Genomic DNA, 57,671 nt, shown 5'->3' on the forward strand with positions numbered 1-57,671 from the left:
TCCGTCGACCGCCCGGTGTACGACACCTTGATGTCCGACCAACTGGACGCCGCGATCGAACGGAACGGCAAGGGCGACCTCGGCGCACTGCTCGCCGGTAGAGATTCCTGGAATGTGGAGAGTTGAGAATCATGGCCTATGTGATCGCCCAACCCTGTGTGGACCTCAAGGACAAGGCCTGCATCGAGGAGTGCCCGGTCGACTGCATCTACGAAGGACAGCGCAAGCTGTACATACAGCCGGACGAATGCGTCGACTGCGGCGCCTGCGAGCCGGTGTGCCCCGTCGAGGCGATCTTCTACGAGGACGCGGTGCCGTCCGAATGGTCGGCCTTCACTACGGCCGACCGGGAGATCTTCGACGCCGTCGGCACACCCGGCGGCGCCAGCGGACAAGCCCCGTTCGCTGAGGATCACCCGGTCGTCGAGGCCCTACCACGGGCCGCCCCGGCCTTGTCATCCCCTGCTCTCGCCGGAGATCGAACCGGCATCCCCGCCACGAAGTGAGTGTCGATGAAGTCGATGAACAAGCCTGTCGTACTGATCGCTGAAGAACTCTCCCCCGCGACTGTGGAGACACTGGGCCCGGACGTCGAGATTCGGCGGTGCAACGGTGCTGATCGGGTCGAGCTGCTCACCGCGCTTGCCGAAGCCGATGCGCTCCTGATCCGTTCCGCGACGCAAGTGGACGCGGAGGCCATCGCCGCCGCGCGCCGGCTCAAGGTCGTCGCGCGTGCAGGTGTCGGCCTGGACAATGTCGACCTCCCGGCCGCGACCCGGGCGGGCGTCATGGTGGTCAACGCCCCTATGTCGAACATCGTCACCGCCGCCGAGCTCGCCTGCGGCCTGCTGCTGGCCATTGCCCGCCACATCCCGCAGGCCAACGCTTCGCTCAAGGCCGGCGAGTGGAAGCGCAGCAAGTACGTCGGTGTGGAGCTGGCCGGCAAGACCCTCGGAGTCGTCGGACTGGGGCGCATCGGCCAGCTCGTGGCGCACCGCATGAAGGCCTTCGGAATGAACGTCGTGGCCTACGACCCCCATGTCCCCGCGGCCGTGGCGGCGCAGGCAGGGGTCCGGCTCCTGCCGTTCGACGCCCTGCTGGAGAGTGCTGACTTCATCACGGTGCATTTACCGAAGACCCCAGAGACCATGGGGCTGATCGGCCATGAGGCGCTGAGTCGCGTCAAGCCGACCGTACGCATCGTCAATGCCGCGCGCGGTGGCATCGTCGACGAGGAGGCGCTTGCCGCGGCGCTGCGGGAGGGCCGGGTTGCGGCTGCGGGGCTCGACGTCTTCGCCAGCGAACCTTGCACGGCCTCTCCGCTGTTCGACTGCGAGAACGTGGTTGTCACACCCCACATCGGCGCCGCGACCGGCGAGGCCCAGGAGAAGGCGGGCGTCGCGGTGGCTCACTCCGTGCGCCAGGTGCTCGCCGGTGAGCTAGTGGTGGACGCGGTCAACGTGCACGGGGGCCCGCCCGCCGAGCAGGTCCGGCCGGCCGTGCCTCTGGCGTACAAGCTCGGCCGGGTATTCGCCGCGCTGGCCGAAGGTGAGGAGGTGGCGCGGCTCGACATCGAAGTGCACGGCGAACTCGTCCGGCACGACGTGAAGGTACTTGAACTTTCGACCCTCCGGGGGGTTTTCGAGACCTCGGATGCCGAAGCGGTCACATTGGTGAATGCTCCCTTGTACGCGCAGGTCCGTGGGGTGAGTGTGCACTTCACCACGAGCTCGGAAAATGACCGGCACCGCATCCTGATCAGGGTGCGGGGGACGTTCACGGACGGCCGTACGACCTCGATCTCCGGCACGCTTGCCGGTATCCGGCAGCTGCCCAAGATCGCAGGGATCGGTGATTACGACATCGACCTGGACATCACCGACCACATGCTGTTCCTCCAGTACAAGGACATGCCCGGGATGGTCGGCTCCATCGGACGGATCCTTGGAGAGGCGGGCATCAACATCGCGAACATGCAGGTTGCTCGCGTCACCGAAGGGGGAGAGGCCGCTATGGCGCTGACTGTCGACGATGTCGTTCCGTCCCTCTTCCTCAGTGAGATCACCGACGCCATCGGCACCAGCTCGGCACGTTTCGTCAACCTTGCGGTCTGATCGGCGCCGGATTGATGCGGTGGAGAGCATCGCCGGCGAGAAGTCCGACGGGAATCGAAAGGGGCGACGTGGGCACGGGGGTCGCGACGATGTCGCTGGTGGGCATGTCGTTGATCGGGTGATCGCCCATGGCCCATAGGTGCTGCACAGCGTAGGCGCGCCAAGGCTGCCAAGCCCGTGCGCGACGGTCCAAGGCGCCCAGGGTGTCGGGCAGTCCCAGTTCGGTGGCGGCATGCTTGAGGCCGAGGTCGGTCGCGGGGAAGGCATCCGGGTCGCCGAGTGCGCGCATGGCGATGCTCTCCACTGTCCATGGACCGACTCCCGGCAGGGCACTCAACTGGCGCCGCGCTTCCTGCCAGTCACTGCCCGCTCCTAGGTCGATCAGACCGGCGGCGAGTTCCTTGACGAGCGTGACGATCGCCTCCTTGCGCTTGTTCGGCAAGGCGAGTGAGGCCGGGTCGAGGTCGGCAAGGTCGGCCGGAGTGGGGAACAGATGGGTGAGCCCGCCGCCAGGATCCGCGATGGGCTGCCCGTGGGCGGCCACCAGGCGAGCCGCATGTGTGCGGGCCGCTGTCGTGGAGATCTGCTGTCCGAGCATGGCCCGGATCGCGAACTCCGCGCCGTCCACGGTCTGAGGCACCCGTCGGCCTGGCGTCTTGCCCACCAGAGGGGCCAACACGGGGTCCGCACCGAGCAGTTCATCGATCGCGACGGTGTCTGCATCCAGATCCAGCAGGCGTCGGCACCGGTTGATCGCCGTGGTCAGGTCCCGTGGGTCCGACAAGGTCAGCCGGCACTGGATGAAGGAACCGGCGCCGGGCCGCAGTTCGGCGATACCGGGGCCGTGCGGCAGACGCAGAGTGCGACGGTAGGCCCCGGCCCGCCACTCCTCCACTCCGGGTACGGCCGTGGCCACCAGGTGACCGAAGAGGTTGTCCGGACACAGCGGTGCGCGGAACGGAAGCTTCAGCACGAGCGTGCCCGCCACCTGCGTGGGGTGACTGCGGTGACGCAGTTCGGTGGGAGTGAGCGCAAAGACGGTCCGTATCGTGTCGTTGAAGGCGCGGATGGACGAGAAGCCGGCAGCGAAGGCCACCTCGGTCATGGGCAGCGTGCTGTTCTCTATCAGCGTCCGGGCGGCTTGGGCGCGTTGCGCGCGCGCCAGTGCGGAGGGGCCGGCGCCGACCTCCGCACGCAGCTGCCGCTCGATCTGGCGTGTGCTGTATCCCAGCCGGGCCGCCAGTCCGGGAACACCTTCGCGATCGACCACGCCGTCGTTGATCAGCCGGATCGCCCGGGCCGCGAGGTCCGCTCGTTCATTCCACTCCGGTGAGCCCGGGGTCGCATCGGGGCGGCACCGTTTGCAGGCCCGGAAGCCGGCCTGTTGGGCCGCCGCCGCGCTCGGGTGGAAGCTCATGTTCTTCGGTTTCGGCGGCACCACCGGGCAACTGGGCCGACAGTAGATCTTGGTGGTGAGTACCGCGGTGAAGAACCAGCCGTCGAACCGGGCGTCCTTGGACTGCACTGCCCGAATGCATCGCTCCGTGTCTTCATGCATCTGGCCAGCATGACCAATGGACTCCCTTTCAGGCTGGCGGCTTTTCGACACAACCCTTGTGGGGAATTCACCGGAGGGATCCATCTCTCTCCTCGCTCTGTGGTAGGGCTGCCATCGAAGATCGGCAGAAAGTGGCAAATGCGGCGGCTCGACGGGTGAGTTGCGCGCCTGTCGGGTGTGCCAGGACGACCGGAAGCGGCTCGATCTCATCGGTAATGCCGCGCAGCTGCAGCTGACGTCCCTCGTAGCTGAGATCCAGCACCGGGCGCTGGATGAGCAGGGAGTACCCGACGCCGCGTGCGACAAGACTGCGCACCATCTCGAAACTCTGCGTGCGATGACGAATGACGGGGTGGATTCCGGCGTTAGTGAGTACCTTGCTGAAGTACTGCTGACTCGGCGGCACATCCAGCATGATCATGTGGTGTTCGGCAAGGTCGGCCAGGCAGATACGATCCCTGCTCGCGAGCGGGTGTGTGGGGGACAGCAAGACATGGGGTCCGGTTGCGAAGAGGGTTTCGAATTCGATACCGGACTCGATGTCGACGCCGTAGAGAACGGCGAGTTCGCAGCGGCCCTCCCGCAGGAACTGCTGCAACTCGGTGAGCGAGCCCTCGACGAAGTCAAGGGTTACCTCGGGATGCCTGGCCTGGAAGCCCTCCAGGAGGCGGGGCAGGAGAAAGGGCGCCATCGTGGTGAAGCACCCGATCACCAGCTTTCCGGTCGATGCCTGCCCCAACTCGCGCATGCTGAGCTGTAGTTCCTCACAGCGGGCCAAGAGCGCGCGGGCCTCCGGCAGCAGGCGGCGGCCGGCTGCCGTCAGTGCCAGCCCCTTTGCCTTGGCGCGGATCAGCAGTTGCACCCTCAGCTGGTGCTCAAGTTCACTGAGGCCTGCCGATACTGCGGACTGCGAGACGTACAGGCGCTGAGCAGCACCTGTTATGGTCCCGGCGTCGGCTGCGGTCACGAAATAGTCCAGCTGGCGCAGACTTATTCGCTCGGGGGTATGAGGAAAACCCTGGATAGCGTCCATATTATTCACGTTTTCAAGAGAGTTGGGATGACGGAGACTGGGGGCATCGAGTCCAGGAGGTTGAGTAATGACGCCACCCGAAACGGCATCATGCCCGGTTCACCAGAATTTCGACCCGTTGGGTGATTCCTACGTGGCCGATCCGTATCCGATCCATTCGGCTGTCCGGGATGAGACACCTGCCTTCTATGCCCCGTCGATCGACATGTGGGTGGTGACTCGATACGACGACATCCAGAAGATCCTTATGAACCCCGGCGCGTTTTCCGCGCAAGTGGGACAGCGGCCGGTGTTCCCGCTGAGCGGTGATGCGCAGGCCATCATCAAGGACGGCTTCCGCGCCTACCCGGTGATGTCGGACTGTGACCCGCCGCGGCACACGCGTATACGACGGCACAATCAGAAGGGCTTCTCCGCCCGGCGGATATCCGTGCTGGAGCCGAAGGTCTGGGCCAAGGCCACCGAGCTCGTCGACGCGATCGAGCCGGGCGAAGTCGACCTCGTGTCTGCGCTGACCTACCCACTGCCCGCCTACATGATCTTCACTTTCATCGGCTTTCCCGACGAAGACATGGACATGCTCAAGTCGTGGTGCGGTAACCGCATCGCGTTCAGCTGGGGCCGTCCCAGCCCGGACGAGCAGCGCGACATCGCCAACAACATGGTCAACTACTGGGCGTACTGCGAGGAGTTCGTTGCCAAGCGCGCGGCCAACCCGGTCGACGACTTCACCAGCGACCTGATCCGGATCCACCAGCAGGACCCGGACGCGCTGTCGATCGCGGACATCACCAACGTTGCCTATGGGCTCAGCTTCGCCGGCCACGAGACCACGACGAGCTTCACCGGCAACGCGATCCGTCAGCTCCTCGCCAACCCGGAGCAGTGGAAGGCGCTCTGTGCCGACCGGTCGCTCGTCCCGCAGGCCGTCGAGGAGATGCTGCGCTTCGACAGCAGTATTCCTGCGTGGCGTCGCATCACGACCCAGGCCGTGAACGTGGATGGCGTCGACATCCCGGCCGAGGCCAAGGTGTTGCTGCTCCTTGGTGCCGCCAACCGGGACCCGGGGCACTTCGCGGAGCCGGAGACCTTCGACATCCAGCGCGAGGACGCACGTGCGCACCTTGCCTTCGGCAAGGGCATCCACTACTGCATCGGCGCGCCGTTGGCCCGTATGGAGGCCCGCATCGCCCTGGATCTGCTGGCTCAACGGGCACCGCACATGAAGTTGATCGACGGCCAGGACTTCGACTTCCCGGCCAATATCTCCTTCCGCGGTCCGCGGAGCCTGCGCGTGCGCTGGCCCAACTGACGGTTCTGATCGGTACGTCCCTGCGATGCGTCGCATGCGACTCCCCATTGCGCTGAAGAGACGGCCGCCTTGTGGAGCCTGCTCTCCGCCCCTTCCGCCCCTTGCCGGGTGCCGGGAGGGGCGGCGGGCGTTGCCTTGCTGGTCAGGTCTCACTGATCAGCAAGGTCTGCAGGACACGACCACAGTCACCTGCCTGGTCGTCCAGGTACCCCTGGGCCAGGCCCGAACCACCGGGGCTGGCCGCGGTGGCCGAGCGCAGGCAGAACCACTCCCCGACCGGGTCGCGGTGGAGCGCCAGTGTGATGTCGGTGTTGATCACGAGCTGCTGGTGGTGATCAAGTTCGAAGGCCACTGCCCAGCTGCTGTCCACCAGGGTGAGCGCCCGGGTCAGCGGAGTGTCCGCGGTTCCGGCGATCAGTGGCACGCGCTGCCGTGCCCACGCCGTGCCCGGGCCCGCGGTGTCGAAGCCCATCCCGGGCGCGAACCGCCACTCCATGGCGGCCAGGTATCCCTCCAGATGGGCACCGCGCATGGTGTGCTGCGGCTGAACCCCGGGCAGTCGGAGCGGCGAGTCCGCCACAGGTCGCAGCGAAGGGGTGGTGGCCGGACTGGCCACCATGCGCCAGGCCCGGGCGAGTAGCACCGGCTCTCCGCCCGAGGTCAGTTCTCCCTCCAGCAGCTCGGCGCGCCGGCCGGAATGGACGGTCCGCACCTTCACATGGAGGTCGGCCACCGGTACCGGACGCGGCAGTTCGACGGTGATCCTGGTGAAACGAAATCCCGGTCGTGGCCCGTGCTGCTCCAGGGCCCGCCCCAGCAACGCCGAAGGGGGCCCGCCGTGCTGGCTCTTCGGGCTCCAGGGCCCCGCCGTGGCGGAGGTGCTCTCATACCGCCCCTGCCCGAGATCGCGATAGAAGGCTTCGGGCAGCGCGGGGCTGGCAGGGGGTGTACGGACAGCCATGATCAATCTCTCTTCGTAGAGTGTCCGGGGAGGTGTTTGTGCGGTGCGGGCCGGGCAGCAGGGGCCAGGGAGGTACGGGCCCGGAGAGCAGGGGAGAGCAGGGAGGAAGAGGGGCGGCCGCTTTTGGAGCGGAATGGCGTAGGCCGTCACACGACGGGCTGAACCTGGGTGACTCGGGGCGGAACCGAGGCTCCCGCGGCGTGGGCCTGGTAGTAGTGCCGGTAGGCGTGCGGGGGGATTCCCACGATACGGCTGAAATGGCGGCGCAGCGTGGCCGCCGTTCCCATACCGGTCTGCGCGGCGATCTGCTCGACACTGAAGTGCGACTTCTCCAGCAGGCGCTGGGCCTGCTCCACCCGTTGGGTCAGGAGCCATTGCAGCGGTGTCGTGCCGGTGACGGTGTTGAAATAGCGGGTCAGCGTCCGCCGGCTCACGTTTGCCTGCTGCGCCATGTCGGCAACGCTCAACTGGCTGTCCAAATGAGTGCTGATCCAGGCCAGCAGGTCGGTGAGAAGGTGCTCGTTCTCCTCGAGGCCGACGGAGGCGTGGAACTGGGCCTGCCCTTCTGCGGGGTAGGCCGGCATGACCAGCCGGCGCGCAAGAGCATGGGCCGCGGCAGCTCCGTGGTCGAGCCGCACGAGGTGAAGGAACATCTCAAGGCTTGCCGTCTGGCCCACCGAGGTGAGGATGCCCTTCTCATCCGCGTGCAGCGCGTCGGGATCGACCTTGACGCGTGGATACCGGGTGATCAGGGCGTCGGCGTAACTCCAGTGAGCGGCGGCTCGGCGACCGTCGAGCAGACCGGCGCTCGCCAGCACGAACACCCCGGTGTAGAGCGACACGACCCGAGCGCCGCCCGCGTGCGCGGCACGTACCGCCTCGACGAGGTCGGCAGGTGGCGGAGCGGTGATGTCCGGGAGCCCGGGGACGATGACGGTGTGCGCCCGGGACAACTCGTCCAGGCTTCGGTATCCAGTGGGGGACAGGCAGGCGCAGCCCTGCGTGTGCGCGGGTCTGAAGACAGTGAAGTCGTACCAGGGCGTCGCAGGAGCGGACCTGTGTGCTCCAAAGACCTCACGCGTAGCTGTGACTTCAAGACTGGGGGTAGCAGAGGTGATCACTAAGGCCACAGATATGGACATGTTCCATACCGTTACCGTCAAATCACAACTGGTCAACACGATCTTGCCGAAGTAGCAGGCGAACATTGCCGTCGCGGTACGGCGTCGAGCGACTGCGTACGGGTGGCTGTGCGGGCGGCACTGGCCACCTTCTCTGCCCCGCGAGGATGCGGCTGCGGGCCCCCGACGAGGGATGACTTGCCTAAGTAGGCACTGCCTGACCTTGTCCCGGAAGACGCGCGATTGGGACAGGCCGTCACGGCACTCCAAGATCCCAAAACCTTGACCAGCGAAGACGGTGGACGCTCGGTCGACGAACCCTTGGCAGGAATGCGACACCGTCGAACAGTCGGCAAGGTGACGTCGCAGATCTGCCAGCCGCGGCTCACTGACACCTGCTCAACTGCTCACGGATCAGAGGGCTCCGTACTGCAGGACGGGTGTGCAGACGCATGCCGTCAAGTGCTTCATGCCGCTCGAAAAGGTCTGGCTGCCCCAACTCGCCCAGGGCTCTGCTGTTGTGCAGCCCAACTTCACCCGTGTGTCCCGGGTCTCTGGCGCGGCCGGTACTTCAGATAGCCCATCATTACATTTAGGAGGAATTCCCCCATGTGCGGAATTGTCGGCTGGGTGGACTTTGAGCGTGACCTGACCCGGGAGCGCGCCACAATCGAGGCGATGACCCGGACCATGGCCTTGCGCGGCCCGGATGCGGACGGCGTCTGGCTCGACCGCCACGCCGCCATAGGCCATCGCCGCCTGTCGGTGATCGACCTGGAAGGCGGCCTGCAGCCGATGGTCGCCGACGAGGCGGGGCGTCCCCTGGCCGTCCTGACCTTCAGCGGTGAGATCTACAACTTCCGTGAGCTGCGCTCCGAGCTCATCTCCCGCGGCCACCACTTCCGCACCCAGAGCGACACCGAGGTGGTGCTGCGCGCCTATCTCCAGTGGGGTGAGGACCTGGTCGACAAGCTCAACGGGATGTTCGCGTTCGCCATCTGGGACGTTCGGCGCGAAGAACTCGTCCTGTTTCGCGACCGGATGGGCGTCAAGCCCCTCTACTACTTCCCGACCGCGAACGGCGTGCTGTTCGGCTCGGAACCCAAAGCGATCCTGGCCAACCCGGAGATCCCCCGCCGCGTGAACGCGGATGGCCTCCGGGAGATCCTTGACATGGTCAAGACCCCCGAGCACGCCATCTTCACCGGCATGTACGAGGTCCGCCCCGGGCACCTTGTCCGCGTACGCCGCGAGGGGTTGACCAAGCGCCAGTACTGGGCGCTGGAGGCCAAGGAGCACACCGACTCCCTGGAAAAGACCATCAGCACGGTGCGGGAACTCCTCGAAGACATCGTCTCCCGCCAGCTTATCTCCGACGTTCCCCTGTGCAGCCTCCTCTCCGGCGGCCTGGACTCCTCGGCGATCACCTCGCTCGCCGCCCGGGCCCTGAAGGCCGACGGCGCCGGCCCCGTCCGCTCCTTCTCGGTCGACTTCGTCGGCGCCGCCGACAACTTCGTACCGGACCCGCTGCGCAGTACACCCGACGCCCCGTTCGTCCGCGACCTGGCCGAACTTGTCGCGGCGGATCACAAGGAGATCCTTCTCGACAGCGACGACCTGAGTGACGCGGCCGTCCGCGCCGCCGTCCTCGGCGCCACCGACCTGCCGCCCGTCTGGTACGGCGATCTCTGGCCTTCGCTCTACCTTCTCTTCCGTGCGGTACGCGAGCGTTCGACCGTCGCCCTCTCCGGCGAATCGGCCGACGAACTCTTCGGCGGCTACAGCTGGTTCCACGACCCCGAAGTCCTCACGGCCCAGACCTTCCCATGGCTCACCTCGACGCCCGGGCCGTTCTACGACGGAACCCCGCTCTTCGACAAGAACCTGATCGGATCACTCGACATCCTCGGCCGTCGGCGGGCCAGCTACGACGCCGCCATCGCCGAGGTTCCCGTTCTCCCCGGCGAGGACGGCCTGGAGCGCAGGATGAGGGAGCTGAGCTACCTCAACCTCACCCGCTTCGTGAATACCCTGCTCGACCGAAAAGACCGCATGAGCATGGCAGTGGGCCTGGAAGTCCGCGTGCCCTTCTGTGATCACCGACTCGTCGAGTACGTCTTCAACGCCCCTTGGGCCATGAAGACCTTCGACGGCCGCGAGAAGAGCCTGCTGCGCGCGGCCACCCGCGACGTGTTGCCTCAGTCCATCGCGGAACGCGTCAAGGCTCCCTACCCCAGTACTCAAGACTCGGGCTACGAGAAGAAGCTCCGCGATCGCCTCGCCGAAGTTACTTCCAAGAGCGACGCCCCGATTCTCCCGCTGCTCGACCTCCCGGCGGTCAACGACCGGCTCACTCGACCGGTCAGTGCGGAGAGCACCCAGATAACCCGGATCGACCTGGAAGTCCCGCTGTCTCTCAATGCCTGGCTCGAGTCGTACAACGTCACCCTTGACCTGTAGGACCGCAAGCCTCTGAGACTGCCCGGCGGCCCATTTGTATCCCCCGCGAATGGGCCGTCGGGCGCAACGGAAGCAGGCGTCACCTGTGACCCAAGGGCTCGACACCACTGTCGCCCTGCCTGCTGCCTGCTGCCTGCTGCCTGCCCCAGCCATCTCTAGCCAAGAGAGGAACCCCCGTTGCCCCTCCCCATCACCTCCCCAGAGTCGGCGGCCCTTCAGGCACCGTACGGGCTGCACGCAGACCCGTCAGGGACAGGCCAACAACCCCTCCGAGCCACAGTGCTGGCCGAGCAGATCCAAGCTCGCATCGACGTACTGGGCACACTCGATCTCACGGGAGTCGCCCCCGCTCCGGTCTTCCGGGCCTTCGACAACCCGCTGGCCACGCTTTTGGAACCTGAAGAGGAAGCTGTAACGCCCACACTTCAGGAGCCAGCCGATGAAGCCGTATGAACTCAGCCTGTCTGCCGCTGCCCGGGCCATCGCTACCAAGGAACTGTCCCCTGTCGAGCTGACCGAATCGGTCCTGCGACGCAGCGAGGCGACCGAACCCTCGCTCAACGCATACGTCACCGTCCTGGCCGACACAGCACGCGAGTCGGCCCTCCATGCGGAACAGGAGATCCAAGCCGGCCGCTATCGGGGCTCGCTGCACGGCATCCCAGTAGCCCTCAAAGACGTGATCGACTCCGCAGGGACACCCACCACGGCATGCTCCCGAGTCTGGGCGGACCGCACACCGACCGAGGACAGCGCTGTTGCGGAACGGCTCGCAGCAGCAGGCACCGTACTCATGGGCAAGACCCACACTCACGAATTCGCCTACGGCCTGATCACTCCTCAGACAGTCAACCCCTGGGACACGAGCCGCATGGCCGGCGGCTCCAGTGGGGGTTCAGCGGTGGCAGTGGCCGCAGGATCGGCGACCTTCGCACTGGGCACTGACACAGGGGGCTCTGTGCGAGTCCCCTCCGCGCTCAACGGTGTCGTCGGCCTCAAACCGACTTTCGGCCTCATCTCTCGCCACGGCACAGCCCCACTGGCTTGGTCACTGGATCACATCGGCACTCTCACTCGAAGCGCCCAAGACGCCGCCCTGGTCCTGGATGCCCTCGCAGGTCACGATCCACGAGACCCCGCCAGCATCGCGTCCCCGAACAAGCACAGCGAGTGCGCACTGAGCGGAGACCTACGGGGACTCCGCATAGGGATTCCCCGCAATTACTTCTTCGAGAAGGTGGACGCTCATGTGGAGCAGGTGGTGCGCACTGCCATCGATCACCTCGGTGACCTCGGAGCCACCATCGTCGGAATAGAAGTCCCACTCGCCAACTATCTGCTGGCAACGCAATGGGGCTTGATGGGCGCGGAAGCAGCATCAGTGCACGAAGGAACACTGCGGGCCAGTCCAGACCTTTACACTCAGGACGTCCGCGCTCTTCTTGAAGCCGGCCAACTCATCACGGCAGGCGACTATCTGCGCGCCCAGCGCTCGCGCACGCTCATTCGGAACAGTTGGCTACGAATGTTCGATGACATCGACGTCATCGCCGCCCCCTCGGTCCCTTGTACCGCACTTGGGCGTGAACAGACCAAAGTGCACTGGCCGGACGGGTCAACTGAGACCGCCACGGATGCCTACGTCAGGCTCGCCGCACCAGCTAACGTCACGGGTTTTCCGGCACTCTCCCTTCCTGTCGGATACGACGACGGTCTCCCGATCGGCATGCAACTGATCGCACGCCCTCTAGCCGAACCGGAACTGCTGCGCACGGGCATCGCATATGAGAACACCCATAAAGTGAGCGGACAATTAGCCATCGACATCTGACTGAGTGTTCGCCCTGCAAAGGGGTCTGCTGGAATTTTAGGTGACAAGGTCAACCTGTCACCTGAAACTGCAGCAGACCCAAGGGTGTTACGCAGGGTCATCGGCCTTCAGTGGTGCGCTCACTTGGTGTGTCCCGGAAGTCGCCGCGGAATGCCACGATCTCCTCGCTCACTCCGAGCACCTCCAGGAGGGCATCCAGGACCTTGTCCGCATCCACGTGTGGCTGAGTAAGCCGGACGAGGGAGACTCCGGCGGGATTGCCGCCGTGCTTGCTGACGGCGAAACTGAAGCCCCGCAGCAGAAACAGCACGACGTCGAGATCATCCAGCCCGTCCCACGACCGCTCCACGTGTAGACGCAGGCGGTTTGCCACGGGCTGTACCGGGAGTTCGAGCCCACCGATCATCTGAAAGAGCGGGGAGCGGTGCTCCCAAACGCTCCACTGATGGGACTGCCGCTGCACCTTGCCCGCGTGCCTTCGCACCCTGTCGACCGAGTGCGCGGCCGTGGTGGCGTGCCAGCAGCACTGCCGCGAATAGTGCTCGCACTTGAGGGAGGTCTTCGCCGTTCGCCGCTCGCCCAGGCGGACTTCGGGCAACCGAGTGCTGCATCGAAAAGGCGTCGATCTGTACGAAGGTCGTGGAACGAGTCTGTTCTTGTCCGGGGCCCCAGCGGGAGACGCTCTCGCTAACGACCTCGTGCACTATTGGCGTCACCGCAGCTCAGGAGATCCACTCGCCGCGAGGTGCGAGCCGCTGGTCAGCACCTTTTCGAGGGCAGCCCTTATCGTGCACGAGGTTGTTAGAAGGCCGGTCATCCTCAATGCCCTTATCAGGCAGGTGAGTTGGCTGGACCTCCCCTCCCGTTCCGGTACCTCCGGTGGCATGGTCCCCTCATGAATCCCTTCAGACCCCGCCGTGAGGGCAGGCCCCAGGCGGACCATTCGTCCACTCCTCAGTACGCGAGACGCATGCCCCGCGCAGGCCACCGATTACGTGCCCTGCTGGCCGGTTGTGCGACGCTGCTGCTCGCCGCCACGGCCCTGGTCGCCTCCACCGGTACGGCGCAGGCCGCCAACCCCGACAGCCACGTCGTCGCGTCCTGGAACATGCAGGCCGGCCCCGACCGCTGGGCGGGCGCCTACAACCTCGCTGGCACGCACGACCTCGTTGCCCTCCAGGAAGTGCCGCTCGGCGCACCCGCAGGATCGCACTACCAGGGCCAGATCAACGGCGTCGAGCACTACCTGTGGGTGCAGGGCGACAACGGCCCCCTGCGCCACCTCTACATCCTGCGCACCGCCAGCCGCAGCCTCGGCATGATCACCGCCTGGCAGCCCGACAACGTCCTGAACATCGCCGGCGTCTACCGGCCCGCGCTCGGCGTCGTCAACCGCACCGACGGCATCCTCTTCGCCTCCGTCCACGCTGCCTCCAACGGCGGCCGTCCCAACGACGCCGGCGCCCTGCTGCGCCGCATCTCGGACGCCGCCGACGCGAACGGCTTCCTGGAGTGGGCCGCGCTCGGCGACTTCAACTTCAACCCGGCCAACCTGCCCGGCCTCGGTCTGCCCCCGGATGCCCGCATCTACAACAGCGGCCAGGCCACCCAGCAGAACGGCAACGAGCTCGACTACCTGGTCTCCGACGTCACCACCGACCGCTGGCAGGCCACCGTGCTGCCCAACTACGGCAGCGACCACTGGCCGATTCGCTTCGGCTCCCTCCAGGCCGCCGCTGAACCCGTCGACCTGACCATCCACGCCGACAACAGCGACCGCCTGCTCGACGTCTACCAGGGGGAGACCGCCAACGGCACGCACGTCATCCAGTACCACGCCAACGGCGCCGCCAACCAGCAGTGGTACCTGGCCGCCCTCGGCTACAACTCCCCTTCCGGTAGACCCCTCTACCGCATCGTCAGCAAGGCCAGCAACAAGTGCCTCGACGTCGCGAACGGGCAGAGCTCGCGGGCCGGGGACTACCTCAACGTCTGGGACTGCCACCCGCGCGACGGCGAACCCGGCGGCGGCGGATACCCCCGCGACACCCAGAACTTCACCCTCGAACACCCCAACGCCGCCCGCCCCAACCTCACCCTCCTGCGCAACAATGCCACCGGCCTCTACGCCAACATCAACCGCAACCAGACCGGCGACGGCGCGTGGGCCATCCAGTGGCCCGACCAGTTCGGCCCCTTCCCCGCCCCGAACGAGACCTTCTACCTCCACCCCGTCGTCGAGTAGCCCACCCCACTCGGTGAGCGACGATGGTGACGGAGAGCAGGCCGGTGCGGGCGTCAAGAAGGTGAGTGCCGCGCTCGTAGCGTCCTGAGGTAGGAACAACTGTGTCGGCCTGCCACTTTCCCTGCGGTGCCGAACTGGTCGACGCCCTTGGAGCTCCCTGCGCCCACTCTTCCGAGGGCAGGTTCCCTGCTTCGAACGAGACCTTCTCTCCTCACCCCAGCAGCGCTAACTGAGAGCCCCCGTCCCTCCCCGCAGCCCTCTGCGGGGAGGGACGGGAGGAGCTTGACCTTGACGCGGGGCCAAGGACTTCACTGAGGTCATGCGCGGCCCACCGGCCGTTGTATCCGACCTGGGGCACCCCGGGCCGTCAGAGGAAGGGTCCCCATGAACGACACCACGACGGAGAAGAGCCTGGCACTCCTGCGTACCGCGTACGACCTGCTGAACAGCGGCGACGTCGACGCGTGTGCCGGTCTGTCGGCGCCGGACTTCATTGCCAACCTTCCCGGGCTGCCGGATCCGGTGTACGGGCGGGAGGCCTGGAAGCTGGGCACGCGGGCCATGCTCGATGCCTTCCACGACCTGCGGATCGACGTCGAGGAGATGTTCGCCGTCGACGACAGGGTGGCGGTGCGGGTCTCCTTCCGCGGCACTCATGGGGGGCCGTTCCAGGGCGTGCCCGCGACACAGCGAACGGTCGGGTTTCGCAGCATCGAGATGTACCGCGTTGTAGGGAACGAGGTTGCCGAGGAGTGGGTGGCGCCGGACCTGGCGGGTCTCATGCGGCAGATCGCGCAACCGGCAGACGCCTGACCGAGCGACGTACGCCCGGCGGCCCTGAGTGAGCGCGATGCGGTGAACTCAGCTGTGGGCCTCCTGCAGCAGAGAGGCCGGCTGGTGGCGTTGTGCGTCCTGGCTCGGGGCCGTGCCGAATTGGCGCCGGTATCCGCGGTTGAACTGCGACGGGCTGGCGTAGCCGACCCCGGCGGCTGATGTCACTGGGGTCGGCGAGGATCCGCGGACGTGCCTTGTGCAGGTCGAGAGGCTCAGGTCGACGTTGACAGCGAGGTCCTCGCCGCCGAAGGTGCGCCGGTGGTTCTGCCGGATCCAGTGGATGCCGAGCCAGGCTGCTCATCCTGGAACCGCACCGACAGGGAATGTGCTTTCTGGCCAAGATCATCAAGAATGGCGCGCATGACGACAACAAGAGTGCTTACGCAGAGAACCATCGGCTCCCCCGGCGTCTTGGAAGTGGCCCACGTACCCGTGCCGTCCCCAGGTCCCGGTGATGTGCTGGTACGGGTGCTGGCCACCGGAATGAATCCGGCGGACTGGAAGGTCCGTACGGGCAAGGTCGACTTCTTCGGGCCGCCTCCCTTCGTCCTCGGCCATGAGTTCAGCGGCACGGTCGAGCGTGCGGGTGAGGGCGTGACCCGGTTCGCGTCGGGCGACGAGGTCTACGGCTGGACCACGCCGCCGCACGGCAGCCACGCGGATCACGTCGTGGTCGCCGAGGACCGAGTCGCGCCCAAGCCCCGGACGCTGGACCACGTCGGCTCCGCGGCCCTGCCCATCTCCGGGTTCACCGCCTACCAGGCCCTGGTCACCCTCTCTGACGTACAGCCGGGCCAGCGTGTGCTGGTGCACGGTGCGGCGGGCGGGGTCGGCCACCTCGGCGTGCAGATAGCCAAGGCCCTGGGCGCGTACGTCATCGGCACCGCCAGCGCGGCCAAGCACGCGTACCTGCGCGAACTCGGCGCCGACGAGCTGATCGACTACACGGTCGAGGACTTCTCCGCGCTGCGCGACATCGACGCCGTACTGGACACGATCAGCAACGACTACGGCCCGCGCTCGCTCGCCACCCTGAAGCCGGGCGGCATCCTCGTGGACGTCGTCGGCGTCGGCGTGGACCGCACCGAGGTCACCGCCCGCGCCGCGGAACTCGGCGTGCGCTTCGTGGAGTTCTTCCTCAACCCTACGCCCGCCGTGCTGACCGCGTTCGCCGCACTGGTCGACCACCACGGAGTGCGCCCCACGATCGCCGAGACCTTGCCCCTGGAACAGGCCGCGAAGGCGCATGAGTTGAGCGAGACGGGGCGCGTGCGAGGGAAGATCGTCCTCGTTCCGTAGGCCCGTCACCCATTCAGAGGGTGAGGGCGTGCCGAGACCGGAGAGCGGGCCCGGCTCCGTGGGGGCAGCTCGCATGCGGGGCCGCAGGGCGTATGGGGAGGACTGTTCACGTGCGCGACGCGCAGCTGGAAGGCCCGGGGGTGCGGGGCGCAGGACTCGGCGCCCTTGATCGAGGTGGGCCGCACGGCACCGCACGGTTCGGGGAGACGCGGCGTGGGCGACGAGGGCGTTCCGTCAGGAGGACGAAGGGCGTGACGAACAGGGGCTACAGCCTCCAGAACCCCGTCACCAGGGCGCTGGAGGTCTTCCGTCGGCAAAGAGCGAGGCCGCGCGTCTCCGCTTGGTGTGCGGAGGACACCATGCTGTTCCTCCCCTGCCCCGGGGCATCCCGCACCGGGCGGGGGACGGCTATTCCGCCGCCCGGAAAAGACTCGGACAACCCCGCTCGCAAGGGCGCGAGGTCAGCCGTTTTCCCTGCCCGGCAGAGGTGCGCCCTCCAGGAAGGCGCGATAGGCGTCGACGGCTTCCGGCTCGATTTCGGGGTCGGAGGGGCCGTAGCGGGTGTCCGTGCGGTCCCGCTTCGGCCCGGAGACCCAGAACTCCTCGTCGGTCTGCACGTCGTAGAAGTTCGCATCGAGCATTCCCCCTGCCCGGCGCAGTGTCCTCCCGCGCAAGTACGCAGTACTCCAGGTCTTCGAGAAGTCCACCCACCCGATCCACGAGGGTCCGCGGTCGGTGTTGTAACCAGTCTTCAACTGCACGAACATGAGACGTCGAGGCATATCCACAGGGTTCTGCACAGACCGCTCCCGTGACCAGCCATTTTGCGGGCGCCTATGCCACCTCGCGGCAGCGCTGTCGTGGAACGCCGCCCCCACCACCGGCACACTCTCACCTTTCGTACCCCAGGCAGGTGCCGACACTGAGCCCAAGTGCCCAGCATTAGGGCGGTACTTGGATACCGTCACCGCACGTGACCGGGCAAGTACCAGCGACCGTGCGAACACGACCTCGGCACCCGCTGCCTGGCTCACGTCCCTTCCCGCCTGGCCAACGAGGACGCCGCCTTGCCCTGGTCGCCCTCCGCCGCCGGAACATCCGTCGACCGCGCGCCCGCGCCCCCGTCCTCGGCGTACGTGATGTCCGCCGAGGACGGGGCGTCGTACGGTGTGGTGGCGCGGCTGTCAGTCCTGCCCGTTCTTCTCCTGCGGGGGCACCGCTCCTTGCCGGGTCGACACGGTGACGTGGTCGATCCGCATCGGGTGGCCCGGGTCCGTGGCCGGGCCCGGGGAGGCGCCGTCCTGGCGTGGGAGCTCACCGCCGATGGCCACGTTGAGGATCAGGAAGAGCCCGTGGTCACCGCCCGCCGCCACGTCCCGGGGTCCAACTGCCGTGCGGTCACCCGGTGGTGCACCCGGCCGTCCACGTACCACCGCACCTCCTCCGCACCCGGCGAACGGTCGATCTCCACGGCGTACGAGTGGAAGGCTGTGCGGCAGCCGGGGCACGGCCGGGCAGCCGAGCTCAGGCCGGCCGGTTCCCGGCAGGGCCCACCGCGCAGCACCCCGCAATGCATGGTGCCGAAGACGGTGTCCCGCCCGTTGACGGATTCCATGATGTCCAGTTCTCCGACGCCGGGCCAGCCGGTGTACCCCTCGCGCAGCGGAGCCCCCAGGGTCCAGAACGCGGGCCAGTAGCCGGCGGCCCCCGGCCCTGTCACGTCCGGCAGGGCGATCGACGCCTCGATCCGCAGGGTTCCGCCGGGCGGCGCCGTGAAGTCGGCCCTGCGGGTCTCGATCCGGCCCGAACTCCAACGGCCGTCCTTCCTGGTGGGGACGATCTCCAGTGCGCCCTTGCCGTTGAGACGCACGTTGTCCGTCGAGTCGGTCATCGTTTCGATCTCGCCGGTGCCCCACTGCGGGGCGGGGCAGCCGGGATAGCAGGTGCCGACGTCGTGCAGCCAGGTGGCGGGGGAGGGAGGGCTGCCCGCCGGGCCGTCGAAGTCGTCGCGCAGCAGCCGGGTCCATCCGTCGGGTCCCGGCGTGCCCGCCGTCGGGCCCCGGTCCGCCGCACTCCCTGCCGCGCCCGGGGCGGGCAGCGCACCCGCCTCGGTCAGCAGCCGCTCCAGCCGGGACGTCAGTACGACGGCCGCCGCGTTCGTCAGGTGGGTGTCGTCCCGGTAGAGGAGCACCCGGTCCAGTACGGCGGGGCAGGTCGGTCCCGTACCTGGGCACAGCACCCGGTTCACGTCGACGCTCCGTACGCCGGGCAGCGCGCCGGACGCGATTCTCCGTGCCAGCGGATCGGGCTGCCGCGCCCGCCCACGGTCGAACGCGCAGGCGGCTGGATCCTCCAAGTGGCCGGAGACGCAGGCCGGGACGTCCGTTCCGGGTACCGGGGTGTCCTCGACGTAGACGATCGGCACCCCGAGCTCCCGCAGCGGCCGCAGGGTGTGCTCCCATCCCTCGGTCAGGAGCTTCTGGTCGTCGGTGTAGCGGTTGAGCGAGGAGACGACGACGAGCCGGGGTCTGGGCTGTTGCCGCAGCCGCTCCAGGGTGTCCGCCCGCCAGGTGTCGCACTCCCGGTAGGTGCGGCCGAGCTGCGGGCTGCGCACCGTGAGCCGTGGCAACGGGCAGCCCTGCTTCACCAGTTCCTGCAGTGCCCAGCCCCGCTGGGCCGCGATCCCCAGCAGGGGGGAGAACCACTGCCCGGCGTGCGAGTCGCCCAGCAGCACGATCCGGTCCGGGCTGCGCACCGCCCCGAACAGGCAGGCGGGGCTGCGGGTCACGGCCGGGGCTACCTGGCACTCTCCGTCCGGCGGGAAGTCCTTGCGCGCCTGGGCGGGCCCGGGTGTCACCGGGCCGTCCGGGAGGGGCACGCCCGGCTGACGTACCAGGAGGTTCGGTCCCGAAGCCGCGCCCGCGGGCAGGCCCCGCAGGTCCACCGGCCGGTCGGGGCCGAGCCCGTGGAATGCCGTCGACCCGACCACGAGGGCGAGCGCGACCGGCAGGACGATCGCCGTGACCCCCACCGAGAGCCCGCGCCTGGCGTGCGCGGAGACCGTGCGGCTGCGGCGCAGCGGACGTTCGACGCCGTACGTCGTGGCGAGCGCGGGCAGTACGGCGGCCAGCGTCAGGGCGCTCTTCGCCGGCCAGCCGAGCGCACCGAGCCGGGCCTCCGCCAGCACCAGCACCGGCCAGTGCCACAGGTACAGGGTGTAGGACAGCCGACCCACCGCCCGGGGAGCCCGCAGCGACAGCAGCGGTCCCACGCCGTGGGTGCCACAGACGTCCCGCTCGCCCCGGCCGGGGATCGCGGCCAGGATGACGGCGGCGGTGCCCAGCGTCGGCACGAGCGCCGCGAATCCGGGGTACGGAGTCGAGGCGTCGTACGACACCACGCACCAGCCGATGGCCAGCGCCCCGGCCCACCCGCACAGCAGCCGCAGCGGCCGCGGCCCGCGCATCAGGTGCCAGGGCAGCAGGGCGAGGAGCGCCCCGGCGCCGAACTGCCAGACCCGCGAAGGAGTTCCGAGGTACGCGAGCGAGACCGACCCCTGCGTCCAGTGCAGGGACAGGGCGAAGGAGCCGAGGGCCAGCAGCCCGGCGACGACGGCCACGACGGCCCGCACGGCACGCCCCCTGCGCACCGCGCGCCTGACGCACAGCGCGGCGACGGCGAGCAGCGGCGCCCAGAAGAAGTAGAACTGCTCCTCGACCGCGAGCGACCAGAAGTGCAGCAGCGGACTCTGGTCGTGCCCGACGGCCAGGTAGTCGGTCTGCTGGAAGACGAAACGCCAGTTGACGAAGGACAGCGCTGCCGCGATGACGTCGTGCTCCAGCTCCGTACGCCTCAGCGGCACGCTCAGCCAGGCGCCGATGACCGCCACCGCGAGAAGGACCACAGCGGCGGAGGGCAGCAGCCGCCTGGCACGCCGGGAGAAGAAGTCGCCGAGCCGGACACGGCCGGTGGTGATCGCCTCGCGCACGAGAAGTCCGGTGATCAGATAGCCGGAGATCACGAAGAAGACGTCCACGCCCACGAAGCCGCCCTGCAGACCGGGTATCCCGGCGTGGAAGGCGAGGACCGCGACGACGGCGACCGCGCGCAGCCCTTCGATGTCGGGCCGGAAGGCGGAACGGTGCGGGCTGGGGCCCGACTCGGAGTTCCCGGGACTCCGCGGAACGCCGGGTGGAGCCGAGCTGCGCCCGGGGGGAGCGGGAGCCTGCTCGGGGGACTGCCGTTGGCCGGGGGCCACGGGGGACGACATGGGGATGCTGCCTTTCGGGATCGGTCGACGCCGCCACTGCGGGGTCGGTGGGGCGGTAGGGCGGTGGGACGGGCCTGGGCCGGGTGCGGGCCCACCCGCCGGGTGAGGGTCGGTCAGCTCAGCCAGGGGAGCATCGGGTTGACCCAGCCGGACGCCACGAGCCCGGTCAGTAGCAGGAGGGCGCTGGCGGCCAGGGTCTCGGGCCAGCGACGGGGCAGCATGACGACCCGCGGCAGCCGAAGCGCCCGCAGCCGGGGCAGCAGCGACCGCACGACCGCACCCGCGCCGCTACGCCGGGGGGCCGCGCCCGCCCCGCTCCGCCGGGAACCGCCCGGGCGCAGCTCCGCGAAGAGGTGCCGCATCAGCGGCACGTTGAGCTGGCACTGCACCAGCAGGTAGAGGAGCAGTCCCCAGCTGGGCGCCCAGCCGTTGCGTGCCACCACGAGCGCCAGTCCCGCGCCGGCCGCCGCGTGCGAGAGCAGCAGCCAGCCCAGTGAGACGGCTACCACCCGGCGGGCCATGCCGCCCGAAGTTCCCGAGCCCCGGGCGCCGGTGGGCACCCAGGCCGCGCTGCGCCCCCGCAGCGTGTGCACGAACGCCGTCGCCGCGGCCACGCTCGTCAGGACGTTCGCCCGTATCACCTCCACCCGCCAGCGGGTGCGGCTGACCCGGGGCAGCAGTACGTGCCAGAGCCACAGCGGGGCGAGCAACGGCAGCACGTGCCAGGGCCGTACGTCGTCCGGGTACCAGAACATCATCACCAGCGGCGGCAGTGGCGCGACGAAGGTGTTCACCGCCGTGGTCAGGTAGCCGACGATCCCTTCGGCGAAGCACAGCCGCATCCGCCAGGGCGCGCCCATTTGCTTCAGCACGGGCGTGCTCAGCAGGTGGAGGTTGCCCATCGCCCACCGGTACTGCTGGTTGACGAACGAGGTGACCGACTCGGGGGAGGTGCCCTTGGCGACGAGTACGGGGACGTACAGCGTGCGGAACCCCTGGGCGTGGAGGGCGAGTCCGGTGTACAGGTCCTCGCTGTGGTCGAGCCGGGCGAAACCGCCGGCCAGATCGATGGCGGCGCGCCGGTAGACGGCGTTGCTGCCGCAGCAGATCGCGGCGTCGCTGACGTCCCGCGAGGGCTGGATCCAGCGGAAGAACCATTCCTGGGCAGAGCCTGCGGCCCGTTGGATCCAGTTCATCGACGCGTCCGTGTCGAAGCACTGCGGGCTCTGCACGATGCCGACGGAGGGGTCGGCCAGATAGGGGACGAGATGGCGCAGGAAGTCCGGCCGGGGGGCGAAGTCCGCGTCCAGGATGGCGATGACCTCGGAACTGCTCAGAGTCAGCGCGTGGTTGAGGTTCCCGGCCTTCTTCAGGTGCCCCCGGTCGGGCCGTACGACGTACCGGTAGCCGTACGAGGCCGCCAGCTCGGCCACCTCGGGCCGGTCGGCGTCGTCCAGGACCCAGACGGTCAGCGGTCCCGGCCAGTCGAGCGCGGACACCGCCCGGTAGGCGTTGGCCAGCACGTCGAGCGGTTCGCCGCAGGTGGGCAGGTAGAGGTCGACGTCCGGCGTGCGGGCGGGCTGCCAGGCGTGGACGAGGAGTTCGTGCGACTGCCGGGTGAGCCGGCGGCGGCGCAGGCTGTTGACGGAGGAGAGCGCGAGCGCCACGACGTTGAGGCCGAGGACGGCGAGGAAGGCCCACAGGGCCGGGGTGCGTAACGCGAAGGTGAACATGGTCGCCGCTGTGAACACGAAGGCCAGCGAGGTGCTGACCAGCACCCAGCGGTGCTGCGGTCCGAAGTACCAGAAGAGCTCTTCGTCGGACGGAGGTTGCGGAAGATGATGAACAGTCATAAAACCCCCCACGGCTGTGTATCTGCCTGTATCTGGAGGGGAGCCTACCGTCAAAGGTATAGACCAATTTAACAACAAGATGTCAATTGCCGTAACAGGACGCAAGGTTGGCGTGACTCGGCCAGTCCTGGAATTGGTCCAGACCTCTGGGTCGATCTCATCCGACAGGGCCCGCCCCCGGGCAGGGGGAGGGGCGGGCCACGCGGGGGTGAACAACTGCGGAACATCTGCCGCTCAAGGTGGCGCCGCACCGCCGGGACCTGGCCGCCGGTCGACCGGCGGCGTCACGGCTCGCGCACGAGTTCGCCGTGCTCACTGCTGTGCGACTGCGTCGACGGCAGCGACGGCGTCCGCGTCGTCTCCTACGTCACGGCTCTCTGGCAGATCACGATTGTTGCTTACGTTGAGGCGTAAGAGGCTCCCGAGCAATCATGCGGCGCCCCAGAGCACTTTGAGGGTCCTGGGGCTGTGTCGTCGACGCCTGATTCGGAATGAGGTGCGAGGTAGGTGCGGCCGCACCGCAGATGGGCCAGAGCGAGTGGAGCCTGACGGCCCGCTGTAGACGCCTCCACCGTGTGCCGATCTCCCGCCGTCGGGAGGCAAGATGTGCCGGCGCGACGTCTGAACAGCGGCGCAACCGGCCGAACGCCCTCACCGTGTACACCCCCCCGCGTCGGGCGTCCGGGCTCGTCCCACAGAATCGCCCCTGACAGGTGAGGACATCCAGCGGAAGGACGGCCGACGCGCCATGCTGCACACGCGCATCACCTCAGCCAGGCCCGGGTGCGGCGACGTGGCTCTGTGGGGTGTACTCGCAGCCGCCACCGGCTTCGGGTTCTGGGACGCGGGTTCGGCCTCCCTGGTTATGGATCTGTTCCTCCCGTTGGCCGTGCTGGCGGTGGCGGTGCCATGGTCCCGCCGCCGGCCGGGGCCGCCGTCGTACTGGTCAACGGGCTGTGCGTGTGGGGCCTGTCCGACTCCGCGACTCCCGGCAACGCCCACGTCCTGTCGCTGGTCGCCATGAGCTGTCTGCTGGGTGCCCGGGTCGCCGCGGCATGGCGCCCGCTCCTGGTGCTCGCCGGGTGCGCAGCGGTCGATTCGCGACATGCGCGGTGCTGCGAACGCCTCCCGTATGGTGGTTCTACGCGATGACCGTGCTGCCCGGAGCCCTTTTGCTGCCCTGGCTGGCCGGCCGGCACTGGCGCGGCCGGCGGGAACTCGTGAGGGAGGGCTGGCGGCTGGCCCGGAGCCTGGAAGAGCGCCAGCATCTGGTCGCGGAGCGGGCGCGGCTTACGGAGCGCGCGGACATCGCGGCCGACATGCACGATTCCCTCGGCCACGCCCTGAGCCTGGTCGCTCTGCGGGCCGGTGCCCTGGAACTCTCGCCCGACCTCACCGACCGCGACCGCGCCGACCTCGCCGAGCTGCGCAGGACGATCGCGGACGTGGTGGAGCAACTGCGCGAGACCGTCGCCGTCCTGCACGACCCGCCCGGCACGGACAAGGATGCGGTGCTGCCCATCAACGGCACCGTCGAGGATCTCCTCTCACGGGCGGCCGCTTCCGGGGTGCCAGTGCAATGGGAGCGGCGCGGGGCGGTGCCCGAGATGTCCCCCCTCGTCGAACGCGGGATGCACCGGGTGGTGCAGGAGGCCCTCACCAACGCGGTGAAACACGCGCCGGACTGTTCGATCAGGGTGCGGATCACCCATGAGCCCGACCGTACCGGCGTGAGCGTCGTGAACGCCGCTCCGCCGGCTGGCGGACCGTCGCACGCGGGTGAGAGCCTGTGTCTAAACCCCGGCCGGGCGCCCGCCGCCTGGCACGCACGCTCGCGGCGTTGCCGAAATGCCCTAGTAGCTCCTTCCCCGAGCTCTCAACTTCGTTCGAGCAGGGGAGACCCCAGCGAGGACCTTCCAGCGCCTTGCGATTGCACGCACCAGACGACGTTCGCTGATCCGACCGGGGTTTAGACACAGGCTCTGAGAGCTTGGCAAGCGGCGTCGGCGGCCGGGGGCTGACGGGGCTTCGGGAGCGGGTGACGCTCCTCGGCGGCTCGATGCGGGCCGGGCCCGGCGAAGGCGGGTTCCACGTCACCGCTGTCTTCCCGCATCAGGCCACTGCCACCGCCCGTCGCGGGACGCCGGCGCCGGCGCCGGAACCAGGATCGGCGGATGGAACGCCGGCCGGGACCCGAGGGCCCGCGTTGACGTCCGAATCCGCTCCCCACCCGGGTCCGGGCCCGGAGACAGACACAGCACCGGACACCGTCGTACCGGAGTCCGCCAAACGGCTCGCCTCCGTACGGAGCGACGCCCGTCGCCGCTCCGCCGTCGCCCTCGTGGCACCTGTCGTCGCAGCCGCCTTCTTCGTACCATCCGCCTTCTACCTCGCCTGGCAACTCACCACGAGCGTGCTGCCGCCCTCCCGGTTCGAGGAGTTGACTACCGACAGGCCGCGCGCCGAACTCGCCCCTCTCCTGCCGGCCCGCGCCTATCCCTACCCGCCCGACCAGGCCCGTTCCGCATCCCGACCACCCGGCACACGTTGCGAGTTCTACCGTTCCGGCCGCGACCTGTTGGACGAAGTGGACCTTTACCGGCTCTGCTGGTCCGGCAACGCGCTACTGACGAAGGACATCGTGCCCGCACGCCGCCCCTGACCGCCTCGAACAGAGCGAGAAAATGAAGTACGTCATACGCCGGATCACGGCCGAGGAGTGGCGCGAGCTGCGAGCGATACGACTTGAGTCCCTGCTGAACTCGCCCGACGCCTTCGGTGTCCGTCACGCCGACGCTGTCGCGCTCTTCGATCGCACGTGGCGGAAGCAGGCAGAGAGGGCCGCGGCCGCGGCCGACGACGCACTGTTCGTGGCCGTCGACGAGACCGGCTCCTGGGTCGGAACCGCCGGGGTCGCACCCCTGGACGGCATCCCCGACACCGCACACGTGCACGCCGTCTATGTCGCCCCGACGCACCGCGGTCCGGACGGTCCGGCGCGGGCACTGATGGAAGCGGCAGTCGACTTCACACGCGAGCACACCGATTACACCTGGCTCACCCTGGGGGTGCGCGAGGACAATCACCGCGCCATGGCCTTTTACCGACGCATCGGGTTCCACGACCTCGGGAAAACGATCCCCTACCCGCTGGACTCCACCAAGTTCGTGCGCATTCTGGGCTGCCCCGACTTCCGTGTCTCCCGAGTACCACATCCAGGAGGCGGACGGAGCGGTCCGCGTTCACCTCACTCGTCGTTGCCGTCGTCATCGCCGTCGAGGTCGACGGCATCCGGGTCGCGCAGCGGGCGCAGGCCGTCGACCGGCTGGGAGGCGGTGAAGCTGTAGCGGCCCAGGACGTTCAGATTCTTGTGCTTGAGCGGGGACAGCCGGGCCACGTCTTCGTCCCTGATGCCGTGGCCCTCAGCCCGGAGCTGGGCGACGGCGGCCTCGATGTACCTGGTCGTCCACAGCACCACGGCGTTCAGAACGAGACCCAGCGAGCCCAACTGATCTTCCATCCCGCCCCGGTACGCCTGGTGGATGGTGCCCTTCTTGCCGTGGCAGATCTCGCGGGCCAGCTTGTGGCGGGGCTCCTGGACGGTGAGCTGCTTGTGCATCTGGCGCCGGTAGGTGTCGTCCATGGGGTCGACGACGGCGAGCAGGTGCAGGGTCTTGGCGATCCGCCCGTACTCGGCGAACGCCTGCCCCAGCGGGGTCGGGTGGCCCTCGCGGCCGAACATCCGCAGCAGGTCGTAGGCCCTGACCTGGTTGGTGACCCGGGAGCCGGCCACTCGCAGCATGTCCGGCCAGTGCGTGATCACCTTCTTCACGTTCACCTTGTTGCGGGCAATCGCCTCCAGCGGCCCGTACCCGCCCGCCGCATCGGCACCGGGCAACACCGCCGGATTCGCCCCGGACGCAGTCCTCGGCGTAGGGGCGCAGGCGTGTGCGTCGGGGCGCTGGTGCGCAATGACTTGGACTGCTGCAATCAGCGACGCGGTGTGGCTCACTCGCTGTCCATGGTCCGGCCCCATGCCAATTGCTTCGAGTCGCCGTCGAGTTGGCTGCGCTCCGTGATGCGGGCGCCGTGGACCGGGACATGAAGCGCGGGATGTCGGCGTTGGTCAGATTCAGGGCGGTGCTGCGCACTCGACAAGGGGAGGTCGTCATGCCAACTCCGAGGGCCGGTCGCCCTGTTGAGGCACTGCGAGAACGGTCCTGCGTGGTGAAGGCGGAGGGGTAAAGGGTCGGCGTGAGCCCGGGGCGGGTGCCTGGAGTGCGGGGCCTCCGGCCGCGGACCGCGGGGCCCGGGAGCGGGCCCCAGGAAGCGGACCTCGGGGACACGGGCCCCTGGCCAGAGGCCTGCGCGACTCCGATTTCACGTTGCGTATCCAAGCGTGATCGCGGCGTCTATCATCCAGCTAACCAGGGGGTACGTGGGGGGCTACGGATGACGGAATCGGAATCCACAGGGACCGAACCGGACGAGAGACAGTTGCGCTTCAACATCTGCGGGCCGTTGGAGGTGTGGACGGACGGGAGCCGGCTGCGGCTCGGCGGAGCGATTCAGGAGCGCGTGCTCGTCATGCTGCTCCTGGAGCACGGCAAAGTACTGCCCGTCTCCCGTCTGGTGGCCGGTGTCTGGGACGAGGAGCCTCCGGCGACCGCCGCGCATCAAGTGCGCAAGGCCGTCGCCGACCTGCGCCGGCGGATTCCTCAAGGCAGCAGTGTGCTGGTCACCGACGGGCCGGGCTACCGCGCCGTGGTGGCGGTGCCCCAACTGGACCTGTGCGAGTTCGAGGCGCGGGTCCACGACGCCAGGCTGGCGTCGGCGGCGGGAGCGCCCGCCGACGCGGTCGAGGCACTGAGCGCGGCCCTCGCGCTGTGGAGGGGCCCGGTGCTCTCCGGACAGGGCGGCCCTGTAGTCGACGCCTCGGCGGTCGCACTCGAAGAGGGGCGGCTGGCCGCGGCAGAGAGGTACTTCGATCTCCGGCTGCGCCTGGGCGAGGCATCGATGCTGGTGGTCGAACTGCGGGAGCTGGTCACCAGCCATCCGCTGCGGGAAGCCTTCCGGGGGCAGCTCATGCTCGCGCTGTACCGGTCGGGCAGGCAGGCCGAGGCGCTGGGGGAGTACGGTGCCGTCCGCGAGTTACTGGCCGAGGAGCTCGGCATCGACCCCGGACCGGAGCTGACCCGGCTCCATGAGGGCATCCTCCGGGAGAGCCCGGAACTTGCCGCTCCCGTCGCCCCTCCGGCAGTGACTCCGGCCGTCACCCCTCCCACCTCGCACCGGGTGCCCTGCGATCTGCCGTACGACCTGGCGGACTTCACCGGGCGCGAGCGGGAGTTGAGAGAACTGCTGGCGTGCGCGCACGAGGCGGACGATCGCAGCCGGATCGTGGCGATCGACGGCATGGGCGGCAGCGGCAAGACCTCCTTGGCCGTACGAGCCGCCTACCGGCTCGCAGCCGCCCACCCGGACGGACAGCTGCACATCGACCTGCGCGGCCACACCCCCGGAGAGCTGCCCGTCACCGTGGGCACCGCACTCGACATCCTGCTGCGGTCACTGGATGTGCCGGGAGGGAGCATCCCGGAGGACGTGCCGGGCCGCACAGCGCTGTGGCGGTCCACTCTTGCGGGAAAGCGGGTGCTGCTCCTGCTCGACAACGCACCGGACGCCGCCGGAGTCGTCCCCCTGCTGCCCACGTCGCCCGGCTGCCTGGCCATCGTGACCAGCCGTGCGCGGCTGGTCGACCTGGACGGAGCGAAGTGGATATCCGTCGACGTGCTGGCCCCGGACGAGAGCGCCGCCCTGGTCGCCGAGACGGTGGGCGCACACCGGGTTGCCGCGGAACCCGAGGCCGCCAGGGAACTCGCCCAGCTCTGCGGGCACCTGCCACTGGCCCTGCGCATCGCGGCAGCCCGGCTGCACAACCGACCCCGTTGGACCGTGCAGTACCTGGCCGACCGGCTTCGTGACGAGACCCGCAGGCTGGACGAGCTGAGTCTCGGCGAGCGCAGCGTCGCCGCCACCCTGCGACTCTCCTACCAGGCGCTGAACGAGGAGTGCCGTACCGCCTTCCGGGTCCTCGCGCTGCACCCGGGGGGCGACATCGACCTCTGCTCGGCAGCGGCGCTGCTGGGTCTGGCCACCCGGGAGGCCGAGGACGTCCTGGAGTTCCTGCTGGACGTCCACCTGCTGCAGCAACCGGAGATGGGCCTCTACAGCCTGCACGACCTGGTGCGCGCCTTCGCCCGGGGCCTGCTCTGCGGGACGACCGAGGAGGAGGACGCCACATCGGTCGGGCGGCTGCTCGACTACTACCTCGCGGCCACCGAGGTGTCGTGCGAGTTCCTCTTCCCCGGCCGTCGGCGGCGGCCCACAGGGGTGTCCGAGGCTCCCGCCGAACTGCCCGACATCCACAGCGCCGCACAGGCCGGGGCGTGGTTCGTACGGGAGCACACCACTTTGCTCGCCACCGTCGCTCTGGCCGAGGCACGCGGGTACGACCGGCATGCGGCCTGCCTGGCACGCAATCTGTCGTTCCAGCTCAACGCACGTGGCTATCTTGAGGAGTTCGCGGATCTGAGCCGGACCGCGGTCGCCGCGGCCCGACGCCTGGACGACCTGGCACTCTTGGGTGTGGCCCTGTCCAACCTGGGCGTCGCCTGCTGGAAGCTCGGCCGCTTCGTGGAGGGCATCGAGGTGGCCGAGGAGGGGCGCAAGGTGGCCCAGCTCCTCGGAGACCGGCACACGGAAGCCCACTGCGGAAGCACGCTGGGTCTGTACAAGAGTCTCCTCGGACGCTTCCCCGAGGCGCTTGCCGACCTCCAGGAGGCGATCGCCACGGAAAGGGAGCTGGGCTCCGTCCGGGCCGAGGCCGAGAGCCTCACCATTCTGAGCGCGTTGTACGAGCAGTGGGGCCGTTACTGCGAGGCCGTCGAAGCGGCACTGCGGGCCGTCGAACTCACGGGGCGGCTGGACCAGCACGAGAACGAACTGGTGGCGCTCACCGATCTGGCCTTCGCCCACTTCGGCCTCGAAGAGTACGCCGAGGCCGAAGTGCGGCTGGCGCGTGCGCGGCAGCTGTGCGACGGCACGCGGGAGCCGGGGCAGGTGGCCCTGGTCCTGGCCCTGTCGGCCGAGAGCGCCCACCGGCTCGGCCGCTCCCGGCAGGAGTCGGAGTTCACGGAGCAGGCCCGGGCCCTTGTCCGGCAGAGCCTTTCCCCGCTCCGCAGGGCCAAGGTGGAGAACCTGGTCGCGCGCCTGCTCCGCAGGAACCACCAGTACGACGAGGCGTTGACCGTGCACCGCCGCGCGTACGAACTCGCCTCCTCGGTCGGCTACCGGGCCGAGGAGGCGTACGCGCTGGCGGGCATGGCCGAGGCGGCCGGGGCACTGGGCGAAGGACGCGCCGCCGAGGAACATCGCAGGTCCGCCGAGGAGTTGTTCGCGGAACTGGGGATTCCCGGGTCCTGCCGCAGGAGCTGACCGCACCGGAGCAGGGTGCGGCGGAGTTTCGGACCTCGGGCGGAGTTCACACCACCCTGACTGCGGTGGGTCCCTTGTCCTCGGCGATGACGTGGTATCCCTTCCCCGGTCCGCCCGACGCATCGGACTCCACCGCGGCCGCCGTGCCGAGAACCAGTACCGTCATGGCCACCGCGATGAGTCCCGCCAGATTGCGTCCCATGATTCCGCTTCCCCTCGCTCGGTGTCCTGCTGACGAGACAGACATTCGCCGAAGGGCTTCCCGAACGGTTCCTGTGCGGTTCCCGCCCCCGTTCCCCCGGAGATTCAGGGGGTCTTTTGACCGCCTTCGAGGAAGCACGCCGCGATGCGGGGGCCGTGCGCCGACAGGGTCACCTCGGTCCGTGCCGCACCTTCCTGATGGTCGGTGAGATCGAGCAGAGCCGTGACCGTGGACCGCAGCACGGCCCGGTCCTCCTCGGTCACAGGCACACAGCCCTCGGGCCGGAGCGCGACAACCCGGTGCATGCCGTCCGTGGTCATGGTCTCGATGGTGAATCCCCTTCCGGGCTCGGCGCCTTCGGCCCGACGAAAAGCCGCGGAGCTCCGGGAGCATCGCTCCGTCGCCGCGAATTCCCTTAGGACATCGCTCAGTTCGATCTCCACCAGTCCGTCATCGCGAGGGGGCGTGGGATGTGTCATGTGGTACTCCTCCGTGAATGTTTTCCGGGTGGAAGGATCTCCGCACGCCATACCGTTCCTCTCCCTCGGCGTTACCTCGCCGACAACAGCCGCCATTTGCCGTCGAGTTGCCCCTCCCTGTCCTGGCGGCCCGCCGTCCCGCACTGGGAGGCTCCTGTCCCGGACCGCCGGTGCGGTCGCCCCGAGCAGGAGAAGGAACAGGGAGCCGAAAGCATGAGACCTGAGCCCCAGAGTCGCTGGATCACCGGCAGGTGCCGTGCCGGAACGCCGCGGGTACGGCTGATCTGCATACCGCAGTCCGGTGGTGGAGCCGGTGCGTTCTCCAGCTGGCGCGCGCACCTCCCGGACGGTGTCGAACTGGCTCCGGTCGAACTCCCGGAGCGGGGCACCCGGGCCCGCGAACGGATGCCCGTGGGCATGGGCGCCCTGGCCGACGCGCTCTACGAGGGGCTGCGCCCCGAACTCGACATGCCGTACCTGCTGTTCGGGCACAGCTTCGGAGGAATGCTCGCCTACGAGGTGGCCGTGCGGGCCGAACGGGACCACGTGCGCGCCCCACTGGCCGCCCTGATCTCCGGCACCCGGGCTCCCCAGGTGCCGCCGCGTCGCAGGCTCGCCCACAGCGACGAACGGACCCTGCTCACCTGGCTGTCCGACAACGGAGGGCTGCCCGCCGAGTTGCTGGACTACCCTGCGTTCCTGACGGAGGTCACCCGGGCCGTACGGATGGACCTCGGCTACGCGGAGTCCTACCTCGTGCCGCAACCGACGCGGATCGACACCCCGCTGTACGCCTTCGGCGGAGCCGACGACCTGGTCACGCCGCCCGATGCCCTGCCGCACTGGGAACGTTGCGCCGCCGGGGAGTTCACGGTGACGACGCTTCCGGGCGACCACGGATATCCGTACGCCGATCCCGGGGCGATGATGGCCGCGATCGGCCGACTGCTTCCCACCGGCCCGGCGGCAGTCCGGCCCGGGAGGGAGCCCGCACACAGCTGAGCACACGGCTGAGAGCCTGTGTCTAAACCCCGGCCGGGCGCCCGCCGCCTGGCACGCACGCTCGCGGCGTTGCCGAAATGCCCTAGTAGCTCCGCTACGAGGACCTTCCAGCGCCTTGCGATCGCACGCACCAGACGACGTTCGCTGATCCGACCGGGGTTTAGACACAGGCTCTGAAGCGGCCGGACGAAGCAGTCGCATGCCGCGTCGCAGGGTGTTCCCCGCGGCGCGGCGAGGGGCCATTCCCCGAATGGCCCCTTTCGGTATCCCCGCGGGAGGCGAACGGGAACGGTCGGACGGATGCTTCCCTTGCCCGACGCACCCGCTGGTGCGTCCCGCTGCCGGAAGCCTGCGGCAACGCCGCACGAAGGGAACTGGGGGAACTGACATGTCCAACAACGCACTGGTCCGTTTGCGTCTGATGCGCGGATACACGCAGGAGGAACTCTCCGAGCTGTCGGGAATCAGTGTCCGGACCATCAGGAATCTGGAACGCGGGCAGATCGTCAAGCCGCGCCGCAGCTCCGTCGACATGCTCCTCGCCGTTCTCGACCCCGGCCTGCGCCAGGAATTGCACGCGTTGCCCGCCGACGGCGCGGACTCGTCCTCCTCCGCCGTCGCCGAATGGATGCACATGGTCAGCCCCGGCAAGGACGTCTGGCGAGGGCCGAAACCGCCGCGCACACCGATGATCGGGCGGGAGAGCGAAGTGCGGCAGATAGCGGAACTGGTGACCGAAAATCAGGTGACCGTGCTGACCGGACCCGGCGGAGTCGGCAAGTCACGGGTGGCCCAGGCGGTCGCCGAAAAGGTCTGCCGCCTGTTCGCCGACGGCGTGGCCGTCGCCGAGATGGGCCGAATCCCCTCGGAACAGGACCTGGACCTCGACTCGGTCATGGAGCTGGCGTGGGGAGCCGTCGAGGGGCTGCTCGACGACGGGACGCCGGACACCGGACGGCGCCTGCTGCTGGTACTCGACAACACCGAGCACCTGCCGAGAACCACGGACCGGCTGGTGGACCGGTTGATCGGCAGCCATCCACAGCTGCGCATACTCATCACCTCCCGCCGCCCTCCGCGATGGAGTGGGGTCACCCTCTGGGAGATCCCGTCGCTGACCGTGGAGGCGGCGGTGGAACTGCTGCTGGAAAGACTGAAGAGGGTCTGCCCGACGCTGGACCTGTCCGGTGAACGCGCACAGCTCGGCGAGCTGTGCCAGGACCTGGATCTGCTGCCCCGGCTGGTCGAGTTCGCGGCCCAGCGGCTGCGGATGGTGTCGCTGCCCACGCTGCGCTCCGACAGCCGTGCGCGGAGACTGCTCGGCTCGGCGGACCACTCGATGCTGCCCCACCAGCAGTCGGTCGAGGCCAGCGTCCGCTGGAGCCTGAACCTGCTGGACGAACGTCAGCGGGACTTCCTGGCCGGTCTCGCCCGGCTCCCCGCGGCCCAGGTCCTCGCCGCGGACGGCCGGGGGGCCGCAGGCAAGGAGGCCTGGGACACGGCAGCGATCGACATGCTCTCCGAGCTGGTCGACTCCTCCCTCCTTCAGGTGGACCGGGGGAGCCGGTACGAGTACCGCATGCTGCGGCACGTCCACGCCTTCCTGGCGGCAGCGCCGGCCGCGGAGCCCCTCAGATCCGTCGCGGAGGAACAGGCCCTGGCGCTGAGCGGGTGAGCCCCCGCAGGACCATGGCCCCGGGGGGGGGGGGGGGGGGGGGGGGGGGGGGGGGCGCGGCCCGGGGGGGGGGGGGGGGCGCCCGCCCGCCCCCCCCCCCCCCCCACCACCACACCCCCCCCCCCCCCCCCCCCCCCCCCCCCCCCCCCCCCCCACGGGGTTGTTCGCGCCCGCCCCGAGGCTCCTGTCCCGACCGGGCCACCGGGTAGTACGAGCCACGCGGTCAGGCCGCGGGCTGGAGGGACGGCCGCTCTGAGGTCGCCTCGTTCACCTCGTTGACCGGGGTGGCGAGGATGTCGAGCGACCGGGAAGCCGTGACCGCGACACCGAGCGGAACCAGCAGGACGAGAAGGGCCAGAATGCCCCCCGCCACTCCGAACACGAAGACCAGACCGCCGGCCAGCATCGGGCCGGCCCACTCCAGCGAGTAAGCCCCGAACCGGTTCACCGCCGCCACCCGGCCCAGCAGTTCGTCCGGGACGAGCTGCATGACGTACGTCTGCAGGATGACGTTGACGGGGACCGCGGTCAGCCCCGCCAGGCAGACGACCACGCCGATCTGCCACACCTCGGGCACCACTGCCGTGAGTGCGAAGGAACCCGTCAGCAGCCAGACCGACACGCACAGCAGAGGGCGTGCGGACACCCGCTTCATGACCGAGGAGGCGAACACCGCGCCGACCAGCGCCCCGGCCACCGCGGCACCGCTGACCAGGCCGATCTCGGTCGAGCCGCCGCCTCGGTGCGCGACAACGGCGATGAGCAGCAGAAGGAACGCCTGGTCGATCATGTTGAGCAGGGACGCCATGACCACGACGAACCGCAGGAAAGGATGCCGCCGGACGAACCCGATGCCCTGGCCGACGTCCTGGAGCATCGTGGTGCGCGGCCCGTCCGGCACCCGGTCGGGCCCGAGCGGACGCCGGATGTTGAGCGCCCCCAGCGCGGCGAAGACGAAGGAGAGCGCGTCGGCGAAGAAGGGAATGCTGCGGCCGAGCCCGAACAGGACACCGCCCAGGGGCGGCCCCACCAGCTGCGCGGCCATGTCGCGGCTCATCGCCTGCCCGTTGGCGGTGGCCAATTGCTCCTTGGAAACGATTCGCCGGAGCGACGGCGTACTGGCACCGAGGATGACCCCTGAGCACAGTCCGCTCACCAGCGCGGTGACAGCCAGCAGCGGGATGCTGATGCGACCGCTGTGCACGGACAGGCCGACCGCGGTCAGGACCGACGCCTGTACGAGCGGCCCCGCCACCAGGATGGCGCGGCGCGACACCCGGTCCGCCAGCGCGCCGCCCCACAGCGTGGTGACGAGCACCCCGATGAGATTCGCCGAACCGATGAACCCGGCTTTCGTCACCGACCCGGTGAGGGACAGGGCCAGCAGCGGATAGGCGATGGACGAGACGCTCGTCCCCACCGCGGAGAGCGTATTGCCCGTCCACCATCCGAGGTAGTCGGTGTTCCGCCACAGCGAAACGACGGGGGCCTTGCCGTCGGCTCCTTTGCCATCGACTTCTTTGTCATCGGGCGCTCTGTCATCGGGCCGGTCCATCGAGGGGTCTCCTTCTGCTGACGATGCTCCGCCAGGAGCCTTGTGCAGTGCACCGGTTCACGGCCAGGCACGGCGCGGGCAAGGTCGTGGGCAATTCACCGGCCGCGAATCTGCCGGTCCGCTGCCTGGCGGCGGTGGCAGGCCCTGGACTCCAATCGACGCATCCCTTTCGAGCCACCGGAATTCCGGCGGCGATTCCCTTCCGCATGCGCCCTGCATGCCACGCACCGGAGGTCGCTTCGTGCATGCCGAGGCTTCTGGAACCACCTGGCCCGACGAGTCGCTCGACGCCGTCGACCTGACGGACCCCGAGACGTTCGCGGGAACCGATCTGAGCGGCTACTGGAGAACGCTGCGCCGGGAGCGCCCCGTCCACCGGCACCCCGGGGCCGAGGGCCGCCCGGGCTTCTGGGTCGTCAGCCGGTACCAGGACGTGATGACGGTGTACCGCGACACCCGGAACTACACGTCGGAGAAGGGCAACGTACTCGTCACGCTGCTGGCCGGAGGCGATTCGGCGGCAGGCCGCATGTGCGCGGTCACCGACGGCGCCCGGCACCGCCAGATGCGCAACGCGCTGCTCAAGGCGTTCTCGCCACGGGCCATGGAAGGCGTGACCCGCCGCGTGCGGGCCAACACCCGGCGGCTGGTCGCCGACGCGGTGCGCCGGGGCGAGTGCGACTTCGCCACCGAGATCTCGGAGAACATCCCGATCTCCACCATCTCCGACCTGCTCGGAGTCCCGCACAGCGACAGGGAGTTCCTGCTGTCGCGGACACGGGCCGCCCTCAGCTCCGACACGGCCGGCCAGTCCGTACCGGAGGCCTGGGCCGCACGCAGCGACATTCTGCTGTACTTCGCCGACCTCATGGAACAGCGGAGGGGCCACGCGACCGACGACGTGATCACCGTCCTCACCAACAGCCTCGTGGACGGCAAGCCGCTGACCCGGGACGAGGTGGTGCTCAACTGCTACAGCCTGATCCTCGGCGGCGAGGAGACCAGCCGGCTCACCATGAACGACGTGGTCCACATGCTGGCCGGTGACGCCGGACAGTGGCGGCGCCTGCGGGAGGGCAGTGTCACCCTCGACTCGGCCGCCGAAGAGGCCCTGCGCTGGGCCTCACCCACCATGCACTTCGGCCGGACCGCACTGAACCGCGTCGTGCTTGCAGGCCAGGAGATCCAGGCAGGCGACATCGTCACCGTGTGGCACTCCTCGGCCAACCGCGACGAAAGCGTCTTCGCCGCCCCCGACACCTTCGACCTCGGGCGTACCCCGAACAAGCACCTCACCTTCGGTTACGGGCCCCACTTCTGCCTCGGCGCCCATCTGGCGCGGGTGGAGGTGACCGCATTGCTCGACGCGCTGCGGACCTGTGTCGCGGAGATCGAGGTCACCGGAGAGGTCCAGCACTTCCACTCGAACTTCCTGACCGGGCTCAGTTCCCTGCCCGTCCACTTCACGCCGGACGAGAGGGGACTCGACACCCTGTCCGTTCCGCCGGCCCACGAGAGAGTTGAGGCCAGCCACCGTGCTTCCCGATGAGTCACACGACGTACACACCAGGGCGACCCGTGTGCAGGAGGGGATGCTCTCCGTCGAGGGAACCCTGACCGGCAAGCCCTCCCCCTTCCACGTGCTCACCAGCGCCGAGATCACCGGTCCGCTCGACACCGGACGGCTCACCGTCGCGCTGGCACGGGTCGTGCGGCGCAACTCCGCGCTGCGCACCGTCTTCACACGCGACGCCGACACGGGCATGGTCGGCCGCCGGGTGGCCCGCTCCTGGGGCCCGAAGGTCATCGAGCAGGAACTGCCGCCGCAGCCGCCGGGCACGGACGTGGTCGGCCTGGCCGAAAGGCTGATCTCCCCGCTGGCGCCGCAGCTGCTGCGACCGTACGCCGAACCGCCCCTGGCCTTCGTACTCACCGCCGCCGGACCGGAGCGCACGGTGCTGTCCGTCCTCGCCCACCACGTGCTGCTGGACGGCTGGAGTTACGGCCTGCTGTGGGAGCAGATCGCCGAGGGATACGCCGACGGGGACCCCGCAGACGCCGAGGCACCGGGCATGGAGGTGTTCGTCGCGGCGGAGCGCACCGGGGTTGCTCCCGAAGCCGTCGCCGCCCGCGCGGCCCTGCTCGAAGGCTGGCCGACCGTCGTCGAACTGCCGGGTGATCTGGAGCGTCCGCAGACTCGTGCCTTCACGGGGGCCAGGGTTCCCTTCCTGCTCACCGAGGCGGCCCGGACGGGATGCGTCGAGCTGGCGAGCACCCTGAAGGTGAGCCGCAATGTCGTCCTCCTGGCGGCCTGGGCCCTGACGGTCGCCCGCCGCGCCGGACAGAACCGGCTGGTGGTCGGCGTGCCGACGAACGGCCGGACTTCCCGCACCACCATGCAGGTCATCGGCGGTGCCACCGGTCTCACCCCGATCGCCTGCGAAACACCGGCGGAGGCGAGCGTCGCGGACTACGTACGGCTGACGTCCCGGGCGCTGCGGGATACCTTCCGGCACGCTGACGTCCCCTTCGAGGACATCGCCACGGCACTCTCGACGGGCGCTGACCCGGCCCGCAACCCCCTGGCGCAGATCGTCTTCGCCGCGCAGAACGACGTACTGCCCGCGGCGCTGACCGCGGGCGACGTGCGCTTCAGCATCCGCATCGGCCACACCGGCGGCACGATGTACGACGCGATGCTGCACGTGATGTCCTGGGATCCGGTGGCCGCGCTCGAACTCGAATATGCGACCACCGTACTGACGCCGGGCGAGGCCACCTCGCTGGCCGGTGGCTTCGACCGCGCGCTCGTCGACATGGCCGCCGACCCGGAAGGCCCGCTGGCCGCGATCACCACCGTGACCGGCGCCCAGCGCCGACTGCTGGACCAGTGGGAGCAAGGCACAGGTACCGGGCCCACCGAGGGACTGTGGCAGCTGATCGAGGCAGCGGCGGAGCGCCGTCCGGACACCGTCGCCGTCCGGGACGGCGACCCGGACCGCAGGGTGACCTACCGCCGGCTGATGGCCGCCGTCACCGCCCAGTCGGCCCTGCTGAGCGAGGCGGGCGTCCGTGAGGGCGACCGGGTGGCCCTCGTCGCCCCCCGTTCCATCGAGGAGATCGTCGCCGTCCTGGCAATTCTCCGGACGGGTGCGGCCTATGTCGGCATCGACTCCGGCAGCCCCGCCAGGACGACCTCGTCGGTCCTGGAACGGGCCGGGGTACGGGTGATCCTCGGCACGGCCGACGGGCTCGCGGCGCTGGGCCCGGCCACGGAAGGACGTATCGCGATGGCGGTCGTCGATCCCGCGGACCCGCCGCGGACGGGACCGGCGCCCGCCGCCGCACCGGCGGACCCCGAACGCGCCGCGTACGTGGCCTTCACCTCCGGTACGACCGGGGTCCCGAAGGGCGCGATGGTTCCCTGCCGCGGGGTCGTCAGACTCGCCCTGGACACGGAGCTGTTCCCTGCGAGGGCGTACGAACGCTACGTCCGCCTGGCCCCGTTGGCGTTCGACGCCTCCACCATCGAGATCTTCTACCCGCTGCTGGCGGGCGGAACGATCGAGGTCCACCCCGACGCCCATGTGACCCCCAACGCACTGGCGACCTTCCTGGAGCGGCGCGAGGTCACCGGGATGTTCCTCACGTCCGGTCTCTTCCGGCTGGTGGCGGACTTCCGTCCGGACGCCTTCCGCGGTCTCGTCCAGCTGATGACCGGCGGCGACGCCATCTCTCCTCCGCACGTGGCGGCCATCGTGCGCGCCTGTCCGGGAATCCGGGTGACGAACGGCTACGGGCCCACCGAGAACACCACCATCACCGCCGCCCACCACATCGACGACCTCACCGGCGTCACCGGCGGAGCCCTGCCGATCGGGCGGCCGATCCTGGGTACCGGCATCAAGATCCTCGACGGTACGGGGCGCCCCGTGCCACCAGGCGGAATCGGCGAGCTGGTCGCGTTCGGCGAAGGAGTGGCCCTCGGGTACGTGGGCATGCCGGACGAGACCGCTCGCGCGTTCGGCACCGACGACGACGGACGTCTCTTCTACCGCACCGGCGACCTCGCGCGCTGGGACGCCGACGGCAACCTGCGCTTCCACGGACGCCGCGACAGTCAGGTGAAGGTCCGCGGCTTCCGGATCGAACCCGACAGTGTGGCCCGGCTCCTGCGTCAACACCCGGAGGTGCACGACGCCACCGTCGTCGTGGTCTCCGTGGGCAACGGCGACAAGCAGATCCTCGCCGCCGTGACCCCGCAGGGCGTGACCCCGCAGGCCGCCGCGCTGAGGGCCTTCGTCTCCCGCACGCTGCCCGCCTATTCGGTCCCGCATCTGTGGACGGTGGTCGACGAGCTCCCCATGACGAAGAACGGCAAGATCGACATCGCCGCGCTGACGGCGGGAGCCGCCCCCGTCGGCACCGCCGCCACCCCGCCGGAACAGGCGGCGCACTCCGGCCGCGTACTGGAAGAGAAGGACCAGCAGGCGCAGGAGCAGGAGCTGCCTTGCACGGGTGTCGCCTCGATGGAGGACATCATCGCCCAGGCCTGGCGCGAGGTGCTCGGGCACCGGGACTTCGGACCCGACGACTGGTTCCTCGACGTGGGCGGCGATTCGCTCAGCCTGGTGCGCGTGCACACGATCCTCGACAACGCGCTGCCCGACCGGCGCCTCACGGTCGCCGATCTCTACGCCTTCTCCACCATCAACGAACTGGCCGCACTGCTCCGCGCCGACGACCACGCCCTTTCGACCTGAGAAGAGACCGGAACATGGATACACGTGACACGCACACCGCCGATGACATCGAACGATGGGTCGTCGCCACCTGCCGCGACCTCGGCCTGCGGGTGGAGGACGCGGACGTCGACTTCTTCTCGTGCGGCGGCACCTCGCTGGCGGCCATGCGGCTGATCGCCTCGGTCGAGGACGCCTTCGGAGAAGGAGTCCTGCCCCTGGACGCCTTCTACGACCACCCCGTGCTGCGGGAGATCGCCGGGCTCATCGCCGAGAACCGGCTCGCGACCTCGCAGGCGGGGTGATCGCCGATGACCGCTGCGACGAGCCTCGCCGACGGCCCGGTGTTCACCTCGCGGGACGCGGGGGAAGCCCTGCGCTCGGTCGCCGCCCTCCTCCGGGAGGCGGAGTACGGCGAAGAACGGGCCGCCGGGCTGCTCCGGGCGCCGAGCTCCGGGCATCTGCTGCGCAATCCCGCCCGGTACGCCTTCTTCAGCGACCACACGCGCCCCGCCCCGGCGGACGCGCCGCCGAGCGTCCTGACGTCCCTGTTCTTTCTCAACCGTGCGGTGCCCGACCTGTGGGTGCACGCCGCGCTCAAGCCCGAACTGACCGACCTGCTCCAGGAACTCGCCCTCCTCACCAGGTCGGGCGACCACTACCTGGGCACCGCCTCCCTGACCCCCTACCGCTCCCGGTTCTTCCTGTCCGACCGGCTCTTCGACAACCCGGCTCCGCAGCAGGTGGTGACGAGGGACGCGGCCGAACTCGCCATGCCGCCGCACGCGTCCAGCCTGCTGGCACTCGACGCGGTCGACCGGATCGACGGGTCGTTCCTCGATGTGGGGTGCGGCAGCGGATTCCTGGCGCTGAACGCCGGCCCGGGATGCGGCCGGGTCGCCGGATTCGACCTCAACCCGCGCAGCGTCCGCTTCTCCAGGGCCAACGCCCTCCTCAACGGACGCGACGTCCGCTTCACGGTCGCTGACTTCACCGACCCGACCGCGCTCGGCCGCGAAGTGCTGGGCGACACCGGCAGGTTCGGCAGCCTCGTCTTCAACAGTCCGACCATGCCGCGGATCGAGAGCGATGCCGGCGAGTTCGGCCAGAGCACGGCACGGCAGGTGCTCCGGCGGACCGCGGCCGTCGCCCCGTACGTCCTGCGTCCCGGCGGCACCGCGCACGTACTGACCGTCGTCGAGGTGCCCCGGTCGGCCGGGTCGGCCCGCGAGGTCGTCGAGGGCTGGCTGACCGGCACCCACGCCGCCGATGTGACGGTCCAAGAGGTCGATTCCCCGTACCTCCGGGTCACCGAGCGCCAGCTCCAGGACCGACGGCTGGACAGGCAGAGCCTGCTCTCGTCCGGAACCGCCCACGCACAGCAACTGCTGTCCGCCCTGGCCGCACGAGGCACCGGATCCGTCGTGCCGGTGCTCGTCGCGCTGCGGACCTCCTCCACAGAAGGGTCCAGACTCCCATGACCAAGGCACCGGACTGGATTTTCCCCCTGCGCAAACCGACCGGGAGCCCCACCTCGCGGCTGGTCGTCTTCCCCTACGGGGCCTCGGGCCCGACGTCCCTGCGCCCCCTGCTCAACCGGCTGCCCGAGACGGTGGAGGTGCTGGGCGCCGCCCTGCCGGGGCGCGAACGCCGCTTCGGGGAACCACCGGCCACCACGGTCGCCGAGATCGTGAGCGGCGTCGCCGAAGGACTGGCGGCACGGGAGGAACTGCCCACGTATCTCTTCGGCCACAGCATGGGTGCCGGACTGGCCGTGGCCTTCGCCCTGGCACATCCCGGATCCTGCGAGGGGCTGGTCCTCAGTGGGCGCCCGCCGCGCTCCGCCGGGCGCTCCGCCCTGCAGGGGTTCAGCGACGAGGAGATCGTCTCCTTCCTCGCCAGGGTCGGCAACACCCGTCCCGAGCTGGTCCGCGACGCGTTCTGGCGCGATCGGCTGCTCCAGCTGTTCCGGAGCGACGCCGCACTCGACCTGCGGACCGCCGAGGTCATCGCCGGAGGCGTCCTGCGGGAGCGGCTCCTGGTCCTGGGCGGCAGCGAGGACCCGGACATCGACGTGAGCGAGCTGGAGGACTGGGCGGAGCTGACCACCGGCGGATGCACGGTCGAGATCTTCCCCGGCGGGCACTTCTTCCTCCTCGACACCGACACCAGCCAGGCGGTGCTCGACGCGATTGCCGGTCTCCTCCACGCGGTGTCCGAGCCGCTGCCGGTCTGAGATCACGCGCGGCCCCCAGGTGGTGGAGGGCTTCCACGGAACGCACCAGGCATCCGTGGGGGCCCTTCGTCGCTTCCGCGTGCGCGCACCGGCAAGGAGGCAGACAACCGGCAGGGGCGGGCCGCCGCTCCACCGCTCAACTGCCCCTCCGCTGCCTGGAGTCGGCGGGCGGCCGGTCGGCAAGATCCGGGGGTAAGCCCGTGAGCCGGACGAAGGAGCCGCGATGCCCACCAGCACAAGGACACAGGAGAGCCCGCCTCCCGCGCGGTCGTCCCTGGAGGCGGTGCTGCCACTGACTCCGCTGCAGGAGGGAATGCTCTTCCACGCCCTGTACGACGACGAGGCGATCGACGTCTACGCGATCCAGGTCGCGTTCGCGCTGGACGGGCCGCTGTCGGCGGACGCGCTGCGGGCGGCCGCGGATGCGCTGCTCGGCAGGCACGCGGCACTGCGCGCCGGCTTCCAGCTCCGCAAGTCCGGCCTGCCGGTCCAGCTCGTCCGCCGCGACGTCCGCGTCCCGTGGTCCGAGCTGGACCTGCGCGGCCTTCAGCCGGACGAGCAGCAACGGCGGCTGAACCGCTACCGGGCCGCGGACCGGGCCAAGGGCTTCGACATGGCCCGCCCGCCACTGATCCGGCTGACGCTGGTACGCCTGGCCGACCGGCGCCAGGTGCTGGTGATGACGTACCACCACATCCTCCTCGACGCATGGTCCTTCCAGATCGTGCTGGACGACCTGTTCACGCTGTACACCCAGGACGCCGACCCGGCCGGTCTCGTCCGCGTCGTGCCCTTCGAGGGGTACCTGGCCTGGCTGGCCGCCCAGGACCGGCAGGCCGCGCAGGACGCCTGGGCCGCCGCCCTGGACGGGCTGGAGGAAGGGACCCTCATCGCCGCCGGCCGCCCCGCACGGGGGCCCGCGACGCTGCCGAGGCTGGCCTCCACCGAGCTCTCCCCGGAGCTGACCGCCGACCTGACCGAAGCCGTACGCGCCGCCGGGCTGACCCTCAACACCGTGCTCCAGGGCATCTGGGCGCTGACGCTCAGCGGTCTGACGGGACGCCAGGACGTGGTGTTCGGCCAGACCGTGTCGGGACGGCCCGCCGAGCTGGACGGCGTCGAGGGCATGGTCGGCCTGTTCATCAACGCCGCGCCCGTACGGGTAAGGCTCGACCCGGCCGAGCCGCTGGCGGCGCTCCTCGCCCGCGTACAGCGCGAGCAGGCCGCTCTGGAGCCGTTCCACCACCTGGGCCTGGCCGAGATACAGCGCGGCGCCGGTCTGGGCGACCTGTACGACACCGCCGTCGCGTTCGCCAGCGCACCGCTGGACTGGGACGCCGTACCGACCTACCGCGACCTGCGGGTCACTCTCGCGGAGGACACGGCCGAGGAGCAGCCCGAGGGCTGGACCCACTATCCGCTCAACCTGTCCGCCCAGCCGGGCCGGACCCTGCGACTGGCGCTCAGCTACGACGGCGACCTCTTCGAAGGACCGGCCGCCGACCGGCTCATGACCCGGCTGCGCATGCTGCTCAGCACGTATCTGGACGCCCCCCGCACTCCGGTCGGCCGCATCGAGCTGTTCACGGAGGAGGAGTGGGCGCAGGCCGTGCACCAGGGGAACGACACCCGGCGGCCGGTGCCGGACACGACCCTGCCGGCCCTGTTCGCGGCACAGGCCGCCCGCACGCCCGAGGCCACGGCCCTGGTGTTCGAGGACCGCTCACTGTCCTACGGCGCCTTCGCCCGCCGGGTGGCGGAGCTCGCGGACGCGCTGCGGGCACGCGGAGTGGGCGGCGGGGACTTCGTGGCGGTGGCGGTGCCGCGCTCGGTGGAACTGGTGGTGGCGCTGCACGCGGTACTGGCCGCCGGAGCCGCCTACGTACCGGTGGACCCCGAGTACCCGGCACAACGGATCGGCTGGATCCTTGAGGACTCGGCCCCCCGGCTGCTGCTGACCACCTCCGCGGTCGCGGCGCTCCTGCCGCCGTGCCCCGTACCCCAGCTCTTCCTGGACCGGCCGCTGCCGTCGGACGCCCCGGTCGCCCCGGTACGGGAGCCGGTCGGCGCCGACCCGGCCTACGTGATCTTCACCTCCGGCTCCACGGGGCGCCCCAAGGGCGTCGTGGTGCCGCACTCCGCGATCGTCAACCGGCTTGTGTGGATGCAGGACCGCTACCCGCTGGAGCCGGGCGACCGGGTGCTGCAGAAGACCCCGTCGGGGTTCGACGTATCGGTGTGGGAGTTCTTCTGGCCGCTGCAGACCGGGGCGGCGCTGGTGGTCGCCGCACCGGGCGGACACAAGGACGCCGCCTATCTGGCCGCCCTGATCCGGCGCGAGTCGGTGACCGTCGCCCACTTCGTCCCGTCGATGCTCCAGGTCTTCCTCCAGGAGCCGACCGCCGACGACTGCACCAGCCTGCGCCAGGTCTTCTCCAGCGGTGAGGCGCTGTCCGCGGAAACCCAGAACCGCTTCTTCGAACGCCTCGGTGCGAGCCTGCACAACCTCTACGGCCCCACGGAGGCGGCCGTTGACGTCACCCACTGGGACTGCCGGCCCGACGAGGAGAACGCGGCCAACACAGCCGTCCCGATCGGCAGGCCGGTATGGAACACCCAGGTGTACGTGCTGGATCCGGCCCTGCGCCCGGTCGCGTCGGGCGTACCCGGCGAGCTGTACCTGGCGGGCCACCAGCTCGCCTCGGGATACGTGGACCGGCCGGGGCTGACCGCCGAACGGTTCGTCGCCAACCCGTTCGCCCCCGAGGGCAAGCGGATGTACCGCACCGGGGACGTGGTGCGCCGCACTCCCGGCGGTGACCTCGAATACCTCGGGCGGGCGGACGACCAGGTGAAGATCCGCGGCCTGCGCGTCGAGCTCGGCGAGATCGAAGCGGTGCTGGCCCGGCACGAAGCCGTCGCCCAGGTCGCGGTCGTGGTGCGGGAGGACCAGCCCGGCGTGCAGCGGCTGGTCGCCTACACCGTGTCGGCCGGACCCCCGGCGGAGCCGCAGCAACTGCTGGACCTGGCGGCGGCCGCGCTGCCCGACTACATGGTGCCCGCGGCGCTCGTACAGGTGGCCGAGCTGCCCCTGACGCCCAACGGCAAGCTCGACCGCAAGGCGCTGCCGGCTCCCGCGCTCGTGCGTGCCGTCGGCGGCAGAGCAGCGCACGGCGCCGTCGAGCAGCAGCTCGCGGAACTGTTCGCGGCGGTGCTCGGAGTGCCGGAAGTGGGCGCGGAGGACAGCTTCTTCGACCTGGGCGGCGACTCGATCGTCTCGATCCAGCTCGTCGCGCGGGCCCGTCGGGCCGGACTGGCGCTCACCCCCAAGGACGTGTTCACCCACCGCACCGTCGCCGCGCTCGCCCGGGTGGCGCGCCCGGCGCGGGACGCCGTGCAGGAGGCGCCCGGGGCCGGTGTCGGAGAGGTGCCCGCCACACCGATCACGCACTGGCTGAGCGAGCACCGGGGGCCGAGTGACGGCTTCCACCAGGCGACCCTGCTCCAGGTGCCCCCGCTCGCCCGCACGGACCTGCTCACCGCCTCCGTACAGGCGGTGCTGGACAGACACGACGCCCTGCGGATGCGGCGCACGGCGCGGGACGCGGGCCCGACGTGGGAGCTGGACATCGCACCGGCCGCGGCCGTACGGGCCGAGGACTGCGTGCGCCGCGTCGGCGTCGAAGGACTGGACGCCGACGCCCTGCGGGCCCGTATCACCACGGAGTCGGCCCGCGCGGTCGCCGAACTCGCCCCCGACGAGCGGCGGATGGTGCGCTTCGTCTGGTTCGACGCCGGCCCCCGGGACGCGGGACGGCTGCTCGTGGTGGCCCACCACCTCGTCGTGGACGGCGTTTCCTGGCGGATCCTGCTGCCTGATCTGCGGGCGGCCTGGGAGGCGGTCGAGAGCGGCGGAACACCCGGCCTCGCCCCCGTCCCGACCTCGCTGCGCACCTGGGCGCACCGGCTGTCCGAAGCGGCCACCGATCCGGCCAGGATCGCCGAACTCCCGCTGTGGGAAGGCGTGTTGCGTGCCGGTGACGATCCCGCGCTGGCAGCGAGGCCGTTGGACCACACCTGTGATGTGCACGGCACCGCCCGGTCGCTGACCCTGCGACTGGCCGCCGAACACACCGAGCCCCTGCTCACCACGGTGCCGGCCGCCTACCGCGCGGGAGTCGACGACGTCCTGCTGACGGCGCTCGCACTGGCGGTCGGATCGTGGCGGCGGGAACGCGGCCTGGGCGAAGGCACCGGCGTTCTGGTGGACCTGGAGGGGCACGGCCGCGAGGAGATCGCGGCGGGGCTCGACCTGTCGCGCACCGTGGGCTGGTTCACCAGTCTCTATCCCGTACGCCTCGATCCGGGCGTGCGGGACTGGGAGCAGGCGGACGGGACCGGCCACCTGCTGGGCACTGCCCTCAAGCGGGTCAAGGAACAGCTGCGAGCGATCCCCGACCACGGCATCGGCTACGGAATGCTGCGCCGCCTCAACCCGGAGACGGCCGCCGTGCTGGGCGCACTGCCGGTCCCGCAGCTGGGCTTCAACTACCTGGGCCGTTTCGCGGGTTCCGACGGCGGACACTGGCAGCCCGCGGCCGAGTCGGATGCCACGGGTCCGGCGGCGGACGCCGGGCTGTCCCTGCCGCACGTGCTGGACATCAACGCGGTGACCGAGGACCTGCCGGCCGGCCCGCAGCTGGTCGCCTCGTTCACCTGGCCCGGCGCGCTGCTGGCCGAGGACGACGTGCGCCGGCTGGGGGAGGCCTGGCTGGCCGCGCTCCGCGCGCTGGTCGCGGACACCTCCCGGGAGGGTTCCGGCGGGCTCACCCCCACGGACGTACGGCCGGCCGTGGTGGGACAGCGGGAGCTGGAACTCCTGGAGTCGGCGTGGGCGGAGCGCGGACTCCAAGACGTCCTGCCGCTGACCCCCGTACAGGAGGGGCTGCTCTTTCACGCCTGCTACGACAGGCAGGCACCGGACGTGTACAACGTGCAGCTGGTCATCGAACTGGCTGGCGAACTCCGCACGGAGGGGCTGCGTGCCGCCTGCCAGGCCTTGACCGACCGGCACCCCGCACTGCGCGCGGTCTTCACCCAGACGGCTTCCGGCACACCGGTGCAGCTGATCCCCGGCAGCGTGCCGGCGCCGTGGCACGAGCACGATCTGCGGGACGGCGGACCGACCGGGGACGGCCGCGCGCGGGAACGGCTGGACGCGTTCCTCACCGAGGACCGGATCCGCCGGTTCGATCCGTCCCGTGCTCCGCTGCTCCGCTTCACCCTGCTGCGGCTGGGCGAGGAGCGCCACGCGCTGGTCTTCACCAGCCACCACCTGCTCGCCGACGGCTGGTCGGTCTCCCTGATGCTGCGGGACCTCTTCGCGCTCTGGTCGCCGGACGCCCGGGACGTCGGCCGCACACCGCCGGTTCCGGTACGCCGCTACTACGAGTGGCTGGCCGCACAGGACACGGCCGCCGCGCAGCGCGCCTGGCGGGCGGCGCTGGACGGACTGACCGGCCCCACCCTGCTCGCGGCCGCCGCGGACACCGGTTCCCTGCCGTCGCTGCCGCTGAGCGCCGGCGTCGAACTCCCCGAGGACCTGACGGCCGAAGTGGCCGCCCGCGCACGCTCCTGCGGGCTGACGCTCAACACCGTGGTGCAGGGGGCGTGGGCGCTGGCGCTCCACCACCTCACCGGCCGACGGGACGTGGTGTTCGGGGCGACGGTGTCGGTGCGCCCGCCGGAGCTGCCCGGCGTCGAGGAGATGGTCGGGCTGCTGATCAGCACGGTGCCCGTACGGGTCCGGCTGGACCCCGCCGAAACACTGGCCGCTCTCCTCGACCGGGTGCAGACGGAGCAGGTCGCCCTGGCCCCGCACGCGCACCTGGGCCCGGCGGCGGTGCAACGCGTGGCCGGGCTGGGTCCGCTGTACGACACCTCCATGGTGTTCGAGAACTTCCCGCGCACCGCCGACCATCCCGAGCTGCCCGGTACGGGGCTGCGGATCGCCGGATTCTCGGGCCGCGACGCGTACCACTACCCGCTCAAGCTCATGGCCGTTCCCGGTGACCGGCTGTACCTGGAGGTCAGCCACCGCGCCGAACTCGTCACCGCCGCACAGGCCGAGGAGGCCCTCGGGCACCTGCGGACGCTGCTGACGGAATTCGCCGCCGACCCGTCCGTACGGGTCGGTGGCCTGCTCCAGCCCGTACCCGAGCCCGTCGTTCCCGTGGCTGCGGGTCCCACCTCGCCCGTCCCTGTCACGCCGGGGGACCACCGCTCGGTGGCGGCACTGTGCGCCCTGGCCGGGGCGGTACTGGGCGGGCCGGTGCTCTCCGCGGAGGCCGACTTCTTCGCGCTCGGCGGCGATTCCCTGCGGGCATTGCGGCTGGCCGGACGCATGCGCGAGGCGTTCGGCGCCCCCGTCGACGTCTCTGTCGTATTCCGCGGCCGCACGGCTGCCGGAATGGCGGCAGTGCTGGCACGGCAGGGAACCGGTATTTCAGAAGTCCGCCACAGCTAAAGGGAATTGCCGGGCCGCTGCCTGTTCCGGGAATCCGCACTTTGCCACCATGAAAAAGCAACGAACCTCAGCAGCAAGGAGCTCGGCCGTGCGGATCATCGCGATAACCGGTGCCTCAAGTGGAATAGGGCTTGCGACCGCGACACGTTTCGCCGAGGGCGGCGACCGGGTTTACAACCTGGACACGCAGCAGCCCCCGGCCCCGCACGAGGGCGTGACGTGGTGCCGGACGGACGTCGCCGACTGGGATGCCGTCGACAGCACGCTCGGCCGCATCCACGACGAGCACGGCCGCCTCGACGTGGTGATCGCGAATGCGGGCATCAGCATCCGGCACGGCGTACTGGACATCACCGAGGAGCAGGCGCGCCGGGTCGTCGACGTCAACCTGCTCGGCGTGCTGGGCACCTGGCGGGCGGCAGCGCGCCGGATGGTGGCCAGGGGTGAAGGAATCCTGCTGGCCACCGCCTCGGTGAACGGCCATCGCGGGTTCCCCCACTACGCGGACTACAACGCCACCAAGGCCGGCGTGGCGGCGCTGTGCAGGACCTTCGCGATGGAGCTGAGCCCGGCGGTCCGGGTGGCCTGCGTCTCGCCCGGCGCGGTACTGACGCCCATGCAGCTGGCGGAGTACACACCGCGCATGCTGGCGGAGGTGAACGCCCGGATTCCTGCGGGCCGGCACGCCCAGCCCTCCGAGATCGCGGCGGCCTTCCACTACCTGGCCTCGCCCGAGGCCGGCTTCATGACCGGCCAAGAACTCGTCATCGACGGCGGGGAGATCACTGGTTCCACGACTTCCGACTTCGGTACGGCGCATTGCGCGACGGCCGAGCACGACCGAACCGAAATCCGTTCCCGGTAACGCACCACCCGAGGGGAGACGTCATGGGAAATTCAATTGACTACACACTGAGCGGCGACGAGGTCGATGGCCTCATGAAATCCGTGAGCGAATTGAAGGAAGGCGGCCTCTCACCGGTCGAGCCGGAATTCTACGACAAGTACCAGGATTTGCAGGAGATCCTGCCGGTCGGTCTGCGGACGTTCCTGGGGGGGTTCCGTGACGACCCGGCATCGGCCGTTTGCCAGGTTCACGGATTCCCCGTCGACGACGCCGCCGCGGGGCCGACCCCGGAGCACTGGGAGCGGCCCGAGGGGTACGGGTCCACCGTCGAGTCGGACATCTACCTGGCCATGTGCGGCTCGGCGCTGGGCGACCCGTTCGCCTGGGCGACGCTCCAGTACGGACGCATGGTGCAGGACGTCTTCCCGATCAGGGGCGACGAGCGGCGCGAGAGCGGGCACGGCAGCGACGCGTATCTGAACTTCCACACCGACGACGCGTTCCGCCCCGACTCCTGCGACTACCTGCTGCTCTTCGGCGTGCGCAACCCCGACGTCGTCCCGACGTACGTGGCGGCCGTGCAGGACGTCGTCCTGCGTGACGAGGACCGTGCGCTGCTGTCCGAGAAGCGCTTCCACATCCTTCCCGACGACGAGCACATACGGCAGCTGGCGCTGCGGGCGCCCGGCGATCCCGCGCTGCGGCGCGCCGTCGAGATGCGCGACCACCCGGAGCCGGTCTCCGTCCTCTTCGACGATCCGCGCAACCCCCACGTGCGGCTGGACGTGCCGTTCATGCGCTGCGTGGATGACGACCCGGCGGCCGAACGGGCGCTGCGCGCCCTGCTCGACGAGCTGGAACGGGTGCGAAGGCCGCTGGTCGCGGCGCGGGGAACGCTCCTGGTCCTCGACAACCGCAGCGTCGTGCACGCCCGCGAGTCCTTCCAGGCGCGCTACGACGGCACCGACCGCTGGCTTCGCAAGATCGTCGTCAGCCGCGACCTGTCCACCGACGGCGTCGGGCCGCTGAGCCGGGTCCTGCTGTAGCCCTCCCGGACGCACGGCACACCGGCGTCCGCCCCGCCACACCTCACACGCCGCCCCGCACATCCGCCGATCAGCAAAGGGAAAGAAGAGACATGAACCAGCCCGCCGTGCAGACCGCGCAGGCGCCGGAGGCCATCAGCACGGCGGACTCCCGCACACCGCGAGCGCACCGCCAGGATCTGCTGAGCGCCCTGTTCGAAGAGATCCTCGGGGCGACCGACGTCGGCATCGACGACAGCTTCTTCGAACTGGGCGGCGACTCCATCGCCTCGATCGAACTGGTCACCCGGGCCCGTGCGGCGGGCCTCGCCCTGGAGTACCGCGACATCTTCGAGGGCGAGACGGTCGCGGCGCTGGCCGAGGCCGCCACGGAGGTCGTGGCGGGCTCCGGCTTCGTACCGGCCCAGGGGCCGCTGGTGCCGCTCGACACCGACGAGCGGACGGAGGTGGAGGCCGCGTTCGCCTCGTCGGGCCCGGTGCAGGAGGTGTGGCCGCTCACCCCGCTCCAGGAGGGCCTGCTCTTCCACGCCCTGTACGACCAGGACAAGGCCGACCCCTATCTGGTCCAGGCTCCGCTGGTGCTGTCGGGAGAGGTGGACACCGGACGGCTGCGGGCGGCGTTCGCGGAATTGCTGGACCGGCACGCGAGCCTGCGCGCGGGCTTCCTGGTACGTCGTACCGGTACGCCGGTGCAGGTCGTGCCGGCCGGGGTCGAGCTCCCGTGGTACGAGATCGACCTCGGCGGCGTCGACGAAGCGGAGCACCCGGCACGGCTCGGCCGACTGCTGGCACAGGACCGGCTGGACAGGTTCGACCCGGTGGCGCCGCCGTTGATGCGCGCGACGCTGGTCCGCCTGTCGGCGGAGCGGCACGTCCTGGTACTGACGAGCCATCACATCCTGTGGGACGGCTGGTCGATGTCGCGGGCGCTGGGCGAGGTCTTCGGCCGCGGGCTGGGGGAGGGGAGCGCCGGACTTCCGGAGGTCGTGCCGTTCCGCGACTACCTGGCCTGGCTGTCGGTCCAGGACCAGGACGAGGCGCTCACCGCTTGGGCCGCGGCCCTGGAAGGGCTGGAAGAGCCGACCCTGGTCGCCCCCGGCGTCGACGGTTCGCTGCCCTCGCTGCCCGCCAGGACCGTCGGCCGGCTCGACGAGGCAGCCTTCGCCCGGCTGGAAGCGGTCGCACGGACCCGCGGCCTGACCATGAACACGGTGGTGCAGGGTGCCTGGGCGCTCCTGCTGTCCGGTCTCACCGGACAGCAGGACGTGGTCTTCGGCTCCACCGTCTCGGGCCGCCCACCGCAGGTACCGGGCGTCGAGGAGATCGTGGGCCTGCTCATCAACACCGTCCCCGTCCGGGTGCGCCTGGAACCGCAGGAGCCGGTGGACGCGCTGCTGGCCCGCATCCAGGAGCAGCAGTCGGCGCTCACGGCGTACCATTACCTCGGCCTCCAGAGCATCCAGCGCCACCAGGGAATCGGCGAACTCTTCGACACCTCCACCGCGTTCGAGAACTTCTCCCGGGAAACGGCCCACGACGACTCCTGGGACGCTGGATTCCTCCGCGGTCAGGACATGGACCTGCTGTCGTCCGAGGAGAGCCACTCGCCGGGATTCGCCCACTACCCGCTGAGCCTGGCGGTGTTCCCGGGGAAGGGCCTGGACTTCGAGGTCAGCTACCGCGGCGACCTGTTCGACGCCGCGTTCGCCGAAGCCCTGGTGGAGCGGCTGTGCAGGCTGCTCACCTCCCTCGCCGCCGACCCCGGCATCCCCGTCGGCCGGATCGACCTGCTCTCCGGACAGGAGCGGTCGCTGGTACTGGAGGAGTGGAGCGGCGCCGGGGCCGGGCGCGAGGACGCCACCTCGACGATCGTCGCGGCGTTCGAGGCACAGGTCGCCCGCGCCCCCGACGCCATCGCCCTGGCCCACGGTGACGAACGGTGCTCCTACCGGCAGTTGAACAACCGGGCGAACCGGCTGGCACGCGAACTGGTCGCCGCGGGCATGGGCCCCGAGGCGCGGGTCGCCGTGGCGGTGCCCCGCGGCCTTGACTGGATGACCGCGGCGCTGGCGGTGCTCAAGGCGGGCGGCTCATTCGTACCGGTGGGCCCCGCCTCCCCGAACGAGCGCTCCCGGGCCGTCCTCACGGACGCCGCCCCCGCACTGCTCATCACCTTGGGGAACTCCCCGTGGTCCCGGGAGCCCTTCGCGGGAAGGCACGTGCTCCTCGACGACGAGGCGACCGGGGCCGCCGTCGCCGGGCGCTCCCCGGCCGACCTCACCGAGGCGGAGCGCGCGGGCGGGCTGTTCCCGGGCAGCGCCGCGTACGTGATGTTCACCTCGGGGTCGACCGGTGTGCCCAAGGGCGTCGAGGCGACCCATGCCGATGTGGTGGCGCTGGCCCGGGACAGTCGATTCTCCGTGGGCCACGAGGTCGTCCTGGCCCATTCGGCACTGACCTTCGACGGCTCCACCTACGAGCTGTGGGTGCCGCTGCTCTCCGGCGGCCGGGTCGTGCTCGCGCCCGATGAACCCCTGACCGCCGTGCTCGTACGGGAACTGACCGAGCGGCACCGCGTCACGGGGATGTTCCTGACGACGGCGCTGTTCCACTCCTTCGCCCAGGACGACCCCGGCTGCCTGGCCGGACTGCGCGAACTGTGGACCGGCGGCGAGGCCGTGCGCGCGGAAGCCGTGCGCCGGGTGCGCGCGGCCTGCCCCGCCCTCGTGGTCGTGGACGTGTACGGGCCGACGGAGACGACCGCCTTCGCCACCGCCTTCGCCCTGGACCCCTCGGACGGCCTGCCGGTGTCGATGCCCATCGGGCGCCCGCTGGACGGAATGCAGACCTTTGTCCTCGACACCGCCCTGCGGCCGGTGGCCCCGGGCGTCTCGGGCGAGCTGTACATCGCCGGCGCGGGGCTGGCCAGGGGCTATCTGAACCGTCCCGACCTGACGGCGGAGCGCTTCGTGGCCTGCCCGTTCGGCGAGAGCGGCACCCGGATGTACCGCACCGGGGACGTGGTGCGCTGGACGGCGGACGGTGAGCTGGAGTTCGTCGGACGCACCGACCACCAGGTCAAGATCCGCGGCTTCCGCATCGAACCGGGTGAGATCGAGGCCCTGCTCAGCACCGTGCCCGAGGTCGGGCAGGTGGTGGTGATGGCCCGCGAGGACGAACGGGGCACCAAGCGCCTGGTCGCCTACGTGGTGCCCGCGACCGGCACCCCCGCCGCACTCGACACCGACGCCCTCCGAGAGGCGGTCGCCGCGCGCCTCCCCGACTACATGGTGCCCGCGGCCTTCGTCGCGCTGGAGCACTTCCCGGTCGCCGCGACGGGCAAGCTCGACCGCCGGGCCCTGCCGGAACCCGAGTTCACCGGAGCCGCCGACAGCCGCGCCCCGCGCACCCCGCGCGAGGTTCTGCTGTGCGAGCTGTTCTGCGAGGTACTCGGCGTGGCGACGGTCGGCATCGACGACAGCTTCTTCGAACTCGGCGGCGACTCCATCACCTCCATCCAGCTCGCCGCACGCGCCCACAGCGCCGGACTGAACCTCACCCCGCGCGACGTCTTCGCCCGCCTGACCGTGGCCGCGCTCGCCGAGACCGCTGCCGCCCTCACGACGCACACCGCCGCCTTCGCGGCGGCCCAGGGCCCCCTGATGACCCTGGCGGACGAAGAGCGCACCGAGATCGAGGCAGCGTTCGCGGCAGCCGGCCCGGTCCAGGACATCTGGCCGCTCACCCCCCTCCAGGAAGGCCTCCTCTTCCACGCCCTGTACGACGGGCAGGGCCCAGGACACGGCGTCGGGACGGACCGGGATCCCGCCGGGCCGCCGGACGCCTACCTCACCCAGATGCCGTTGGTCCTCTCGGGAACGGTCAACACGAGTGCGCTGCGCGGCGCGCTCCAGGGGCTGGTGGAACGCCACGCGAATCTGCGTGCGGGCTTCCTGGTGCGCCGTGCCGGCCAGCCCGTACAGGTGATTCCCGCGGAGGTGACGACCCCCTGGCGGGAGACCGACCTGAGCGACGTCCCGGAACCGGAGCGCGAGGCACGCCTGCGCGACCTCCTCCACAAGGACCGCCACGTCCGGTTCGACCTGACCGCCCCACCGTTGCTGCGCGCCCTGCTCGTCCGGCTCGCACCCGAGCAGCACGTCCTCGTACTGACGGGACATCACATCCTGTGGGACGGCTGGTCCATGGCGCGTGCGATGGGAGACGTCTTCGGCCTGTACGAGGCACAGGACGGGCACGCGGAGCTGCCCGACGTGGTGCCGTTCCGGGACTACCTGGCCTGGCTGTCGGCCCAGGACCAGGACGAGGCACGCACCGCGTGGGCCTCGGTCATGGAAGGTCTGACGGAACCCACCCTGGTCGCCCCCGGTGCCGACAGCACCGCGGCCGCCCTGCCCACCCGTTGCCTCGGTCACCTCGACGAGGAGACCACCCGGCGGCTCACCGCCGTCGCCCGCAGCCGCGGACTGACCATGAACACGGTCGTACAGGGCGTCTGGGCACTCCTGCTGTCCGGTCTGACCGGACAGCAGGACGTGGTGTTCGGCTCCACCGTCTCGGGACGGCCGCCGGAGATCCCCGGCATGGACGAGATCGTCGGCCTGCTCATCAACACCGTCCCGGTACGCGTCCGCATCGACCCCGCCCAGCCCCTGGAAGGTCTCCTGGCCGAGATCCAGCGGCAGCAGGCCGACCTCACCCCGTACCACCACCTCGGACTGACCGACATCCAGCGCCACCTGGGACTCGGCGAACTCTTCGACACCTCGACCGTGTTCCAGAACATCCCGTGGGACGCCGACGTGCTGCGCACCGCGGGCCTGGAGGTCAGCCCGTTCGACGACGAGACCCAGGGGTTCACACACTTCCCGCTGAGCATCGACGTCTTTCCCGGGAACGAGCTGCGCCTCGAAGTCAGCTACCGGCCCGACGTGTTCACCGCCCCCGAGGCCGAGCGGGTGGCGGAGCGGGTCCAAGGACTCCTCACCGCCTTCGCCACCGACCCCGCACGCCTCGTCGGAAGGGTCGACACCCTCACCCGGCAGGAGCGCCTCCCCCTGCTCAACGCGGGCAGCGGTGCGCAGGTCCCCGTGCCGGAACTGACCGTGCCCGGGCTGTTCGAGGCCCAGGCCGCCGCGACCCCCGACGACGTCGCCGTGGTGTGCGGCGACGAGCAGGTGACGTACCGCGAGCTCAACCGTCGTGCCAACCGGCTCGCCCACCGGCTCATTGCCCTGGCCGCAGGACCGGACGAGCCGGTGGCGGTCATGGTGCCCCGCTCCGTCGACGCGGTCGTGGCGCTGCTGGGAACGATGAAGGCAGGCTGCGTCCACCTGCCGGTCGAGTTGTCCTGGCCGGCCGATCGCATCACCTCGCTCCTCGCCGAGGTGCGCCCGGCCGCGGTCCTGACCGTGGCCGACGCCGTCCGGAAGGTTCCCGCGGACCACGGCTCACCGGTCCTGCTCGTCGACGCACCGGACACCGGCTCCCCGTCCCACGACCCGCAGGACACGGAACGCGTCAGGCCGCTGCTGCCCTCACACCTCGCGTACGTGATCCACACCTCGGGGTCGACGGGCCGCCCCAAGGGGGTCGCCATCACCCACCGCAACCTCGTCAATCTGCACCACGCCCAGAACAGCGCCTCCCTGCCCGCCGAATCCGGCACCGGGTCCCGCAGACTCAAGGTCGCACTGGTGGCCGCCCTGGGCTTCGACGCGGCATGGGCCGACCTGCTGCGGATGGTCTCGGGTCACGAACTGCACCTGATCGGGGACGAACTGCGCCGGGACGCGCACGGCCTGGTCGACTACTGCGCACGGCACGGGGTGGACTCCCTCAACATCACCCCGCTGCACGCCAGACAACTGCTGACCGCCGGACTGCTGCGCACCCCCGGCTACCGGCCACGGCTGATCTCGCTCGGCGGCGAGGCGGTCGACGAGTCGCTGTGGAGCGAGCTCGGCGCGAGCGGCGTGGCCACCTACAACCTCTACGGCCCGAGCGAATGCGCCGTGGACTCGACGTACAGCCGCGTGATCGGCGGTACCCGGGCCCGCATCGGCCGTCCGATGGAGAACACCGGGGTGTACGTCCTCGACGCGGCGCTGCGCCTGGTGCCGCCGGGGGTCCCGGGCGAGCTGTACATCGCCGGCGCGGGACTGGCCCGCGGCTACTTCGGCAGAGCGGGCCTGACGGCGGAACGGTTCGTGGCCTGCCCGTTCGGCGAGAGCGGCACCCGGATGTACCGCACCGGGGACGTGGTGCGCTGGACGGCGGACGGTGAGCTGGAGTTCGTCGGACGCACCGACCACCAGGTCAAGATCCGCGGCTTCCGCATCGAGCTCGGCGAGATCGAAGCGGTGCTGGGCGCCCAGGCACCGGTGGGCCAGGTGGTGGTGCTCGCACGTGAGGGCCGGCAAGGAGTGAAGCGTCTGGTCGCCTACGTGGTGCCCGCGACCGGCACTCCCGAAGACCTCGACACCGACGCACTGCGCGAGGCGGTCGCCGCACGCCTGCCCGACTACATGGTGCCCGCGGCGGTGCTGGCCCTCGACGCGCTGCCGCTGACGTCCATCGGCAAGCTGGACCGCCTGGCCCTGCCCGAGCCGGACTTCACCGGAGCCGCCGACAGCCGCGCCCCGCGCACACCACGCGAAGCGATCCTCTGCGAGCTGTTCGCCGAGATCCTCGGCGTGAGCGGCGTCGGCATCGACGACAGCTTCTTCGAACTCGGCGGTGACTCCATCGCCTCCATCCAGTTCGCCGCCCGCGCCCGCGACACCGGACTCCGCCTCACCCCTCGCGACCTGTTCACCGCCAGGACCGTCGCAGCCCTGGCGGAGATCTCCGACGAGGCGGCGGCCACCCCCGGGTTCGCCCCCGTGGACGGGCCGCTGGTGACGCTGAGCACCGACGAACGCGCCGAGATCGAGACAGCCTTCGCGCCGTC

At 70.0% G+C, this 57,671-nt stretch carries 34 protein-coding genes and 3 pseudogenes (1 of these 37 running past the window's edge); 25 read left to right on the forward strand and 12 right to left on the reverse strand.

Annotated elements, in window-relative coordinates:
• From ACIA73_RS37140 to serA, 3 genes and pseudogenes are all read left to right on the forward strand, one after another.
• Positions 1 to 126: pseudogene (locus ACIA73_RS37140) on the forward strand (2-oxoacid:ferredoxin oxidoreductase subunit beta); the annotation flags it as partial.
• 5 nt (positions 127 to 131) lie between these two features.
• Positions 132 to 506, forward strand: coding sequence for a ferredoxin (gene fdxA / locus ACIA73_RS37145; RefSeq protein ID WP_399443389.1), 375 nt, complete (start codon positions 132 to 134; stop codon positions 504 to 506).
• A gap of 15 nt (positions 507 to 521) precedes the next feature.
• A complete protein-coding gene (serA, locus tag ACIA73_RS37150) occupies positions 522 to 2,114 on the forward strand; it encodes a phosphoglycerate dehydrogenase (RefSeq protein ID WP_399443437.1) in 1,593 nt (530 codons plus the stop codon).
• Here serA and ACIA73_RS37155 read toward each other — a convergent pair.
• Positions 2,098 to 3,672, reverse strand: coding sequence for an AlkA N-terminal domain-containing protein (locus ACIA73_RS37155; protein ID WP_399443390.1), 1,575 nt, complete (start codon positions 3,670 to 3,672; stop codon positions 2,098 to 2,100). The two genes, serA and ACIA73_RS37155, sit on opposite strands and share 17 nt — an antisense overlap.
• Positions 3,673 to 3,739: 67 nt before the next feature.
• The gene (locus tag ACIA73_RS37160; protein WP_399443391.1) at positions 3,740 to 4,705 is read right to left on the reverse strand and encodes a LysR family transcriptional regulator; all 966 of its coding nucleotides are present in this window, start codon (positions 4,703 to 4,705) and stop codon (positions 3,740 to 3,742) included.
• A 67-nt stretch (positions 4,706 to 4,772) separates the two neighbouring features.
• Between ACIA73_RS37160 and ACIA73_RS37165 the strand changes: the two genes are divergently transcribed.
• Positions 4,773 to 6,017, forward strand: a complete 1,245-nt coding sequence (locus ACIA73_RS37165; RefSeq protein WP_399443392.1) for a cytochrome P450 — start codon at positions 4,773 to 4,775, stop codon at positions 6,015 to 6,017.
• A gap of 142 nt (positions 6,018 to 6,159) precedes the next feature.
• Here ACIA73_RS37165 and ACIA73_RS37170 read toward each other — a convergent pair whose 3' ends face one another.
• Positions 6,160 to 6,978, reverse strand: coding sequence for a thioesterase family protein (locus ACIA73_RS37170; protein WP_399443393.1), 819 nt, complete (start codon positions 6,976 to 6,978; stop codon positions 6,160 to 6,162).
• Positions 6,979 to 7,124: 146 nt separating this feature from the next.
• Positions 7,125 to 7,931 (reverse strand): GlxA family transcriptional regulator, encoded by an 807-nt coding sequence (locus ACIA73_RS37175; protein WP_399443394.1) that lies wholly within the window; start codon positions 7,929 to 7,931, stop codon positions 7,125 to 7,127.
• A 777-nt stretch (positions 7,932 to 8,708) separates the two neighbouring features.
• Here ACIA73_RS37175 and asnB point away from each other — a divergent pair.
• Both asnB and ACIA73_RS37185 read left to right on the forward strand, forming a co-directional pair.
• Complete coding sequence (gene asnB, locus ACIA73_RS37180) at positions 8,709 to 10,559, forward strand: asparagine synthase (glutamine-hydrolyzing) (protein ID WP_399443395.1); 1,851 nt, start codon at positions 8,709 to 8,711, stop codon at positions 10,557 to 10,559.
• A gap of 439 nt (positions 10,560 to 10,998) precedes the next feature.
• Positions 10,999 to 12,390 carry an amidase gene (locus tag ACIA73_RS37185; protein ID WP_399443396.1) on the forward strand — a complete coding sequence of 464 codons (1,392 nt, stop codon included), beginning with the start codon at positions 10,999 to 11,001 and terminating at the stop codon, positions 12,388 to 12,390.
• Positions 12,391 to 12,487: 97 nt separating this feature from the next.
• Here ACIA73_RS37185 and ACIA73_RS37190 read toward each other — a convergent pair whose 3' ends face one another.
• Positions 12,488 to 12,988 (reverse strand): hypothetical protein, encoded by a 501-nt coding sequence (locus tag ACIA73_RS37190; protein ID WP_399443397.1) that lies wholly within the window; start codon positions 12,986 to 12,988, stop codon positions 12,488 to 12,490.
• A 372-nt stretch (positions 12,989 to 13,360) separates the two neighbouring features.
• Between ACIA73_RS37190 and ACIA73_RS37195 the strand changes: the two genes are divergently transcribed.
• The 3 genes from ACIA73_RS37195 to ACIA73_RS37205 all read left to right on the forward strand — a co-directional run bounded on the left by ACIA73_RS37195 (position 13,361) and on the right by ACIA73_RS37205 (position 16,768).
• On the forward strand, positions 13,361 to 14,635 hold the full coding sequence (locus ACIA73_RS37195; RefSeq protein ID WP_399443398.1) for an RICIN domain-containing protein: 1,275 nt from the start codon (positions 13,361 to 13,363) through the stop codon (positions 14,633 to 14,635).
• Positions 14,636 to 15,019: 384 nt separating this feature from the next.
• Positions 15,020 to 15,448: an ester cyclase gene (locus ACIA73_RS37200; RefSeq protein WP_399443399.1), complete on the forward strand. Its 429-nt coding sequence runs from the start codon at positions 15,020 to 15,022 to the stop codon at positions 15,446 to 15,448.
• 381 nt (positions 15,449 to 15,829) lie between these two features.
• Positions 15,830 to 16,768 (forward strand): NADP-dependent oxidoreductase, encoded by a 939-nt coding sequence (locus ACIA73_RS37205; protein WP_399443400.1) that lies wholly within the window; start codon positions 15,830 to 15,832, stop codon positions 16,766 to 16,768.
• 461 nt (positions 16,769 to 17,229) lie between these two features.
• Here ACIA73_RS37205 and ACIA73_RS37210 read toward each other — a convergent pair whose 3' ends face one another.
• From ACIA73_RS37210 to ACIA73_RS37220, 3 genes and pseudogenes are all read right to left on the reverse strand, one after another.
• On the reverse strand, positions 17,230 to 17,550 hold the full coding sequence (locus tag ACIA73_RS37210) for a hypothetical protein (protein ID WP_399443401.1): 321 nt from the start codon (positions 17,548 to 17,550) through the stop codon (positions 17,230 to 17,232).
• 402 nt (positions 17,551 to 17,952) lie between these two features.
• A pseudogene (locus tag ACIA73_RS37215) lies at positions 17,953 to 21,185 on the reverse strand (SGNH hydrolase domain-containing protein).
• On the reverse strand, positions 21,152 to 22,891 hold the full coding sequence (locus ACIA73_RS37220) for a glycosyltransferase family 2 protein (RefSeq protein WP_399443402.1): 1,740 nt from the start codon (positions 22,889 to 22,891) through the stop codon (positions 21,152 to 21,154). The pseudogene ACIA73_RS37215 and the gene ACIA73_RS37220 overlap by 34 nt, the downstream one beginning before the upstream one ends.
• 909 nt (positions 22,892 to 23,800) lie before the next feature.
• Here ACIA73_RS37220 and ACIA73_RS37225 point away from each other — a divergent pair.
• The 4 genes from ACIA73_RS37225 (at position 23,801) to ACIA73_RS37240 (ending at position 26,238) form a co-directional block, all read left to right on the forward strand.
• Positions 23,801 to 24,043, forward strand: coding sequence for a hypothetical protein (locus ACIA73_RS37225; RefSeq protein WP_399443403.1), 243 nt, complete (start codon positions 23,801 to 23,803; stop codon positions 24,041 to 24,043).
• Positions 24,040 to 24,864: a sensor histidine kinase gene (locus ACIA73_RS37230; protein WP_399443405.1), complete on the forward strand. Its 825-nt coding sequence runs from the start codon at positions 24,040 to 24,042 to the stop codon at positions 24,862 to 24,864. Before ACIA73_RS37225 ends, ACIA73_RS37230 begins: the two co-directional genes overlap by 4 nt.
• A 233-nt stretch (positions 24,865 to 25,097) precedes the next feature.
• Complete coding sequence (locus ACIA73_RS37235; RefSeq protein WP_399443406.1) at positions 25,098 to 25,553, forward strand: hypothetical protein; 456 nt, start codon at positions 25,098 to 25,100, stop codon at positions 25,551 to 25,553.
• A 22-nt stretch (positions 25,554 to 25,575) separates the two neighbouring features.
• A complete protein-coding gene (locus tag ACIA73_RS37240; RefSeq protein WP_399443407.1) occupies positions 25,576 to 26,238 on the forward strand; it encodes a GNAT family N-acetyltransferase in 663 nt (220 codons plus the stop codon).
• Here the strand turns inward: ACIA73_RS37240 and ACIA73_RS37245 are convergent.
• Positions 26,139 to 26,789: pseudogene (locus ACIA73_RS37245) on the reverse strand (Tn3 family transposase); the annotation flags it as partial. The gene ACIA73_RS37240 and the pseudogene ACIA73_RS37245 sit on opposite strands and share 100 nt — an antisense overlap.
• Before the next feature lie 554 nt (positions 26,790 to 27,343).
• On the opposite strand from ACIA73_RS37245, the gene ACIA73_RS37250 reads away from it, so the two are divergent.
• Complete coding sequence (locus tag ACIA73_RS37250; protein ID WP_399443408.1) at positions 27,344 to 30,388, forward strand: AfsR/SARP family transcriptional regulator; 3,045 nt, start codon at positions 27,344 to 27,346, stop codon at positions 30,386 to 30,388.
• 46 nt (positions 30,389 to 30,434) lie between these two features.
• Here ACIA73_RS37250 and ACIA73_RS37255 read toward each other — a convergent pair whose 3' ends face one another.
• Together ACIA73_RS37255 and ACIA73_RS37260 are read right to left on the reverse strand one after the other, a co-directional pair.
• Complete coding sequence (locus tag ACIA73_RS37255) at positions 30,435 to 30,590, reverse strand: hypothetical protein (protein ID WP_399443409.1); 156 nt, start codon at positions 30,588 to 30,590, stop codon at positions 30,435 to 30,437.
• Positions 30,591 to 30,694: 104 nt separating this feature from the next.
• A complete protein-coding gene (locus ACIA73_RS37260) occupies positions 30,695 to 30,910 on the reverse strand; it encodes a hypothetical protein (RefSeq protein WP_399443410.1) in 216 nt (71 codons plus the stop codon).
• Positions 30,911 to 31,282: 372 nt separating this feature from the next.
• Here ACIA73_RS37260 and ACIA73_RS37265 point away from each other — a divergent pair, with 372 nt between their 5' ends.
• Both ACIA73_RS37265 and ACIA73_RS37270 read left to right on the forward strand, forming a co-directional pair.
• Positions 31,283 to 32,071, forward strand: a complete 789-nt coding sequence (locus tag ACIA73_RS37265) for a thioesterase II family protein (protein ID WP_376396312.1) — start codon at positions 31,283 to 31,285, stop codon at positions 32,069 to 32,071.
• A 388-nt stretch (positions 32,072 to 32,459) separates the two neighbouring features.
• Complete coding sequence (locus ACIA73_RS37270) at positions 32,460 to 33,746, forward strand: helix-turn-helix domain-containing protein (RefSeq protein ID WP_399443411.1); 1,287 nt, start codon at positions 32,460 to 32,462, stop codon at positions 33,744 to 33,746.
• Between the two features lie 223 nt (positions 33,747 to 33,969).
• Here ACIA73_RS37270 and ACIA73_RS37275 read toward each other — a convergent pair whose 3' ends face one another.
• A complete protein-coding gene (locus tag ACIA73_RS37275) occupies positions 33,970 to 35,301 on the reverse strand; it encodes an MFS transporter (RefSeq protein ID WP_399443412.1) in 1,332 nt (443 codons plus the stop codon).
• Between the two features lie 217 nt (positions 35,302 to 35,518).
• On the opposite strand from ACIA73_RS37275, the gene ACIA73_RS37280 reads away from it, so the two are divergent.
• From ACIA73_RS37280 to ACIA73_RS37320, 9 genes are all read left to right on the forward strand, one after another.
• Entirely contained in the window at positions 35,519 to 36,850 is a 1,332-nt protein-coding gene (locus tag ACIA73_RS37280; RefSeq protein WP_399443413.1) for a cytochrome P450, read from the forward strand.
• Between the two features lie 31 nt (positions 36,851 to 36,881).
• Positions 36,882 to 40,064, forward strand: a complete 3,183-nt coding sequence (locus ACIA73_RS37285) for an amino acid adenylation domain-containing protein (protein WP_399443438.1) — start codon at positions 36,882 to 36,884, stop codon at positions 40,062 to 40,064.
• A gap of 14 nt (positions 40,065 to 40,078) precedes the next feature.
• Positions 40,079 to 40,348 carry a phosphopantetheine-binding protein gene (locus ACIA73_RS37290; protein ID WP_399443414.1) on the forward strand — a complete coding sequence of 90 codons (270 nt, stop codon included), beginning with the start codon at positions 40,079 to 40,081 and terminating at the stop codon, positions 40,346 to 40,348.
• 6 nt (positions 40,349 to 40,354) lie between these two features.
• Positions 40,355 to 41,524: a 50S ribosomal protein L11 methyltransferase gene (locus ACIA73_RS37295; protein WP_399443415.1), complete on the forward strand. Its 1,170-nt coding sequence runs from the start codon at positions 40,355 to 40,357 to the stop codon at positions 41,522 to 41,524.
• Complete coding sequence (locus ACIA73_RS37300) at positions 41,521 to 42,279, forward strand: thioesterase II family protein (RefSeq protein ID WP_399443416.1); 759 nt, start codon at positions 41,521 to 41,523, stop codon at positions 42,277 to 42,279. The genes ACIA73_RS37295 and ACIA73_RS37300 overlap by 4 nt, the downstream gene beginning before the upstream one ends.
• Positions 42,280 to 42,502: 223 nt before the next feature.
• Positions 42,503 to 48,805, forward strand: coding sequence for an amino acid adenylation domain-containing protein (locus ACIA73_RS37305; RefSeq protein WP_399443417.1), 6,303 nt, complete (start codon positions 42,503 to 42,505; stop codon positions 48,803 to 48,805).
• Between the two features lie 88 nt (positions 48,806 to 48,893).
• Positions 48,894 to 49,670 (forward strand): SDR family NAD(P)-dependent oxidoreductase, encoded by a 777-nt coding sequence (locus ACIA73_RS37310; RefSeq protein ID WP_399443418.1) that lies wholly within the window; start codon positions 48,894 to 48,896, stop codon positions 49,668 to 49,670.
• Between the two features lie 23 nt (positions 49,671 to 49,693).
• Positions 49,694 to 50,698, forward strand: coding sequence for a TauD/TfdA family dioxygenase (locus tag ACIA73_RS37315; RefSeq protein WP_399443419.1), 1,005 nt, complete (start codon positions 49,694 to 49,696; stop codon positions 50,696 to 50,698).
• Positions 50,699 to 50,790: 92 nt separating this feature from the next.
• Positions 50,791 to 57,671 carry the 5' portion of an amino acid adenylation domain-containing protein gene (locus tag ACIA73_RS37320; protein ID WP_399443420.1) on the forward strand. 3,211 nt of this gene lie beyond the right edge of the window, so only the first 6,881 of its 10,092 coding nucleotides appear in the window; its start codon is at positions 50,791 to 50,793; its stop codon lies beyond the right edge, outside the window.

The organism is Streptomyces sp. NPDC051561, from assembly GCF_044454195.1.
Lineage (GTDB): Bacteria > Actinomycetota > Actinomycetes > Streptomycetales > Streptomycetaceae > Streptomyces.

What these genes read in the sequence shown, in the direction of transcription:
- fdxA (WP_399443389.1), top strand. Translation starts at nt 132, where the DNA reads ATGGCCTATGTGATCGCCCAACCCTGTGTGGACCTCAAGGACAAGGCC.
- serA (WP_399443437.1), top strand. Translation starts at nt 522, where the DNA reads ATGAACAAGCCTGTCGTACTGATCGCTGAAGAACTCTCCCCCGCGACT.
- ACIA73_RS37155 (WP_399443390.1), bottom strand. Translation starts at nt 3,672, where the DNA reads ATGCATGAAGACACGGAGCGATGCATTCGGGCAGTGCAGTCCAAGGAC.
- ACIA73_RS37160 (WP_399443391.1), bottom strand. Translation starts at nt 4,705, where the DNA reads ATGGACGCTATCCAGGGTTTTCCTCATACCCCCGAGCGAATAAGTCTG.
- ACIA73_RS37165 (WP_399443392.1), top strand. Translation starts at nt 4,773, where the DNA reads ATGACGCCACCCGAAACGGCATCATGCCCGGTTCACCAGAATTTCGAC.
- ACIA73_RS37170 (WP_399443393.1), bottom strand. Translation starts at nt 6,978, where the DNA reads ATGGCTGTCCGTACACCCCCTGCCAGCCCCGCGCTGCCCGAAGCCTTC.
- asnB (WP_399443395.1), top strand. Translation starts at nt 8,709, where the DNA reads ATGTGCGGAATTGTCGGCTGGGTGGACTTTGAGCGTGACCTGACCCGG.
- ACIA73_RS37185 (WP_399443396.1), top strand. Translation starts at nt 10,999, where the DNA reads ATGAAGCCGTATGAACTCAGCCTGTCTGCCGCTGCCCGGGCCATCGCT.
- ACIA73_RS37195 (WP_399443398.1), top strand. Translation starts at nt 13,361, where the DNA reads ATGCCCCGCGCAGGCCACCGATTACGTGCCCTGCTGGCCGGTTGTGCG.
- ACIA73_RS37200 (WP_399443399.1), top strand. Translation starts at nt 15,020, where the DNA reads ATGAACGACACCACGACGGAGAAGAGCCTGGCACTCCTGCGTACCGCG.
- ACIA73_RS37205 (WP_399443400.1), top strand. Translation starts at nt 15,830, where the DNA reads ATGACGACAACAAGAGTGCTTACGCAGAGAACCATCGGCTCCCCCGGC.
- ACIA73_RS37210 (WP_399443401.1), bottom strand. Translation starts at nt 17,550, where the DNA reads ATGCCTCGACGTCTCATGTTCGTGCAGTTGAAGACTGGTTACAACACC.
- ACIA73_RS37220 (WP_399443402.1), bottom strand. Translation starts at nt 22,891, where the DNA reads ATGACTGTTCATCATCTTCCGCAACCTCCGTCCGACGAAGAGCTCTTC.
- ACIA73_RS37225 (WP_399443403.1), top strand. Translation starts at nt 23,801, where the DNA reads ATGGTCCCGCCGCCGGCCGGGGCCGCCGTCGTACTGGTCAACGGGCTG.
- ACIA73_RS37230 (WP_399443405.1), top strand. Translation starts at nt 24,040, where the DNA reads ATGACCGTGCTGCCCGGAGCCCTTTTGCTGCCCTGGCTGGCCGGCCGG.
- ACIA73_RS37240 (WP_399443407.1), top strand. Translation starts at nt 25,576, where the DNA reads ATGAAGTACGTCATACGCCGGATCACGGCCGAGGAGTGGCGCGAGCTG.
- ACIA73_RS37250 (WP_399443408.1), top strand. Translation starts at nt 27,344, where the DNA reads ATGACGGAATCGGAATCCACAGGGACCGAACCGGACGAGAGACAGTTG.
- ACIA73_RS37255 (WP_399443409.1), bottom strand. Translation starts at nt 30,590, where the DNA reads ATGGGACGCAATCTGGCGGGACTCATCGCGGTGGCCATGACGGTACTG.
- ACIA73_RS37260 (WP_399443410.1), bottom strand. Translation starts at nt 30,910, where the DNA reads ATGACCACGGACGGCATGCACCGGGTTGTCGCGCTCCGGCCCGAGGGC.
- ACIA73_RS37265 (WP_376396312.1), top strand. Translation starts at nt 31,283, where the DNA reads ATGAGACCTGAGCCCCAGAGTCGCTGGATCACCGGCAGGTGCCGTGCC.
- ACIA73_RS37270 (WP_399443411.1), top strand. Translation starts at nt 32,460, where the DNA reads ATGTCCAACAACGCACTGGTCCGTTTGCGTCTGATGCGCGGATACACG.
- ACIA73_RS37275 (WP_399443412.1), bottom strand. Translation starts at nt 35,301, where the DNA reads ATGGACCGGCCCGATGACAGAGCGCCCGATGACAAAGAAGTCGATGGC.
- ACIA73_RS37280 (WP_399443413.1), top strand. Translation starts at nt 35,519, where the DNA reads ATGCCACGCACCGGAGGTCGCTTCGTGCATGCCGAGGCTTCTGGAACC.
- ACIA73_RS37290 (WP_399443414.1), top strand. Translation starts at nt 40,079, where the DNA reads ATGGATACACGTGACACGCACACCGCCGATGACATCGAACGATGGGTC.
- ACIA73_RS37295 (WP_399443415.1), top strand. Translation starts at nt 40,355, where the DNA reads ATGACCGCTGCGACGAGCCTCGCCGACGGCCCGGTGTTCACCTCGCGG.
- ACIA73_RS37300 (WP_399443416.1), top strand. Translation starts at nt 41,521, where the DNA reads ATGACCAAGGCACCGGACTGGATTTTCCCCCTGCGCAAACCGACCGGG.
- ACIA73_RS37305 (WP_399443417.1), top strand. Translation starts at nt 42,503, where the DNA reads ATGCCCACCAGCACAAGGACACAGGAGAGCCCGCCTCCCGCGCGGTCG.
- ACIA73_RS37315 (WP_399443419.1), top strand. Translation starts at nt 49,694, where the DNA reads ATGGGAAATTCAATTGACTACACACTGAGCGGCGACGAGGTCGATGGC.